Source organism: Streptomyces sp. NPDC002232 (genome assembly GCF_042890295.1).
Classification (GTDB): domain Bacteria; phylum Actinomycetota; class Actinomycetes; order Streptomycetales; family Streptomycetaceae; genus Streptomyces.
In genome coordinates, this window is record NZ_JBIARV010000002.1 from 903,840 (window position 1) to 961,013 (window position 57,174).

A 57,174-nucleotide genomic window follows, 5' to 3' on the forward strand; every position below is an offset into this window, starting at 1 on the left:
GGGGCCCTCCACCGTGATCGCGACGGTCACCGGGAGGCCGGGCGCGTGCTTGGCGGCGTTCGTGAGGCACTCCCGGACGACCCGGTGCACGGCGGCCTGCCGGAGCGGGGACAGCGCCTTGGCCTCCTCGGCGACGGCCAGGTCGACGGAGCTGCCCATCCGTTCGCCCTCCAGCGCGAGGGCGGCGAGACCTTCGAGCCCGGGGGTGGCGGCGTCCCGGTCGGCGCGGCGCACGATCGTCTCGTTGAGCATGAGGTGGGCCCGCCGGGCGGTGTCCGCGAGCTCCTCGAAGTCCTTCCGGTGGGCCTCGCCCCCGGCCCGGACGGCGAGGACCTCGGCGCGCACCGCGAGGACGGTGAGCTCGCGGCCGACCAGGTCGTGGACGTCCCGGCCGACGGAGATGCGCTCCTCCTGCACGGCCTGGCGGGCGGCGGCCTCGCGGCGCTGCGCCTCCAGGGCGCGGACGAGGTCCTGCCGGTACGCGGCGATGCCGACGCCCGCCGCGAGGACGCCGATCGGGACGACCAGGCTGAGGAAGTCGCTGAGCGTCTCGCCGTGCTTGGCGGGCCAGCCCGGCGTGAGGAAGAGGCCGTACGCGACGGCGACGTACAGCAGGGTCGCGGCGGTGGCGGAGCGGCGCCCCCGGAAGCGGCCGATCGAGTAGAGCGCGAACTGGATCATGGTCAGCTCGTGCAGCCAGCCCATCAGGGCGAGCGCCACCGCGTACGGCAGCCAGGGCAGCCGGCGGCGCAGCACGAGCGTGGCCGCTCCGGCGGCGAGGACCAGGGTCGCGGTGACCCCGGTGAGGGAGTTGTCGGCGCGGGCGAGCCCCGGCACGTCCAGGACCATCAGGCCGAAGGCGCTGAGCGCCGCGACGACGTCGAGCGCGCGGGGCGAGGCGGCCCACCGGTCCACGCGGCGGCGGAGCGCGGGGACGGTGGGGAGGCGGAGCATGCCCTCCATCATCCAGGGTCTTTCGTCCCGACGCCGAGGACCTGAAGTCCCGTCTGATGTGAGATCGGGCACTTCGTCCGGATTGACGCCCGGCGTGGAGGCGGGCGCACCGGGGGCGGGCCCAGGAAACGCCCGACGCGGAGGCGGGCGCACTGGGGGCGGGCCCGGGGAACGCCCGACGCGGAGGCGGGCGCACCGGGGGCGTGTCCCCGGGGACACGGGAAGGGGCCCGGAGACCCTGTACCGGTCTCCGGGCCCCTTCCTCGCGCGTCCTAGGCCTGCGGCAGGGCCGCCAGCTGGGACTGGATGCGGGCGATGTCCTCGTCCGCCTTGGCGAGGCGGCCCTTGATCTTGTCCACGACGTTGTCCGGGGCCTTGGCCAGGAAGGCCTCGTTCCCGAGCTTCGCCTCGGCCTGCGCCTTCTCCTTCTCCGCCGCCGCGAGGTCCTTCGCGAGGCGCTTGCGCTCGGCCTCGACGTCGATCGTGCCCGACAGGTCGAGCGCGACGGTGGCACCGGCGACCGGCAGGGTGGCGGTGGCCGCGAAGCCCTCGCCCTCCGGCTGGAGGCGCAGGATCTGACGGATGGCGGACTCGTGCGCGACGAGCGGAGTGCCGTCGAGCGTCAGGCGCGCGGGCACCTTCTGCGCGTCCTGGAGACCCTGCTCCTTGCGGAAGCGGCGGACCTCGGTGACGACCCGCTGGACCAGCTCGATCTCCTTCTCGGCGGCCTCGTCGCGGAAACCGGAGTCCTTCGGCCAGTCGGCGACGACGAGGGACTCGCCGCCGGTGAGCGTGGTCCACAGGGTGTCGGTGACGAACGGGACGATCGGGTGGAGCAGCCGCAGCATGACGTCCAGGACCTCGCCGAGGACCCGGCCGGAGACCTTGGCGCCCTCGCCGCCCGCGAAGAACGTGGTCTTCGACAGCTCGACGTACCAGGCGAAGACCTCGTCCCACGCGAAGTGGTAGAGCGACTCGCTCAGCTTGGCGAACTGGTAGTCCTCGTAGTACGCGTCGACCTGCGCGACCGTCTCGTTGAGGCGGGACAGGATCCAGCGGTCGGTCGCCGACATCGCGGAGGCGTCCGGCAGCGGGCCCTCGATCGTGGCGCCGTTCATCAGCGCGAAGCGGGTGGCGTTCCAGATCTTGTTGGCGAAGTTCCGGGAGGCCTTGACCCAGTCCTCGCCGATCGGGACGTCGGCGCCCGGGTTGGCACCGTTGGCCAGGGTGAAGCGGACGGCGTCGGAGCCGTACGCGTTCATCCAGTCCAGCGGGTCCACCGCGTTCGGGTTGGACTTCGACATCTTCTTGCCGAACTCGTCGCGGACGAGACCGGTCAGGGCGACGGTCTTGAACGGGACCTCGCCGTCCATCGCGTACAGGCCGAACATCATCATCCGGGCGACCCAGAAGAAGATGATGTCGTGGCCGGTGAGCAGGACGTCGGTCGAGTAGAACTTCGCCAGGTCCGGGGTCTTCTCCGGCCAGCCGAGCGTGGAGAACGGCCACAGGCCGGAGGAAAACCATGTGTCCAGGACGTCGGGGTCCTGCGTCCAGCCCTCCGCCTCGGTACCGGGCGGCTGCTCGTCGGGTCCGACGCAGACGACCTGGCCCTCGGGGCCGTACCAGATCGGGATGCGGTGGCCCCACCACAGCTGGCGCGAGATGCACCAGTCGTGCATGTTGTCGACCCAGTCGAAGTAGCGCTTGGAGAGCTCCTTCGGGTGGATCTCGACGGAGCCGTCACGGACGGCGTCGCCGGCGGCCTGTGCGAGGGGGCCGACCTTGACCCACCACTGCATCGACAGACGCGGCTCGACGGTCGTCTTGCAGCGCGAGCAGTGGCCCACCGAGTGCATGTACGGGCGCTTCTCGGCGACGATCCGGCCCTGCTCCTTGAGCGCGCCGACGATCGCCGAGCGGGCCTCGAAGCGGTCAAGGCCGAGGAAGGGGCCGTGGACCGTGATGACGCCGTGCTCGTCCATGACGGTGAGCGAGGGCAGCTCGTGGCGGCGGCCGATCTCGAAGTCGTTCGGGTCGTGCGCAGGGGTCACCTTGACGGCGCCCGTGCCGAACTCGGGGTCGACGTGGGTGTCGGCGACGACCGGGATCGTACGGTCGGTCAGCGGCAGCTTGATCTGCTTGCCGACCAGGTGCCGGTACCGCTCGTCGTCGGGGTGGACGGCGACGGCGGTGTCACCGAGCATCGTCTCGGCGCGGGTCGTCGCGACGACCAGGGAGTCGTCGCCCTCGCCGTACCGGATGGAGACGAGCTCGCCGGCGTCGTCCTGGTACTCGACCTCGATGTCGGAGATCGCCGTCAGACAGCGCGGGCACCAGTTGATGATGCGCTCGGCGCGGTAGATCAGCTCGTCCTCGTAGAGGTCCTTGAAGATCTTCTGGACGGCCTTGGAGAGGCCCTCGTCCATGGTGAAGCGCTCGCGCGACCAGTCGAGACCGGCGCCGAGACGGCGCAGCTGGCCGAGGATCCGGCCGCCGTACTCGTCCTTCCACTGCCAGACGCGCTCGACGAACTCGTCACGGCCCAGGTCGTGGCGGGACTTGCCCTCCTCGGCGAGCTGCTGCTCGACCTTGTTCTGGGTCGCGATGCCGGCGTGGTCCATGCCGGGGAGCCAGAGCGTCTCGAAGCCCTGCATGCGCTTGCGACGGGTCAGCGCGTCCATGAGCGTCACCTGGAAGGCGTGGCCCAGGTGAAGGGCGCCCGTGACGTTCGGCGGCGGGATGACGATGGTGTACGGCGGCTTCTCGCTCTTCGCGTCCGCCTCGAAGTACCCGCGCTCTACCCAGCGCTCGTACAGCGGCCCCTCTACCTCGGCCGGCGCGTACGTCGTCGGCAGTTCGGTGGTGGGCGCTGTCTGCTGCTGAGTGTTCTCGGTCACGGGGCCAGTTTAGGGGTGTCCCGCCACTGTCCCGAAACGCTTTGGTTCGGTAACGGTGTGGCCCCCGCCGCACTGCCCCGGCCGCGGTTCCGCCAGGATGTTCGGTAGGCATAAACATCCTGTGAGGGGAACCTGTCGATGAGCTACAACCAGCCGGGCCCGTACGGCGGCCAGCAGCCCGGTCCCTACGGCCAGCCGGGCCCGTACGGCCAGCAGCCGCAGCAGCCGGGGCCGTACGGTCAGCCGCAGGCTCCGCAGCCCGGCTACGGATACCCCCAGCAGGCCCCGCAGGGCGTTCCGCCGCAGCAGCCCCCCTACGGCTACCCGCAGCAGCCCCAGCAGCCCGGCCCGTACGGCCAGCAGCCGCAGTACGGCGCCCCGCAGGGCCCCGGCGGCTACGTCCCCCACCCGCCGGCCCCGAAGAAGTCCAAGGCCGGCTGGATCATCGCCGCGGTCGCGGTGGTCGCGGCGATCGGCGTGGGCGCGTACTTCGTGATCGGCGGGGGCGGCGGGAACGGCGCCGTCGCCGACGACACCAAGGGGTACAAGATCACCCCGGCGGCCACGATCGGTGAGTACAAGAAGGAGGGCACCGACAAGAGCGGCGAGCTGAGCGACGAGCAGAAGGTCGCCGCCGCCGCCATGGGGATCAAGAACGCGAAGCAGGCCCAGGCCTCGTACAAGTCCGGTGGCTCGACCGACCCCCTCAAGGGCAAGAACATGAGCCTGAACGGGATGTGGGGCGAGGTCTCCGATCCCGAGAAGGCGATCGACGCCGCGTTCGCGAACTACGGCAAGAGCCAGGGCGGCAAGTCCCAGGACCTCAAGGTGACGCTGGTCGGCAACCCGGAGAGCAAGACGCCCTCCGGGTTCGAGGGCGCGCTGATGAAGTGCCAGAACGTCATGCTCGAGAGCACCAAGGAGACGACGACCCCGGGCCCGAAGTCGTTCACGGTGCCCACGTGCATCTGGGCCGACTACAGCACCGTGGGCGTCGTCAACGCGCTCGACCCGTCGACGATGCTGACCGGCGGCCAGGGCTTCACCCTGGACCAGGTGGCCGACCTGACGGCCCAGCACTACAAGGCGTCCCGCAGCAAGGCGTGACCCCGCTCGGGCGGACATGGTGATGCCCGGCCGGTTCCTCGAACCGGCCGGGCATCACCGCGTCACGGCTCAGGCCGACTTCTCGTGCCTGCCGTCGTTCTTCACGATCCGCGGGACCAGCGTCGGGTTGACGTTGTTGCGGACGACGTCGGCCGTGATGACCACGCGGGCCACGTCCTTGCGGGACGGGACCTCGTACATGACCGACTGGAGGACCTCCTCCATGATGGCGCGCAGGCCGCGCGCGCCGGTGCCGCGGAGGATCGCCTGGTCGGCGATGGCCTCCAGGGCCGGGCGGTCGAAGTCCAGCTCCACACCGTCGAGTTCGAAGAGGCGCTGGTACTGCTTCACCAGCGCGTTGCGCGGCTCGACCAGGATCTGGAGGAGCGCCTCGCGGTCCAGGTTGTGGACGGAGGTCAGGACGGGGAGACGGCCGATGAACTCGGGGATCATCCCGAACTTCACCAGGTCCTCCGGCATGACCTCCTGGAACTGGTCGCTCGCCTCGATCTCGCGCTTGGAGCGGATGGTCGCCCCGAAGCCGATGCCCTTGGCGCCCGCCCGCGACTCGATGATCTTCTCCAGGCCGGCGAAGGCGCCGCCCACGATGAAGAGCACGTTCGTCGTGTCGATCTGGATGAACTCCTGGTGCGGGTGCTTCCGCCCGCCCTGGGGCGGGACGGAGGCCGTGGTGCCTTCCAGGATCTTCAGGAGGGCCTGCTGCACGCCCTCGCCGCTCACGTCGCGCGTGATCGACGGGTTTTCGCTCTTACGGGCGACCTTGTCGATCTCGTCGATGTAGATGATCCCCGTCTCGGCCTTCTTGACGTCGTAGTCGGCCGCCTGGATCAGCTTGAGCAGGATGTTCTCGACGTCCTCGCCGACATAGCCGGCCTCCGTCAGCGCCGTCGCGTCGGCGATGGCGAACGGGACGTTGAGCATGCGGGCCAGGGTCTGCGCGAGCAGCGTCTTCCCGGAGCCCGTGGGGCCGAGCAGCAGAATGTTGGACTTCGCCAGTTCGATGGCGTCGTCACGGCCCTGCGCGCCGCCGTTCTCGCCGGCCTGGACGCGCTTGTAGTGGTTGTACACCGCGACCGAGAGGGCCTTCTTCGCGGGCTCCTGCCCGACGACGTACCCCTCGAGGAACTCGTAGATCTCGCGGGGCTTGGGGAGTTCCTCCCACCGCACCTCGCTCGTCTCCGCGAGTTCTTCCTCGATGATCTCGTTGCAGAGGTCGATGCACTCGTCGCAGATGTACACACCGGGTCCCGCGATGAGCTTCTTCACCTGCTTCTGGCTCTTTCCGCAGAACGAGCACTTGAGCAGGTCGCCGCCATCACCGATGCGTGCCACGAGGTGCTTCCCCTTCGCCTGGGAGCGCCTGGTTCAGCGACTCCTGTGCCTCATATTCGACGGTACCTTGCCGGGCCCCCCGTTCGGGCCCCCCTTGGCACGGTTCGCATGGTCGCGATTCGGCCACACGGGCCGTGCCAGGGGAAGGTCGGACGTCAGCGCTCGGCGGAGGCCGTGCTCTTACGGGTCGAGACGATCTGGTCGACGAGCCCGTACGCCAGGGCGTCCTCGGCCGTCAGGATCTTGTCGCGCTCGATGTCGTCGCGGATCTTCTCGATCGGCGTCGAGGAGTGCTTCGCCAGCATCTCCTCCAGCTGGCTGCGCATGCGCAGGATCTCGTTGGCCGCGATCTCCAGGTCGGAGAGCTGCTCACGGCCGGTGCCGCCGGAGGGCTGGTGGATCAGCACGCGGGCGTTCGGCAGGGCCATCCGCTTGCCGGGGGTGCCGGCGGCGAGCAGCACGGCCGCGGCGGAGGCCGCCTGGCCCATGCAGACCGTCTGGATGTCCGGCTTCACGAACTGCATCGTGTCGTAGATGGCCGTGAGGGCGGTGAAGGAGCCGCCCGGGCTGTTGATGTAGATGGAGATGTCGCGGTCCGGGTCCATCGACTCCAGGCACAGCAGCTGCGCCATGACGTCGTTGGCGGAGGCGTCGTCGATCTGCACGCCGAGGAAGATCACGCGCTCCTCGAAGAGCTTCGCGTACGGGTCGTACTCGCGCACGCCCTGCGAGGTGCGCTCCACGAAGCGCGGCACGACGTAGCGGTTGTCCATCGGCGCGCCCGTGTAGAGGCCGCTCGGAGAGAGGTTGTTGTGCATCTGGCGGTTCACCGTCCTGGTGGCGTTCGGCGGGGGGCTGGGGCTCTTCGGGGGGCTGCCGGCGCTCAGGCGCCCGTGCCGCCGCCGCCCGGAACACCCGCGGCGTGCGTGATGATGTCGTCGATGAGGCCGTAGGTCTTGGCCTCGTCCGCGGTGAACCAGCGGTCGCGGTCGCCGTCGCGGATGATCGCCTCGACGGTCTGGCCGGAGTGGTGCGCGGTGATCTCGGCCATGCGCTTCTTCGTGCGCAGGAGGTACTCGGCCTGGATCTTGATGTCGGAGGCGGTGCCGCCGATGCCGGCGGAGCCCTGGTGCATCAGGATGTCGGTGTTCGGCAGCGCGAAGCGCTTGCCGGGGGTGCCGGCGGTGAGCAGGAACTGGCCCATGGAGGCCGCCATGCCCATACCGATGGTGACGACGTCGTTCGGGATGAACTGCATGGTGTCGTAGACCGCCATGCCGGCCGTCACCGAGCCGCCGGGGCTGTTGATGTACAGGAAGATGTCCTTCTCCGGCTCCGCGGCCAGGAGGAGCATCTGCGCGGTGATCTTGTTGGCGATGTCGTCGTCGACCTGCTGGCCGAGGAAGATGATGCGCTCGCCGAGCAGCCGGTTGTAGACATGGTCGCCGAGGCCGCCACCGATGGACGGCTCACCCGCGGCGTAAGGCTTCAGATTCGTCACGTATCCACCTGCTCGTCTCCGACGGCGCCAAGCCGTCTCAGCGTCTTGTTCAGAGGGCAGTGCCCTCGTATTCATGGACCCTAACGCGCAGGTCGGACAACGCCATCCCGGTTCCCGAACTGTTCGCTGGGAGCGCAAGGTAGTTGGGGGCGTGTAAGCCGCCCCCGGTACGTCCACGGGCCCGTACGCACAGCAGTGCGTACGGGCCCGTGGAGCGGGGTCCGCCGGGGCGGGTGCCCTTACTTGTCCTCGGAGACCTCGGACTCGCCGGCGACGGCCTCGGTGGCCTCGGTGGCCTCGTCCTCGTCGTCGGAGAGGTCGACGACCTCGCCGTTGGTGTCCTTGACCGTGGCGGCCTCGACGACGACCGCGAGGGCCTTGCCGCGGGCGACCTCGCCGACGAGCATCGGGACCTGGCCCTGCTGGGCGACGGCCTGGGCGAACTGGTCGGGGCTCATGCCGGAGGAGGCGGCACGGCGGAACAGGTGCTCGGTGAGCTCCTCGCGGGAGACGTCGAGCTTCTCCTTGTTGACGAGCTCATCGAGGATGAACTGCGTCTTGATGCCCTTCTCGGCCTGCTCCTTGGTCTCGGCCAGGAACTCGTCCTCGGTCTTGCCCTGGATCTCCAGGTACTTCTCGAGGTCGAGGCCCATCTGGCCGAGCTGGTGGTGCTCCAGGTTGTGCTTGCGGGTGTTGATCTCGTCCTCGAGAAGCTTCTCGGGCATCGGGACCTCGACCAGCTTGAGGAGCTCGTCGAGGACGCGCTCCTGGGCCTGGGTGGCCTGGTCGAACTGCTTCATGTTCTCGAGGCGCTTGCGGCTGTCGGCCTTGAGCTCGTCGAGGGTGTCGAACTCCGAGGCCAGCTGCGCGAACTCGTCGTCGAGCTCGGGGAGCTCACGGGCGGCGACGGTGGTGACCTTGACGGTGACCTCCGCGTCCTTGCCCTCGGCGGAGCCGCCCTTCAGCTGCGAGGTGAAGGTGGCCTCGCCACCGGCCTCCAGGCCCTTGACGGCCTCGTCGATGCCGTCGAGGAGCTCGCCGGAACCGATGGTGTACGAGACGTCGCTGGCGACACCGTCGGGCAGCACCTCGCCGTCGACCTTGGCCTCCAGGTCGAGGGTGACGACGTCGCCGTCCTGGGCGGCGCGCTCGACCGGGGAGGTCGAGGCGAAGCGCTCGCGGAGCTGCTCCACGGACTTCTCGACGTCCTCGTCGGTGACCTCGACCGCGTCGACGGTGACCTCGATGCCGGAGTAGTCCGGGATCTCGAGGGCCGGGCGGATGTCGACCTCGGCGGTGAAGGCCAGCAGCTCGCCGTCCTTCAGCTCGGTGATGTCGACCTCGGGCTGGCCGAGCGGGTTGACGTCGGCCTCGTTGACGGCCTCGGTGTAGAACTTCGGGAGCGCGTCGTTGACGGCCTCTTCCAGCACGGCGCCGCGGCCGAACCGCTGGTCGATCACGCGAGCCGGGATCTTGCCCTTACGGAAGCCCTTGACCGTGACCTGCTGGTTGATCTTCTTGTACGCCGCGTCGAGGCTGTCCTTGAGCTCCTCGAAGGGCACCTCGACAGTGAGCCGAACCCGGGTCGGGTTCAGGGTCTCCACGGCGCTCTTCACGGTTCGGTCTCCTTGTGGCTGATTCCTGGAATCCACCGGCGCCGCGTGTGGCGGTTCCGGTGGCTCGGCCCGGTCAGAAAGACACACGGGCACGCAGCTTGCATAGTAACCGCAAGCGGGATGACGCCCACAACGTGATCAAGAACGCGCGAGGTGGGCGCGTGATCGTCATGGTCGGGGTGGCGGGATTTGAACCCACGGCCTTCCGCTCCCAAAGCGGACGCGCTACCAAGCTGCGCCACACCCCGTCGGTGCGACACGTAGGGTACATGGACGGAGACTGTGCGGCGCCCCCTGTTTTCCGGGTGTGCGCGAAGGGCCCCCGACCGGCTACCATGCTCCTCGTGCCGCGGTCCTCGTGACCTGCGGCGCGACGCTGTGCGGGTGTAGCTCAATGGTAGAGCACTAGTCTTCCAAACTAGCTACGCGGGTTCGATTCCCGTCACCCGCTCCACGACGTCGGGGCCGGTCCGGAGAATCCCTCTCCGGACCGGCCCTGACGCGTTTCCCGCCCAGCACTCGACGTCCCGCTCAGAACTTGATGGACGCCACCGTCTGCGTTATCGAGTCCAGGAAGCGCTGGATGTCGTCGGCCATGCCGGTGGAGGCGAGGAAGAAGCCGAAGAGGACCGCGACCACGGCCGGGCCGCCCTTGAGGTTCCCCCCTCGGATCAGCACCACCAGGATGATTGCCAACAGCAACACCACAGACAGTGAAATGGCCACAACTGATCACACCCTCGGTCGGTCCCGCCTTGCCCACCAGGGAGCCCTGTCTCGGAACACCCCCCGCTGCCTCCATCGTGCCATCAACCCCCCTGCCCTCGCTGCCGGGTGACGAATCGTCGTGGAGAAGATCACCTCGGGCCGGGGCGGTCCGGTCAGGCGGGGCGCGAGAGGAGCAGCAGGGCCCGGTCGTCGTTGACGTCCTTGGCGACGGCCTCGATCAGGTGCCAGGCGGTGCCCTCGAAGCCGGCGGCGACGCAGCGGTCGGCCTCGCCGGTGAGGCGGTCGATGCCCTCGGCGATGTCCCGGTCGGCGGCCTCGACGAGACCGTCGGTGAAGAGCATGAGGACGTCGCCGGGGCGCAGGGAGCCCTTGACCGGGTGGAACTCGGCGCCGTCGTAGACGCCCAGGAGGGGGCCCTCGGCGGCCTTCTCCTCCCAGCGTCCGCTGCCCGCGTGGAGCTGGAGGGCGGGGAGGTGGCCGGCCGAGAAGAGCTCGTAGTCGCCGGACTCCAGGTCGAGGACGAGGTGGATGGAGGTGGCGAAGCCCTCGTCCCAGTTCTGCCGGAGGAGATAGCCGTTGGCCGCCGGGAGGAAGCCGTGCGGCGGGAGCGAGCCGAGGAGCCCGCCGAACGCGCCGGAGAGCAGCAGGGAGCGGGAGGCCGCGTCCATGCCCTTGCCGGAGACGTCGGTGAGGACGACCTCCAGGGTCCGTCCGCCGTGGGTGCGGGCGGCGACGACGAAGTCGCCCGAGAAGGACTGTCCGCCGGCCGGGCGCAGGGCCATCTCGCGGTGCCAGCCCTGTGGGAGCCGGGGCAGGGCGCTCTGGACGCGGATGCGTTCGCGGAGGTCGAAGAGCATGGTGCCGCCACGCCGCCAGGGCACGCCGACCCGGGCGCGGAACTGGGCGATGAGCAGGCCGAAGAGCCCGCAGGCGGCGACGACCAGGACGGTGCCGGGGGTGACCCTGGCCGGGCCCTGGGTGTAGGGGCCGAGGACGACGGACTCCACGATGAGGGCGCCCGCGGCCGCCGCGTACAGCCCGAGGAGGCTGGCGGGGCGCAGCAGCAGGCCGCCGGCCACGATCGGCAGGACCAGCACGGCGGGCGCGCACCAGACGGGGTCGAGGAGGGTCCCGCAGGCGATGGCGGGGATCATCAGGAGGAGTCCCGCGAAGGCGAGCCAGTCGGCGCCGTCGCCGCGGAAGTAGTCGACGGCGGATCGGCGCAGCACGACGCGGGCCCGGCGCACGCGCCTGCGTGTCCGGGCCGCGTACGTGTGCACACCGGCGCGCTGTCCCATTGGCCTGGACCCTATCCATCTCGCCGGACATCGTGCAGGGGTACCCCGGTGACAATGTGCGCGAAATCGGGTCGCCCCGGGCGGGCGCCGCTGATATCGATGGCATATGACGACTGAACTGCGGGTTCTCGACCCGTCGGAGTGGGACCGCTGGTACGGGGTGCTGGAGCTCGCCTTCGGCGGGGTGGCGGAGGCGCCGGAGGAGCAGCGGCTCTGGCGGGATCTGACCGAGTTCGACCGGTCCCTGGGCGTCTGGGACGGTGACGTGTGCGTGGGTACGGCGGGGGCGTTCGACTTCCGGCTGACGGTGCCGGGCGGGGCGTCGGTCCCGGCGGGCGGGGTGACGATGGTGAGCGTGGCGGGGACGCACCGGCGGCGCGGGATCCTGACCGCGATGATGCGGCGGCAGCTGGACGACCTGCGGGCGGCGGGCGAGTTCCTGGCCGTGCTGACGGCCTCGGAGCCGGCGATCTACGGGCGGTTCGGGTACGGCGTCGCCGCGTACGCGGTGCACGCGGTGATCGACACGAACCGGGTGCGGCTGGCGGTGCCGGAGGGTACGGACCGGGTCGCGCTGCGCCGGGCGGACCCGACGGAGTCCTCCGCGGTGTGCGAGGCGGTGTACGCGCGGCTGGTGCCGGGCCGGCCGGGGATGCTCGCGCGGCGGCCGGGGTGGGAGCGGCTGCCGCTGATCGATCCGCCGGCCGACCGGGAGGGCGCCTCGCCGCGGCAGTGCGTGCTGGCGGAGCGGGACGGGGAGGTCGTGGGCTTCGCGCACTACGCGATCAAGCCGGACTGGTCGTACGCGGGGGCCGAAGGGACCGTGCACGTGCACCAGTTGATGGGGCTCGACCCGGCGGCGGAGGGGGCGCTGTGGCGGTTCCTCTGCTCGGTGGACCTGGCCTCGACGGTGCGGTTCCGCAGCCGGCCGGTGGACGACGCCTGGCAGCACCTGGTGAGCGACGTGCGGCGGTGCGAGCCGACGGTGCGGGACGCGCTGCACGTGCGGCTGGTGGAGGTGGGTCCGGCCCTGGAGGCGCGGACGTACCAGGCGCCGGTGGACGTGGTGTTCGAGATCGAGGACGCGTTCTGTCCGTGGAACGAGGGGCGGTGGCGGCTGACGGGGGACGCGAAGGGCGCGGTGTGTGTCCGGACGTCCGACGCCGCGGATCTCGCGCTGTCCGTGCGGGAGCTGGGCGCCGCGTACCTGGGCGGGACCTCGCTGGTGTCGCTGGCCTCGGCGGGGCGGGTGCGGGAGCTGCGGGACGGGGCACTGACCGAGGCCTCCGTGGCCTTCGGGTCCCCGGTCGCGCCCTGGCTGCCGCACGGGTTCTAGCCGGACGAAGGGCGTGCGGGCGCGCCCGGCCGTCGCAAGGGTTCCAGCCGTACGGGGTCACCTCGGGCGCGCCCTGGCTGCCGCACTCGTTCCAGCCGTACGCAGTCCCCTCGGGCGCGCCCGGCCGTCGCAACGAGTCCGGGTCGGGTGCGCCCCGGGTCAGCGGGTCTGGCAGCCCGGGCACCAGAAGAGGTTGCGGGCGGCGAGCTCGGCGGTGCGGATCTCGTCGCCGCAGAGGTGGCACGGCTGGTTCGCGCGGCGGTAGACGTAGACCTCGCCGCCGTGGTCGTCGACGCGGGGCGGGCGGCCCATGGCCTCGGGGGTGTGCTCGGGGCGGACCGTGTCGATGCGGTTGAGGCGGACGCCCTCGCGCATGAGCACGGCGAGGTCGTCCCAGATCAGGGTCCACTCCCCCGCCGTGAGGTCCCGGCCCGCGCGGTAGGGGTCGATGCCGTGCCGGAAGAGGACCTCGGCGCGGTAGACGTTGCCGACGCCCGCGACGATCTTCTGGTCCATGAGGAGGGCGGCGATCGTGGTGCGGGACCTGGAGATCCGGTGCCAGGCCCGGTCCGGGTCGTCGCCGGGGCGGAGCGGGTCGGGGCCGAGCCGGTCGTGTATCGCCTGCTTCTCGGCGTCCGTGACGAGGGAGCAGGTGGTGGGCCCGCGCAGGTCGACGTACCCCTCGGGGTCGGCGATCCGGAGCCGGACGGTGTCGGTGGGCGGCGGGGCGGGGGCGTCGCCGAAGTTCACCTTGCCGAAGAGGCCCAGGTGGATGTGGATCCACTCGCGGTCCTCGAAGGCGAGGAAGAGGTGCTTCCCGTGGGCCTCGGCGGTCTCCAGGACGGTGCCGTCGAGCAGGGCCGCCGAGTCGGAGAACTTGCCCTGGGGGCTGGAGACGCGCACGGGGCGGCCGCCGAACCGCTCGCGGTGGTCGGCGGCCAGCCGGTGGATGGTGTGCCCCTCGGGCATCAGGCGGTCGGCTCCTGCGGGTGGTGCGCCGGGATCGGGGGGAGCTCGCCGGTGGTCTCGTACGCGGTGAGCATGTCGATGCGGCGGGTGTGACGCTCGTCACCGGAGTACGGCGTGCTCAGGAAGATCTCGACGAACTTGGTCGCCTCCTCCTGGGTGTGCATCCGGCCGCCGACGGAGATCACGTTGGCGTTGTTGTGCTCGCGGCCGAGGGCGGCGGTCTGCTCGCTCCAGGCGAGGGCGGCGCGCACTCCCCTCACCTTGTTCGCGGCGATCTGCTCGCCGTTGCCGGAGCCGCCGATGACGATGCCCAGGCTGTCCGCGTCGGCGGCCGTCCGCTCGGCGGCGCGCAGGCAGAACGGCGGGTAGTCGTCGAGGGCGTCGTAGATGTGGGGACCGCAGTCGACGGGCTCGTGGCCGTGTGCCGTGAGCCACTCGACGAGGTGGTTCTTGAGTTCGTAGCCGGCGTGGTCGGAACCGATGTAGACGCGCATGGTGCCGAGTGTGGCACGTCGGGGCCCGGGTAGCAGGCATCGGGGTCGGGACCTTCACCCGGTCTGGTACGGACCTTCGACTCTGGCAGGGGCGCCGTACAACAATCCGGAATGAGGGGTTCCGATCAACCCCGTCCACAGGGTTCAATGCTCGGGCTCGCGACCCGAGCAGCCCCCACACACAAGGAAGCGTCGATGAACACGCAACCGACCCTGACGAAGGACGGCCAGGAGACCGGCACCACCGGTCCCGCGCAGTCCTCCGACGGCCTCAAGGCCGGGCTCAAGAACCGCCACCTGTCGATGATCGCGATCGGCGGCGTCATCGGCGCCGGCCTCTTCGTCGGCTCCGGCTCCGGCATCGCCGCGGCCGGCCCCGCGATTCTCCTCTCGTACGCACTCGTCGGCGCCATGGTCGTCTTCGTCATGCGGATGCTCGGCGAGATGGCCGCCGCCCGACCGTCCTCCGGCTCCTTCTCCGCCTACGCGGACCAGGCCCTGGGCCGCTGGGCCGGCTTCAGCATCGGCTGGCTGTACTGGTTCTTCTGGGTCGTCGTCCTCGCCGTCGAGGCGACCGCGGGCGCCAAGATCCTGGAGAGCTGGGTCCCGGCCGTGCCGCAGTGGGGCTGGGCGCTCATCGTGATGGTGGTGCTGACCGCGACGAACCTGGGCTCCGTGGCCTCCTACGGCGAGTTCGAGTTCTGGTTCGCCGGCATCAAGGTCGTCGCCATCGGCGCCTTCGTCGTCATCGGCCTGCTCGCGGTCTTCGGCGTGCTCCCCGGCTCGGACAACCCGGGCGCCGGATTCGCGCACCTCACCGACAGCGGCGGCTTCTTCCCGATGGGCGCGGGCGCGGTCCTCACCGGTGTGCTGATGGTCGTCTTCTCCTTCATGGGCAGCGAGATCGTCACGCTCGCCGCCGGTGAGTCCGAGAACCCGCAGAAGGCGGTCACCAAGGCCACCAACAGCGTGATCTGGCGGATCGGCGTCTTCTACCTGGGCTCGATCTTCGTCGTCCTGACGCTGCTGCCGTGGAACGACAAGTCGATCGTCGAGAAGGGCTCGTACGTCGCCGCCCTCGACTCCATCGGCATCGCGCACGCCGGCCAGATCATGAACGTGATCGTCCTGACGGCCGTCCTGTCCTGCCTGAACTCGGGCCTCTACACGGCCTCCCGCATGGCCTTCTCGCTGGGGCAGCGCGGCGACGCGCCGAAGGCCTTCGCCAAGGTCAACAAGCGGGGCGTGCCGACGGCCGCGATCCTCGGTTCGGTCGTCTTCGGCTTCGTCGCGGTCTTCTTCAACTACAAGTGGCCGGACACCGTCTTCGCCTTCCTGCTGAACTCCTCCGGCGCCGTCGCGCTCTTCGTCTGGCTGGTCATCTGCGTGACCCAGCTGCGCATGCGCGGCATCATCCTGCGCGAGTCGCCGGAGAAGCTGGTCGTGCGGATGTGGCTCTTCCCGTACCTGACGTGGGCGACCATCGTCATGATCGTCGGCGTGCTCGGCTACATGGTCTACGACGGCGGCGGCAACCGCGACCAGGTCGTGCTGTCCCTGCTGGTGGCCGCGCTGGTGATCGCGATCTCCCTGGTCCGGCAGCGGGTCGGGAAGTCCGCCGAGCGCGTCTGACCCCCGTCGCACGCCCGTACGTGAAAGGGCCCCGCCGCTCCTCCTGGGAGCGGCGGGGCCCTTCGCGTACGGCCCGGGGCTCAGCCCTTGCGGCCCACGAGCTTCCAGGTGGCCGGCAGGGCGCCCATGGCGAGCGCGGCCTTGAGGGCGTCGCCGATGAGGAACGGGGTGAGGCCGACGGCCACGGCCTGGCCGAGGGTCATGCCGGTGGCGAGGGCCAGGTAGGGCACGCCGACCGCGTAGACGAGCGCGGAGCCGAGCACCATGGCGCCCGCGGTGCGGAGCACCGAGCGGTCGGCGCCGCGGCGGGCGAGGGCGCCGACGACGGTCGAGGCGAGGAGCATGCCGAGGATGTAGCCGAAGGTCGGCATGGCGTAGCCGGAGGAGCCCTCGGCGAACCACGGGACGCCCGCCATGCCCGCCACCGCGTACAGGGCGAGGGCGAGGAAGCCGCGCCGGGCGCCGAGCGCCGTGCCGACGAGGAGGGCGGCGAAGGTCTGGCCGGAGACCGGGACCGGGGATCCGGGGACCGGCACCGAGAGCTGCGCGGCGAGGCCGGTGAGGGCGGCGCCGCCGACGACGAGGGCGATGTCGCGGGCGCGGCTCGCCGGGACGAGGTCGGCGAGGACGGTGCCGGCCCGGAGGGTGCGGGCGGGGGCGGCGGCGGTGCTCATCGGTACTCCGCGGGGGTGAGGGTGGGAGGGACAGGTCGACGCTATGCCAGGAGTGAGCGCCCGATCACCGTCAGCCGCCGACAAAGCGACGGTCGAGCGGTTTATGGAGAGTGAACAAACCTCGTCGATCACACCTCGCGCCACGTGACGCTTGTCACTGGCAACTCGCGCAGGCAGGTCCTTTTTGCGCCCGGGGCCGTTCACTGGAGAGACTGTGGAGTCTCCATAAACCGTCCATGAACGTCAGAGAGCACGAGCCCCCACATGCACGATCCTCTCGCTCCTGAACCGGAGCCCCTCTCCCACGGTCTGAAGCAGCGTCACCTGACGATGCTGGGGCTCGGCGGGGTGATCGGCGCCGGTCTCTTCGTCGGCTCGGGCGCCGGAATCGCCGTCGCCGGGCCCGGGATCGTGGTCTCGTACCTGATCGCCGGCGCGCTCGCGATGCTGATCATGCGGATGCTCGGCGAGATGGCGGCGGCGATGCCCGCGTCGGGCGCCTTCTCGGTCCACGCGGAGCGGGCGCTCGGCCGCTGGGCGGGCTTCTCGGTGGGCTGGCTGTACTGGTTCCTGCTCGTCGTGGTCCTCGCCGTGGAGGCGACGGGCGCGGCGCGGATCGCGCACGGCTGGGTGCCGGGGGTGCCGCAGTGGGGCTGGGTGCTGGTCTTCATGGTCGTGTTCACCCTGGCCAACCTGGCGGCGGTGAAGAACTTCGGCGAGTTCGAGTTCTGGTTCGCCGCGCTCAAGGTCGGCGCGATCGTCCTCTTCCTCGTCCTCGGCGCGCTCGCGATCGTGGGGTGGCTGCCCGACACGGACCCGGTGGGCACGGCGAACCTGACCGGGCAGGGCGGCTTCCTGCCGAACGGCTGGTCGGGGGTGGTCTCGGGCGTGCTCGCCGTGGTCTTCGCCTTCGGCGGCCTGGAGGTCGTCACGATCGCGGCGGCCGAGTCCGACGACCCGGCGCGGAACGTGGCGCGGGCGGTGCGCAGCGCGGTCTGGCGGATCCTCCTCTTCTACGTGGGCTCGATGCTGGTCATCGTGACCCTGCTGCCCTGGACCTCGCTGGAGCCGGGCGAGTCGCCGTACGTGGCGGTCCTGGACGCGATCGGGGTGCCGGGGGCGGGTCAGATCATGAACGTGGTGGTGTTCGTGGCGCTGCTGTCGGCGCTGAACGCGAACCTGTACGGCTCGTCCCGGATGGTGTTCTCGCTGGCGGAGCGCGGCGAGGCGCCGAAGGGGCTGCTGCGGATCACCGGCGGCGGGGTGCCGCGCCGGGCGGTGCTCGCCTCGGTGGCGTTCGGCTTCGTCTCCGTCCTGCTCAATCTGAAGTGGCCGGATTCCGTCTTCCTCTACATGCTGAACGCGGTCGGGGCGGTGCTGCTGTTCGTCTGGGCGCTGATCGCGGTCTCGCAGCTGCGGCTGCGGCGGCGGATCGAGCGGGAGGCGCCGGAGACGCTGACGCTGCGGATGTGGGGCTTTCCGTGGCTGACCTGGGTGGCGCTGGCGGCGATGGGCGCGGTGCTCGTCCTGATGCTCCTCGACGACGGGGCGCGGCCCCAGGTGCTCTGGTCGGCGGGGGCGACGGGGGCGGTGCTGCTGGTGGCGTGGGTGCGGGAACTGCGCGCTCCGTCGACGAAGCGGAACTGAACCTTCACCTTGTGTGAAGGTGGTGCCCGTATAGCGGACTCCGGTTCCCTCTGAGCGGTGCGCCCGCCCAGACTGTGGGCTCCCCTCCCCGTCTCAGCTAGTGAACAGGGTTCGCCCATGTCTCGGACCACCGCGCCCGCGCCGGACGACCGCAAGGACGGCGCGACCGCACCCGCAGAGGGCCTCTCGCACGGCCTGAAGCAGCGCCACCTCTCGATGATCGCCCTCGGTGGCGTCATCGGCGCCGGGCTCTTCGTCGGCTCCGGCGCCGGCATCGCCGCCGCCGGGCCCTCGATCGTGATCGCCTACGCGATATCCGGCATCCTCGTGATGCTGGTGATGCGGATGCTCGGCGAGATGTCGGCCGCGAACCCCGCCTCCGGCTCCTTCTCCGTCCACGCCGAGCGCGCCTTCGGCTCGTGGGCGGGCTTCACCTCCGGCTGGGCCTTCTGGTTCCTGCTCTGCGTGGCCGTCGGCCTGGAGGGCATCGGCGCCGCGAAGATCATGACCGGCTGGTTCCCCGGCAGCCCCGAGTGGGCCTGGGTCGCGCTGTTCATGGTGGTCTTCTGCGTCACCAACCTGGCGGCGGTGAAGAACTTCGGCGAGTTCGAGTTCTGGTTCGCGGCGCTCAAGGTCGGCGCGATCGTGCTCTTCCTGGGCATCGGCGTCCTCGCGATCGTCGGCGTCCTGCCCGGCACGGACGCCCCCGGGACGGCCAACCTGACCGGTGACGGCGGCTTCTTCCCGCACGGCTCCGAGGGCCTGATCGTGGGCCTGCTGGCCTCCGTCTTCGCGTACGGCGGCCTCGAGACGGTCACCATCGCGGCGGCCGAGTCGGAGCACCCCGTGCAGGGCGTCGCCAAGGCCGTCCGTACGGCGATGTGGCGGATCGCGCTCTTCTACATCGGCTCCATGGCCGTCATCGTCACCCTCGTCCCGTGGGACGACAAGGCGGTCGTCGAGAAGGGCCCGTACGTCGCGGCCCTCGACCACCTGGGCATCCCGGCGGCCGGCCAGATCATGAACGTGGTCGTCCTGATCGCCCTGCTCTCGGCGATGAACGCCAACATCTACGGCGCCTCCCGGATGGCCGGCTCGCTGGTCGCGCGCGGCCAGGGACCGAAGGCGCTGGGCCGGCTCTACGGCGGGGTGCCCCGCCCGGCCGTGCTCGTCTCCTCGGTGGTCGGCTTCGGCTGCGTGCTGCTGAGCTACTGGTCGCCCGACAAGGCCTTCATCTGGCTGCTCAACACCATCGGCGCGATCATCCTGGTCGTCTGGTTCTTCATCGCCGCCTCCCAGCTGGTGCTGCGCCGCCGCACCGAGCGCGAGGCGCCCGAGAAGCTGGTCGTGCGGATGTGGGCCTTCCCGGTGCTGACCTGGGTGGCGCTGGCCGGCATGGCGGCGATCTTCGTCCTGATGGCCCGCGAGGAGGGCACCCGCGTGCAGCTGTACTGGACGGGCGGCCTGACCCTGGTGCTCGCCGTCGTCGGCTTCGTACGCCAGAAGGCGGCATCGGGCCGCACTTCCTGAGCCCTCCCCCGCGCTCCCCGAAACCCCCGAACCACCGCCCGGTTCGGGGGTTTCGCCATGCCGGGAATACGAGACCTAGGACGAAGGGCTGATCAACAACGGCTCTCACCTACTGTTAGCCTGCACCTGCATAAAGGTTGCAATAAGCCATCGAAGGGCTCGGTCACATGGCGATCTACACGCTCCCGGAGCTGCCGTACGACTACGCGGCGCTGGAGCCGGTGATCAATCCGCAGATCATCGAGCTGCACCACGACAAGCACCACGCCGCCTACGTCAAGGGCGCGAACGACACCCTTGAGCAGCTGGAAGAGGCGCGCGACAAGGACCAGTGGGGTGCGATCAACGGCCTGGAGAAGAACCTCGCGTTCCACCTCTCCGGCCACATCCTCCACTCCATCTACTGGAACAACATGAACAGCCCGAAGGACGGCGGCGGCGGCGAGCCGCTGGCCGCCGACGGCATCGGTGAGCTCGCGGACGCGATCACCGAGTCCTTCGGCTCCTTCGCGAAGTTCAAGGCCCAGCTGACCAAGGCCTCCGCGACCACCCAGGGCTCCGGCTGGGGCGTGCTCGCGTACGAGCCGATCAGCGGCCGGCTCATCGTCGAGCAGGTCTACGACCACCAGGGCAACGTCGGCCAGGGCTCCGTCCCGGTCCTCGTCTTCGACGCCTGGGAGCACGCCTTCTACCTTCAGTACAAGAACCAGAAGGTCGACTTCATCGACGCCATGTGGCAGGTCGTCAACTGGCAGGACGTGAACAAGCGCTACCAGGCCGCCAAGGCCAGCGTCCCGCTGATCTCCTTCTGAGCCGAGCCGAGAGGCTCCCCCGTCGTCCTGCTCGTGATCGTCTTCTCAACCTTCACTTGCGGACGGAACAAGGAAGAACCCCCGTGATGACGTGAATCACGGGGGTTCTTCTGTGTCTGCGGCCGGGACTACTCGAAGCTGGGCGCCGCCGTCCGCGTGCGCTTGATCTCGTAGAAGCCGGGCGTCGACGCCACCAGCAGCGTGCCGTCCCACAGCCGGGCGGCCGCCTCGCCGCGCGGGGTCGGGGTGACGACGGGGCCGAAGAAGGCGACCTCGTCGCCCGTCGGGCCCGGCACCGCGATGACCGGGGTGCCGACGTCCTGGCCGACCTTCCCTATGCCCTCGGCGTGGGAGGCGCGCAGCTCGGTGTCGTACGTGTCCTCGTCGGCGAAGTCCGCCAGCTCCTCGGGCAGGCCGACGTCCTTCAGCGCGCCGGTGATCGCCTCGCGGGTCGGGCCCTCGCCGTTGTTGTGGAAGCGGGTGCCGAGCGCCGTGTAGAGCTTGCCGACGACCTCGTCGCCGTGCAGCTGCTGGGCGGCGATCACCACGCGGACCGGGCCCCAGGCCTGGGTCTCCAGCATCTCGCGGTACTCGGCGGGGAGCTCGTCGAGCCGGTTCTCGTTGAGCACCGCCAGGCTCATGACCTTCCAGCGCACGTCCACCGGGCGGACCTGCTCCACCTCCAGCATCCAGCGGGAGGTCATCCAGGCCCACGGGCACAGCGGGTCGAAGTAGAAGTCTGCGGTGGTCCTGCTCTCGGACATGTCACTCCTCGGTGGGGCCGCGGGAAGAAGTAGGCGGTGTACCGAAAGAAGGGAACCCGCTCCGGCGCGCGCGCATTCCCGTGTCCGGGGTGACAGCCGCACATGGGAGGATCGGTGCTGTTTCGAACGCGCCACGAAGGAGTGACCGTGCCCGGTGAGAATCTGTCCCGCGACGAGGCCCACGAGCGGGCCGCGCTGCTGTCCGTCGACGGGTACGAGGTCGTCCTCGACCTCCGGTCGGCGGTCGGCGACTCGGACGAGGCGGTGCGCACCTTCCGCTCCGAGACCACGATCCGGTTCCGCCGCACCGGCGAGGGCACCAGCACGTTCGTCGACCTGATCGCGCCCTCGGTGACCTCGGTCACGCTGAACGGCCGGTCCCTCGACCCGGCGGTCGTCTTCGACGGCGCGCGGATCGCCCTCGACGGGCTCGCCGACGAGAACACGCTCGTGGTGGACGCCCGGTGTGCCTACAGCCGGACCGGCGAGGGCATGCACCGCTTCGTCGACCCGGAGGACGGCGAGGTCTACCTCTACACGCAGTACGAGCCGGCCGACGCCCGCCGGGTGTACGCCACCTTCGAGCAGCCCGACCTCAAGGCCCCGTACCGCTTCGCGGTGACCGCGCCGGAGGGCTGGACGGTCTGGTCGAACGGCGCGGGTGAGCGGGACGCCGAGGGCGTGTGGCGGTTCGCGGAGACCGCGCCGATCTCCACGTACATCACCTGTGTCGTGGCCGGCCCGTACCACTACGTCACCGACCGCTACACGCGCGGCGACCTGGAGATCCCGCTCGGCGCGATGTGCCGGAAGTCGCTCGCGAAGCACTTCGACGCGGACGACGTCTTCCTGATCACCAAGCAGGGCTTCGACTTCTTCCACGACAACTTCGACTACCCGTACCCCTTCGGGAAGTACGACCAGGCCTTCGTCCCCGAGTACAACCTCGGCGCGATGGAGAACCCGGGCATGGTGACCTTCCGCGAGGAGTACATCTACCGGGGCAAGGTCACCCAGGCCGCGTACGAGAGCCGCGCCAACGTCATCCTGCACGAGATGGCGCACATGTGGTTCGGCGACCTGGTCACCATGGTGTGGTGGGACGACCTGTGGCTGAAGGAGTCCTTCGCGGACTTCATGGGCTCCTTCGTGAACGCCGAGGCCACCCGCTTCACCAACAGCTGGGTGACCTTCGCCAACAACCGCAAGTCCTGGGCGTACCGCGCCGACCAGCTGCCGTCCACGCACCCGATCACGGCCGACATCCGTGACCTGGAGGACGCCAAGCTCAACTTCGACGGCATCACCTACGCCAAGGGCGCCTCGGTGCTCAAGCAGCTCGTCGCGTACGCCGGGCGGGACGCGTTCCTGGAGGGCGCGCGCCGCTACTTCAAGCGCCACGCCTACGGGAACACGCGCCTGGCCGACCTCCTCTCGATCCTGGAGGAGACCTCCGGGCGGGACATGAAGGCCTGGGCGAAGTCCTGGCTCCAGACCTCCGGCGTCAACAGCCTGACCCCGGCCGTCACCTACGACGCCGAGGGCCGGATCACCGAGCTCGCCGTCCTCCAGGAGGGCGACGAGCTGCGTCCGCACCGGGCGGCCGTCGGCCTCTACCGGGTCACGGGCGGGGAGCTCGTGCGGTACGCGCGGGCCGAGGCCGACATCACCGGGGCCCGGACCGTCGTCGACGCGCTCGCGGGCGCCGAGAAGCCGGACCTGGTGCTCGTCAACGACGACGACCTCACCTACTGCAAGATCCGCTTCGACGAGGGGTCCCTGGCGACCCTGCGGGCGCACCTCGGCTCCATCACCGACCCGCTGGCCCGCGCCCTGTGCTGGTCGGCGCTGTGGAACCTGACCCGTGACGGGCTGATGCCCGCCCGGGACTTCGTCTCCGTCGCGCTCGCCTTCGCGGGCCGCGAGACCGAGATCGGCGTCCTCCAGATGGTGCACGGCTGGACGAGGTCGGCCGTCACCCTCTACGCGACGCCCGCGTGGCGCGAGGAGGGCGGGCGCCTGCTCGCCGAGGGCGGGCTGCGCGAGCTGCGGGTGGCCGAGCCGGGCAGCGAGCACCAGCTGACCTGGGCGCGGTTCTTCGCGGCGACCGCCGCGTCCGACGCCGACTTCCAGCTCCTGGAGGGGCTGCTGGACGGCACCGCGAAGATCGACGGGCTCGACGTCGACCAGGAGCTGCGCTGGGCGCTGCTCTCCCCGCTGGCCGCGCACGGCCGCGCGGACGAGGCCCGGATCGGCGAGGAGCTGGCCCGGGACGACACGGCCACGGGCAAGCGCCACCAGACCCGGCTGCTGGCCTCGCGGCCCTCGGCGGCGGTCAAGGCGCAGGCCTGGGCCCAGGTCGTGGAGTCGGACACCCTGTCGAACGCGCTGGTCGAGGCGACCATCGCGGGCTTCGTCCAGCCCTCGCAGCGCGAGCTGATCGCGCCGTACGCGGAGAAGTACTTCGCGGCGATCGAGCGGCTGTGGGGCGAGCGGTCGATCCAGATCGGCATGGACGTGGTGCGGGGCCTGTTCCCGGGGCTCCAGGACGACGAGGCGACGCTGGCCTCGGCGGACGCCTGGCTGTCGGAGCACGAGGCCGCCGCCCCGGCGCTGCGCCGTCTCGTCCTGGAGGCGCGGGACGACCTGGCGCGGGCGCTGCGCGCGCAGGCCTGCGACGGCCTGGCGGCCTGAGGTCCCGCCGGTGGGGGTCGCCGACCGCGACCCCCATCGGCACTCGAACGTGCGTACTTTAGGGCGAGCTTGTCCCCAATTGTCGACGAGCGTGTAACAGGGGTTAGGGAAGCCTTCGGGAGCGGAAGACCCCCGGCATGAACCACAACACCCCCATCACCCCCCGCCCCCTCGCCTCCCTCACCGACCGTCCCGGCCGTACGGAACGTCTCGCGTCCGCCGACCAGTTGAGGGACCAGGGACTGCCCGCCACCGAGGTCGCCGCACGGTGCCGGCCCGGCGGCTGGCAGCAGCTGCTGCCCGGCGTCTTCCTGCTCCACCCCGGCCCGCCCACCGGCGAGGACCGGCTCAAGGCCGCGCTGCTCTACGCCCGCAGGGCCACGAGCGTCCCCGCGCAGGGCCCCGACGCGATGGTCACCGGGCTCGCCGCGCTCACCCTGCACCGCTTCTCCTCCGCTCCCCCGCTCACGTCCCTGGAGCGCATCGACGTGCTGGTGCCGCGCACCCGGCGGCTGCGCTCGACGGGATGGGTGCGGGTGGTGCGCGCGTCCGGGGCGCCGGAGCCGGTGGAGCTGACGGGCGTCCCCGTCGCCCCGGTCGCGCGCGCCGTCGTCGACGCGGTCTCGGGCCTCACGGACGCGGAGACGGTCCGCCGGCTGCTCACCGAGGCGGTGCGCGGCGGGCACTGCGAACCGGGCGCGGTGGTGCGGGAGTTGAGCCGGGCCCGGCTGCTGTCCCGGCCGCACGTGGTGGACGCGGTGGACGCGCTGCTCGCCGAGGGGCGCGCCCGGTCCGAGGAGCGGCTCTACGCCATGGTGCGGGAGTTCGCGCTGCCGGAGCCGGTGTGGAACGTGGACCTGCGGCTGCCGGGCGGCCCGCACCTGGGCGGGGTGGACGCCTACTGGCCGGAGCAGGCGGTGGCCGTGGAGCTGGACACCCGGGCGCCCCGGCAGGACGACGACGAGCTGTGGACCGAGTACACCCGCAAGCGGGAGCACCTGGAGCGGCTCGGCATCACGGTCGTCCACCTCACCCCGCGCAAGCTGCGGGAGGCGATGGACCAGCAGGCCACCGTGGTCCGTACGGCGCTGATGGCCGCGCAGGACCGGAAGCCCGCCGCGTACGTCGTCGTCCTGCCGAGGTGAGGGCTACTTCGCCGGGGCGGCGGTCGTGCCGCAGAACTCGGCCTCGACGACCTGCTGGGTGTCCCCGGTCCAGTCGGCGTTGAAGTTGCCGGCGAGGGAGTGCCCGCCGTCGCGGGTCACGTGGGCGAGGGAGGAGGAGCCGTGGATGCCGCCGCCGTGGCCCCAGACCACCACGCCGCAGCTCAGCCTCTCCTTCATGAGCCCGAGGCCGTAGCCCAGGTCGGGCCGCTCGGGGGAGACCCGGACGGTGGTGGTCATCTCCTTCAGGGCGCCCTTGGTCAGGAGCCGGCCCTGGAGCAGGGCGCGGTAGAAGGTCTGGAGGTCCCGGGAGTCGGAGACGATCTCGCCCGCCGCGCCCGCGATGCTCGGGTTGAGCGCGGAGACGTCGTGGACGGGGGCGTTCACGTCCTCGGAGAGCTTGGAGTACGCCGGGCTGCTGGGCCTCGGCATGGCGGAGCGGGTCCCGGGGACGGTGGTGGCGCGGAGCTTGAGGGGCTTGATGATCCGGTTCTCGACGGCCTTGCCGTAGGGGCGGCCGGTGACCTTCTCGATCACCATGCCGGCGAGGACGAAGTTGGTGTTGGAGTAGTTCCAGGAGGTGCCGGGCGCGAAGTCGGGTTCATGGCCCATGGCGACGGCGACGAGCTGTGCCGGGGTCCAGGTGTCGTAGCGGTGCTCCAGGAAGCCGGGGCCGAAGACCTTCGCCTGGAAGCCGGGGTCCGAGGTGTAGCCGTAGATGCCACTGGTGTGGTTCAGGAGCTGGCGGACGGTGATCCTCCGGCCGTCGTGGCCGTGACCCCGGACCACTCCGGGGAGCCACTTCTCGACCGGGTCGTCGAGGTCGATACGGCCCTCCGCCTGGAGCTGGAGGAGAACGGTGGCGGTGAAGGTCTTGGTGATGGAGCCGACGCGGTAGCGGTCGTCCCCGCCGCGCGCTCCGGCGGTGCCGGTCCAGCGGCCGTGCCCGTCCCGGGCCTGGGCGACGGCGCCGGGGACCCCGCCGGCGACGGCCGCGTCGAGCGCCCGCTGGGTGGCGGCGTGGCCCGGCTTCGCGGGCGCCGCGCCGGCCGCGAGGGCGGGGGTGGCGAGGGCGCCGGCCGTGAGGCCCGCGACGAGTGCGGCGGCGACGACGGTACGGGCGGTGCGTGCGGCTGACATGCGGGCTCCCCTGATGTGCGGTCGATCGGTCACGGGAGGGGACCGCGGGGAACGGGCTGCGGGTTGACGGCGGCCGGGGTGGTTGGGTCCTTTTCAGCCGTTCGCCGGATCGGTGAGGCGGGAGCGGCCCACCGGGGGCCTCGCGCGCCACAGGTCGAGGCCGATGTCGACGAGCTGGACGCGGGTGAGGGAGGGCACGGCGCCGAGCGGGTGCCAGGCGGCGAGGTCGGTGGAGCCGTCCGTCTCGTTGCGCAGGGCACCCCCGGTGACCTGGGCCTCGTAGATGATCCGCAGCCCCTGCCAGTCGCCGGGGGCGCGCCGGCGGCGCAGCCAGGAGCGCCGGATGGAGTCGATGCCGAGGAGCGCGGTCGGCTCGGTCAGGTAACCCGTCTCCTCCTCGACCTCGCGGACGACGGTGTCGACGGGATCCTCCCCGTGGTCCATGCCGCCGCCGGGCAGCGTCCACCGCTTGACGCCGTCCTTCGCGACCCAGCGGGCCAGGAGCACCTCGTCGCCACGGACGCACACGGCGTAGGCCGCCACCCTCAACTCCTGCTGCATGGAACGACATTAGAACCAGTACGAGGGATACGTCCGCCCCGCGGCCCGGGCGGCCCCGAGTCCGACGGCGACCAGGAGGAGCGAGGCCAGGGCGAGAAGGCCGAGAAACGACCAGAAGGGCGGGGCCTGGAGGGCGACGATCACGGCGGTGGCCGCGGCGGGCGAGTGCGGGGTCCGGGCGAGCGTCATCACGCCGAGGGCCAGACCGCCGGCGACGGCCGCGCCCCAGGGCCCCGGCCCGGCCGCGGCGAGGACGGCGAAGCCGGTCAGGGCGGAGAGCAACTGCCCGCCGAGGACCGAGCGCGGCTGGGAGAGCGGCAGCGCGGGGGCGCCCGCCACGAGCGCCATGCTGGCGGCGAGCGGCGGGATGAGCAGGGGCTGGTGGAGGACGGCTCCGAGGGCGACGAGCAGGAGGAGCGCGGCGACGGCGGCCGCGGTGGAGACGAGGACGGTGCCGGGGCGGGGGCGCGGCGGCGGGCCGGGCCGGGTCGGGGCGGCGGACGCGAGGGTCGCGGTCACGGTCACGGGGTCTCCAGGGGCGCGGCGCGGTCAGGGGATCGGGGCGGACAGGGGCGCGGATCGGTCAGAGGGGTCGACTCGGTCAGGGCGTCGGCACCGTCAGAGAGTCGGCGGGGTCAGAGGGTCGGCGCGGTCAGGGGGTCGGCGGGTTGGACGGGGAGTACTCGGGTGGCGACCAGCGGAGGGGGCTGCCGGACGGGTTCTCGGTCGTGCGCTCGATCCGGAAGCGGGTCACGCGGCCGTCGGGGCCGAACTCCGTGTGCGCGCGGCCGCTGAGGGCGAGCGTCAGACCGGTCTCCCAGTCCAGGAAGAGCAGTCCGGCGCGGCCGTCCGACTCCAGGTTGCCCAGGGTCAGGAACATCGCGTTGCCCGGGTAGTCGGGCCAGCTGAGCTCCCCCGGCGCGTCGACCCGGACGAAGCCGGGATTGCCGCCGCGGTGGCCGGCGTCGAGGCCGTCGGGGGCCGAGGTCGCGAGGAAGAAGGTGTCGGCCGCCCGGATCCGGCGGATCTGGTCGGGGGTGAGCGTCTCGCCGTGGCGCTCGGCGGCGGCCCCGGGCGCCGCGGGCCCGGAGCCGTACCACTCGCGCCTCTGGAGGTACTTCGGGCAGTTGGAGAAGACCTGTTCGGCCTCGATCGTGAAGCCTCGGGCGCTGCGTCTCGCGGTGCCGTTGAGCCGCATGCGGCGGCGGGTGCGCGGGTCGAGGGCGAGGGTGCCGACGGGGGCGCCGTCGGGGACGCCCTCGGGGAGGGCGGCGGCCACCGAGACCGTGCGGGGGCCGGTGGCCCGGACGAAACCGGGCGCTCCGGTGAGCAGGCCGGCCCGGACGCGGCCCTCGGCGTCCGCCGTGCCGAGCACCAGCATCGGCTGCGCCTCCAGGAAGGCGGCGGCGACGGGGCGGATGCCGGGGGTGATGGACCGGCCCACGTGGTCGGCGAGGTCACGGACGCCGACGCGTTCCTGCACGGCGCGGGAGCCGGGGTGGTAGGCGGTGTGCACGGGTACCTCCGTGGGTGGGGGGTCGACTGCGACGACTGAGCCCTAGGGCGTGTCGTCACACTCCCGTCGTCGCCCGGAGGGCGGCCCCGCGGCGTCTGGTGCGTGCTCTCGGTGCGCCGGGTGGAAGCACGCGTACTGGACGTACTCGGCTTTCGCCCGGTGCGGCGAGAGCGCGTGCCAGGCGTCGAGGGGCAGACGGGAGTTTGACGACACGCCCTAGAAGAAACCGCAGGTCGGGGCCGTTCCGGAGGGGGCTTCCGCCGCTTCGGCGCCCTTCGGGACGGAGATCTCCAGGCGGGTGCCGTCCGGGTCGTGGAAGAAGATGCCGCCGGAGGCCGCGCCCTCGTGGTGGGCGACGACGCCCTCGTGGGCGAAGGCGGCGCCGCGCGCGACGAGCGCGGCCTCGGCGGCGCGGACGTGGTCGAGGGACTCGGCCTCGAAGGCGAGGTGGTGGAGGCCGGGCCGGCCGGAGTCGTAGGTGCCCTCGGACTGCTGCCAGAGGGTGAGGACCAGGCGGCCGTCCTGGCCGAGGAAGGCGTAGCGGCTGCCCTGCTCCGCGCCCTCACCGAGGACGTCGAAGCCGAGGACGTCGCCGTAGAAGGCGAGCGAGCGGGTGAGGTCGGTGACGTTGAGGCCGACGTGGTGGGTGGCGAGCGTGCCGATCGCGGACATGAGGGTCCCCTCTCTCGATGCGGCCACCCCCCTCGGGCTAACCGCTTAATTTGACTTTAGAGGTTAGATGCGAAGGGAGTCAACCGCTCACGTACTCTTGAGGGGTTAGTTCGACGAGGAGGGTGTCCGCCATGACCGCCACCGACCCCCGGCCGCTCACCGGCGAGCCCGTCTCCCTGGACCTGCTGAACACCCGCTGGAACGAGGAAGGCGTCCGCCGCGACCTGCTGGCGGACGTCGAGGGGCTCGCCGTCTGGCTCGCGGCCAACGGCCTGGAGGGGCGGTTCGCCGCCGACGACGCCACCCTCCGGCACACCCTCGCGGCCCGGGACGCGCTCGGCGCGCTCGTCGACCGCCCCGGCGACCCCGCCGCCACCGCGCGCGTGGACGCCGTCCTCGGCCACGGCCGCATCCGGGCCACGCTCACCGCCGAGGGCCCCGGCGAGGAGGCCGAGTTCGCCGACCCCGCCCGGGGCCCCGGCTGGACCGCCGCCCGCGACTACCTCGACCTGCTGCGCACGGCGCCCGACCGGATCCGGGCCTGCGCCCACGAGGCGTGCATCCTGCACTTCTTCGACACCTCGCGGAACGGCACCCGCCGCTGGTGCTCGATGGCGGTCTGCGGCAACCGCGCCAAGGCCTCGCGCCACTACGCCCGTACGAAGGAGAGCTGAGGACCCGGGTCGACTCGCCCCCGTCCAGGCGGATTCGTCCCGCCTGGCGGGTCCGCGACGCTGGCGGGTTTACGCCGCGGCGGCAATACGGCCGGGGCAACTCTCCACAAAACCCTGTGACTTGCGAAAGGCTGAGCGGTCATCCGGCATCAATATCCGGACACCCTCCTTTCACAAACAGGGATGTAGATGACCACCCCCGAAACTCGGAGCTCCATACCCGGAAGCGCGACGCACGGGCCCAGACGCGCGGCCCGCATCGCCGCCGCCGCGGGACTCGTCGCCGCCCTCGTCGCGACCGGTGCCGCGCCCGTGCTCGCCGCCGAAGCGCCGGTGAGCACTCCCCCGGTCAAGTCCTCGGACCCGGCCGACAAGCTCGGCGCCATCGACGCCCAGCGGCTCACCGAGGCCCAGGCGAGCGGCGAGAAGAACGTCACCGTCCTCGTCGCCACCGTCCCCGGTGCCACCGAGCAGGTCGCCACCCAGCTCGACGCCGTCGCCGGCGCCTCCGTCGGCAAGCGGCAGGACGCGCTCGGCTACGTCCGCGCCACGCTGCCGACCGCCAAGGCCGCCGCCGCCATCAAGGCCGCGACCCGGCTCTCCTCCGTGCAGTCCGTGGACCTCCAGGCGGAGATCCCGCTGGACGACCCGACGCCGGACGCGGGCGCCGCGACGGGTGCCGTCGCCGGCACCACCGTCACGCGGACCTACCCGGCTCCGAGCGCGAAGACCCCGGCGAAGAACCCGTACAACCCCTCGTACGAGACGGGCGCGGTCGACTTCGTCAAGGACCACCCGAAGGCCGACGGCCGCGGGGTGACCATCGGCATCCTGGACTCCGGCGTCGACCTCGGTCACCCGGCCCTTCAGAAGACCACCACCGGCGAGCGCAAGATCGTCGACTGGGTCACCGCCACCGACCCGCTGACCGAGGGCGACGGCACCTGGCGCGCCCAGGTCACCCCGGTCACCGGCCCCGTCTTCACCGCCTCCGCGCAGAGCTGGAAGGCCCCGGCGGGCTCGTACCAGTTCAGCCGCTTCAGCGAGGCCGTCACCGCGGGCGGCGACCCGAAGGGCGACATCAACCGGGACGGCGACACCACCGACGTCTTCGGCCTGCTGTACGACCCGGCCGCCGGCACCGTCCGTGTGGACACCGACCAGAACAACGACTTCACGGACAACGCGCCGATGAAGCCGTACAAGGACGGGAACCAGGTCGGGTACTTCGGCACGGACAACCCGGCCACCGAGGTCGTCGAGAAGAGCCCCTTCGTCGTCGAGATCCGCAAGGACGTCCCGATGGACCCGCTGGGCGGGACCTGGGTCGGCCAGAAGCGCGACTTCGTCAACATCGGTCTGGTCGAGTCCTCGCACGGCACGCACGTCGCCGGCATCACCGCCGCCCACGGCCTCTTCGGCGGGAAGATGAACGGCGCCGCGCCCGGCGCGAAGATCGTCTCCGCGCGCGCGTGCACCTGGTCCGGCGGCTGCACCAACACCGCCCTCACCGAGGGCATGACGGACCTCGTCGTCAACCGCGGCGTCGACATCGTCAACATGTCGATCGGCGGCCTGCCGCAGCAGAACGACGGCGACAACGTCCGCGCGCGCCTCTACACCCGCCTGATCGACCAGTACGGCGTCCAGCTGGTCATCTCGGCCGGCAACGAGGGCCCCGGCATCAACACGATCGGCGACCCCGGCCTGGCCGACAAGGTCATCTCGGTCGGCGCGGCCGTCTCCAGGGACACCTGGGCCGCCAACTACGGCTCGGCCGTGACCAAGAAGTACGCCATGTTCCCCTTCTCCTCGCGCGGCCCGCGTGAGGACGGCGGCTTCACCCCGACCATCACCGCCCCCGGCTCGGCCGTGAACACCATCCCGACCTGGCAGCCGGGATCCGGCGTCCCCGAGGCGGGCTACACCCTGCCCGCCGGGTACGGCATGCTCAACGGCACCTCGATGTCCTCGCCGCAGGCGGCGGGCGCGAGCGCGCTGCTGATCTCGGCCGCGAAGCAGAAGGGCATCGCGCTCTCCCCGCTCACCCTGCGGACCGCGCTGACCTCCACCGCGCAGCGCATCCCCGGTGTCGCGGCGCACGAGCAGGGCTCGGGCCTCATGGACATCGAGGAGGCCTGGGAGTCGATCAAGGACGGCGCCACCGCCCACGACTACAAGGTCGAGGCCCCGGTCGACACCGTGATCTTCCCGGCCCCGCACACCGGCACCGGCGTGTACGACCGCGAGGGCGGCCTCAAGGTCGGCCAGAAGCGGGTCTACGACGTCACCATCACGCGCACGAGCGGCCCGAACCGGCCCATCGAGCACGAGCTGGACCTCAAGTACAACGACGGGACCTTCCGCATCCTCGGCGACGACGAGATCGACCTGCCGCTGAACAAGCCGGTCACCGTCAAGCTCCAGGCCCGCGCCGCCACCCCCGGCGCGCACAGCGTCATCCTGGAGGCCGACGACGAGCGCACCGAGGGCGTCGACAAGCAGATCCTCGCCACCTCGATCGTCTCCGCCGACCTGGCCGGCCCGGGCTACGGCTTCTCCGCCACCGGCTCGGTGCAGCGCAACAGCAGCACCTCCTCCTTCGTCACCGTGCCCCAGGGCGCCAAGACGCTGGAGGTCGCGCTCGGCGGTCTGAAGGAGAAGAGCCAGACCCGGTTCATCTCCATCCACCCGGTCGGCGTCGGCATGGAGGACAGCGCCACCACCATGTGCTACCCGCACTACAACCCGGCCAACACCTGCCGCCCGGACCTGCGCTCCTATGCGAACCCGACGCCCGGCGTCTGGGAGATCGAGGTCGAGGCCCGCCGCACGTCGCCGGACCTGGACAACCCGTACAAGCTGAACGTCACCGCCCTCGGCGTCGACTTCGACCCGGCCGTGCAGACGGTCCCGGAGGCGAAGATCGGCACCCCGGCCGCCGTCCAGTGGCAGGTCTCCAACCGCTTCGCGGGCATCACGGGCACCCTCAAGGGCGGCTCGCTCGGCTCGCAGAAGTCCGAGACGCCGACGATCCAGCACCACGAGCAGCAGACGAGGACCGTCACCATCGGTGCGGGCGTCGAGCGGCTCGACATCGGCATCGGCAACACCTCCGACAAGGCCGCCGACCTCGACCTCACCGTCCTCCTGGACGGCAAGCAGGTCGGCCAGTCCGCGGACGGCGACTCGGAGGAGTCCGTCTCCCTGGCGAACCCGGCCGCGGGCACGTACACCGTCGTCATCGACGGCTACTCGGTCGGTGCCGCGGGCGGCACCACGTACGACTACAAGGACGTGTACTACTCGTCCGCGCTCGGCACCGTGAAGGTCGACGCCTCGAAGCCGGTCGCCCTGGCGAACGGCGCCACCGCTCCGGTGGCGGCCGAGGTCCTCGTCGCCGGCGCGGCCCCCGAGGGCCGCCAGTTCTTCGGCGAGGTCCAGCTGCTCAACGCGCGCGGCACCGTCGCGGGCACCGGCAGCGTCCTGATCGGCTCGGTCACCCCGTAGCACCACGCGGGTGAAGGGGCGGGTGCCGGAACCGGCGCCCGCCCCTTTCGCGTCCCGGTGACCGTGCCGGTGCCCGCCCCCGTGATCGGCCCGGTGATCGACCCCGTGATCGGCCCGACACCCGTCCCGACCTGTGGACAATGGATTGGACAAGGCGCCCCGGGACATACGCATCATGGACCGGCAGCACCCTGCACATACGTACGGAGGAGTCCCCGTGAAGGTCGGAATCGTCGGAGCCACCGGTCAGGTCGGCACAGTCATGCGGAAGATCCTCGCCGAGCGAGACTTCCCCGTCGACGAGCTGCGGCTCTTCGCCTCCGCCCGCTCCGCCGGGACCGTCGTCGACGGCGTCACGGTCGAGGACGCCTCCACCGCCGACTACACCGGCCTCGACATCGTGCTCTTCTCCGCCGGCGGCGCCACCTCCAAGGCCCTCGCCGAGAAGGTCGCCTCGCAGGGCGCCGTCGTGATCGACAACTCCTCCGCCTGGCGCCGCGACCCCGAGGTCCCGCTGGTGGTCTCCGAGGTCAACCCGCACGCGATCAAGGACCGCCCCAAGGGCATCATCGCCAACCCGAACTGCACCACGATGGCCGCCATGCCGGTCCTCAAGCCGCTCCACCAGGAGGCCGGCCTCACCGCGCTGATCGCCACCACCTACCAGGCCGTCTCCGGCTCGGGCGTGGCCGGCGTCGCCGAGCTGCGCACCCAGGCGTGCGCCGTGGCCGAGAACGCCGACCGGCTGGCCTTCGACGGCGAGGCCGTCGAGTTCCCCGAGCCCGCCGTCTACCAGCGCCCGATCGCCTTCAACGTGGTGCCGCTGGCCGGTTCGATCGTCGACGACGGCTCCTTCGAGACCGACGAGGAGCAGAAGCTCCGCCACGAGTCCCGCAAGATCCTGGAGATCCCGGAGCTCAAGGTCTCCGGCACCTGCGTCCGCGTCCCGGTCTTCTCCGGCCACTCCCTCCAGGTGAACGTGCGCTTCGAGCGCCCGATCGGCGTCGAGCGCGCCTACGAGCTCCTGAAGGACGCCGAGGGCGTCGTGCTCTCCGAGATCCCGACCCCGCTCCAGGCCGCCGGCAAGGACGCCTCCTACGTGGGCCGCATCCGCGTGGACGAGACCGTGGACAACGGCCTCGCGCTCTTCCTCTCCAACGACAACCTGCGCAAGGGCGCGGCGCTGAACGCCGTGCAGATCGCGGAGCTCGTCGCCGCCGAGCTCCAGGGCTAGTCACGATCCGAGAGGGGCGGCCTCCCGTTGCGGGGAGCCGCCCCTCCGGCGTGCCCGCCCGTGCCAGAGTTCCCCCATGAACCGGATACCCACGGGCGGCGTCCCGGTGCCCCCGCAGGCCCTGCACGTCGCGGTCGGCTGGCGCACCGGGCACGGCGTGCCCGACGTGGACGTCTCCGCGCTGCTCCTCGGCGCCGGGGAGCGGGTGCGGGGCGACGCCGACCTGGTCTTCTGCAACCACGCCGAGCACCCCTCGGGGGCCGTCCGGCACCTGGGCAGGTCGGCGCCGGGCGCGCCGGGCAGCCCGGCCGCGGACTGGCTCTGGCTTGATCTCGCGCGCGTGGAGCCGGACGTCGGGCGGCTGGTGATCGCCGCCTCCGTGGACGGCGGCTCCTTCGGGCAGGTGCCCGGGCTCGACGTGCGGGTCGCGGACGGGGCCGGGAACCCGGTGGCGTACCGGGCCGTGGAGGGCGCGACGACGGAGAGCGCCCTCGTGTGCGGGGAGTTCCGCCGGTGGGACGGCGGCTGGTTCTTCCGCGCGGGCGGCCGGGGGTACGCCTCGGGGCTCGCCGGGCTCGCGACGGACTTCGGCATCGTGGTGGAGCACCCGCCGCCGCCGATCCCCGGCCCCGGCTACGTGCCGCCGCCCGCGCCCCCCGCGCCCGCCGCGGCGCCCGCGCCGGTTTCCGACCCGTACGGCGGGGAGTTCCGGCCCTCCGTGTACCAGGGGCGCGGCAAGGAGACGGTGCACTGCGACCCGGGTCTTCCGGCGGGGCACTGGGTGCTCCTGGAGATCGAGTCGTACCACTCGCTCTCCACCACGATCGAGTCCTGCGACGCGTACGGGCGGGCCGAGGACTACCTCCTGACCGCGTACGAGGACGACGTGCGCGCGCGGACGGTCGCGCTGGTCCCGCGGGCCCGCCCGCTGGCGCTGCGGGTGGAGGCCGAGACGCCGTGGACGCTGCGGGTGCTGCCGCTGTCCCACGCGCGCCGCTTCGACAGCCGGGTGGAGGGCCTCGCGCACGATCTGGTGGTCTACGAGGGGCCCGCCGGGGTGCTGGACTTCGCGCACCACGGGGAGTCGAACTTCACCGTCCACCGGCACGCCCCGCCGCTGGACCCGCTCTACGACGACGAGGAGCGGGACCTGCTGGTCGACGAGATCGGCGAGGTCCGGGTGAGCGCTCCGGTGCCGGGTCCCGGGCTGCTGCGGATCAGCGGCGACGGGCCGTGGAAATGTTCCGTGCGCGGCTGAGCCGGCCCGTGGAAGGATGGCCCAAACGTCACGAAACCGAGGAGATGACCGGGTGCCTGGGACCAACCTGACCCGTGAAGAGGCTCAGCAGCGGGCGGCGCTGCTGACCGTGGACGCGTACGAGGTCGAACTCGACCTCACCGGTGCGCAGGAGGGCGGCACCTACCGGTCCGTCACCACCGTCCGCTTCGATTCCGCCGAGGCCGGCGCCGAGACCTTCATCGACCTCGTCGCCCCCGCCGTCCATGAGGTCGTGCTGAACGGCCGCTCGCTCGACGTCGCCGCCGTCTTCCGCGACTCGCGGATCGCGCTGGCCCACCTGGCCCAGGGGCGCAACGAGCTGAAGGTCGTCGCGGACTGCGCGTACACGAACACCGGTGAGGGTCTGCACCGCTTCGTCGACCCGGTCGACGACCAGGCCTATCTGTACACCCAGTTCGAGGTGCCGGACGCGCGGCGGGTCTTCGCCTCGTTCGAGCAGCCCGACCTGAAGGCGACCTTCCAGTTCACCGTGAAGGCGCCGAGCGGCTGGTCGGTGATCTCGAACTCCCCCACGCCGAAGCCCGTCGACGACGTGTGGGTCTTCGAGCCGACCCCGCGCATCTCCACGTACATCACGGCCCTGATCGTCGGCCCGTACCACTCGGTGCACTCGACGTACGAGAAGGACGGCCAGACCGTCCCGCTGGGCATCTACTGCCGCCCGTCGCTGGCCGAGTTCCTGGACGCGGACCACATCTTCGACGTGACCCGCCAGGGCTTCGACTGGTTCCAGGAGAAGTTCGCGTACGACTACCCCTTCGCCAAGTACGACCAGCTGTTCGTCCCGGAGTTCAACGCGGGCGCGATGGAGAACGCGGGCGCGGTCACCATCCGCGACCAGTACGTCTTCCGCTCGAAGGTGACGGACGCGGCGTACGAGCGGCGCGCCGAGACCATCCTGCACGAGCTCGCCCACATGTGGTTCGGCGACCTCGTCACCATGGAGTGGTGGAACGACCTGTGGCTGAACGAGTCGTTCGCCACCTACACCTCGGTCGCCTGCCAGGCCTCGGTGCCGGGCACCCGCTGGCCGAACGCCTGGACCACCTTCGCCAACGCGGAGAAGACCTGGGCCTACCGCCAGGACCAGCTGCCGTCGACGCACCCGATCATGGCCGAGATCAACGACCTCGATGACGTGCTCGTCAACTTCGACGGCATCACGTACGCCAAGGGCGCCTCGGTCCTGAAGCAGCTCGTGGCGTACGTCGGCCAGGACGAGTTCTTCAAGGGCGTCCAGGCGTACTTCCAGGCGCACGCCTTCGGCAACACCCGCCTGTCCGACCTGCTCGGCGCCCTGGAGGAGACCTCCGGCCGCGACCTGAAGACCTGGTCGAAGGCGTGGCTGGAGACGGCCGGCATCAACATCCTCCGCCCGGAGATCGAGACCGACGAGAACGGCTCGATCACCTCCTTCGCCGTCCGGCAGGAGGCTCCGGCGCTGCCCGCCGGCGCCAAGGGCGAGGCCGTGCTGCGCCCGCACCGCATCGCGATCGGCTTCTACGACCTGGACGAGGCCGGCAAGCTGGTCCGCACCCACCGTCTGGAGCTGGACATCGAGGCGGCCGGGCTCACCGACGTCCCGGAGCTGCTCGGCCGGACCCGCCCGGCGGTCGTCCTCCTCAACGACGACGACCTGTCGTACGCCAAGGTCCGCCTCGACGAGGTGTCCCTGAAGAACGTCACCGCGCACCTCGGCGACTTCGCCGAGTCCCTGCCGCGCGCCCTGTGCTGGGCCTCGGCCTGGGACATGACCCGGGACGGCGAGCTCGCCACCCGCGCCTACCTGGACCTGGTGCTCTCGGGCATCGCCAAGGAGTCCGACATCGGCGTGGTGCAGTCGCTCCAGGGCCAGGTGAAGGCGGCCCTCGACCTCTACGCGGCGCCGGAGTGGCGCGAGACCGGTCTGGGCCGCTGGACCGAGGCGACGCTGGCGCACCTGCGCGCGGCCGAGCCGGCCGGTGACCACCAGCTGGCCTGGGCCCGTGCCTTCGCGGCGACCGCCCGCACCCCGCAGCAGCTGGACCTGCTGGCGGCCCTCCTGGAGGGTCGCGAGTCGATCGAGGGCCTCGCGGTCGACACCGAGCTGCGCTGGGCCTTCGTGCAGCGTCTGGCCGCCACCGGTGTCTACGACGAGACGGAGATCGCCGCCGAGCTGGAGCGCGACCGTACGGCGGCGGGCGAGCGGCACGCGGCGACCGCGCGCGCGGCCCGTCCGACCGAGGAGGCCAAGGCGGAGGCCTGGGCCTCGGTCGTCGAGGACGACAAGCTGGCGAACGCCGTGCAGGAGGCCGTCATCGGCGGCTTCGTCCAGTCCGACCAGCGCGAGCTGCTCGCCCCGTACGCCGCGAAGTACTTCGCGTCGATCAAGCAGGTCGCGGAGACCCGCAGCCACGAGATGATCCAGCAGATCGTGGTCGGCCTCTACCCGGCGCACCAGGTCTCCCGGGAGACGCTGGACGCGACGGACGCGTGGATCGAGGGGAACGAGCCGGTCCCGGCGCTGCGGCGGCTGGTGACGGAGTCGCGCGCGGGTGTCGAGCGCGCGCTGCGGGCGCAGGCGGCGGACGCCTCGTAACACCGCGTCGGCGGAGACGGCGAAGGGGCACCTCCCCCACGGGGGTGCCCCTTCGCCGTGCGTGGAGTCCGCCCGGCGGGCGGGCGTCGGCGCGCGGCCGCGCCGCCGGGCGGAAGCGTGTCAGCCGCCCAGGCGGGCGTACCGGGCGCGCAGGTCGGCCGCGCCCTGCTCGGTGAGCGCGCCGTGCAGGCGCATCCGGGCGACGCCGCCGTCGGGGAAGGCGTCGAGCCGGACGTGGGTGACGACGGCCTGCGCGGGCAGCTTGAAGCGGTGCAGGGTGTCGGGCTGGAGGCGGGTGCGCGGGATGATCTCGAACCACTCGCCCGTCTCGCCGTTGCGGCCCTGGAGCGCGATCCAGCCGGCCGAGTTGCCCTTGAGGTAGGCGGTGTCGATCTCCACGGCGCGGACGGCGCCCTGGGCGACGAGCTTGAAGCGGACCCAGTCGTTGGTGTCGCGGACCCGGCGGCGGCGGTTCTCCCAGCCGTCGTCCATCTTGCGGGAGGTGCCGGGCAGGATGATCTGGGTCGGCGAGGAGTAGAACTTGTCCGAGGCGTCCTCGTACGAGCCGCCGTTGAGCACCGCGATCAGGTCGAGGGTGCCGAGGAGCTCCAGCCATTCGGGGTCGGGGACGACCTCGCCGTGGACGCGGAGCCGGGCGACGCCGCCGTCGGGGTGCTGGCAGAGCCGTACGTGGGTGAAGCGGCGCTCGGCGTCGATGGTGAAGCCGTTGGCGGCGTGGCCGCGGACGGGGGTGGGCGGGACGAGCTCCTCCCACTTGGCGTCGAGCAGCTCGGCGGGGCTGGGCGAGCCCTCGACGGCGGTGGCCTGGACGCTGACCTTCTGCGGGTAGTTGCCGCGGAAGTGGGCGGTGTCGACGATGATCCCGCGGATGACGCCGGGGGCGCCCAGGCGGACGATCGCCCAGTCGTGGTCCTCGGGGGCGGGGAAGACGTTCTCGGCGTCGGCGCCGCGGCGGCGGCGGGTCTCCCAGCCGTCCATGATCTTGCCCTTGTGGCCGAAGTGCTCCGGGTCGAAGACGGCCCGCTCGCGGACGAGGAGGTTCTCGCGCTCGGCGAAGAACTCGTCGTTGGCGGCGACGACCCCTGCGCCGAGGCGGCGGTCGGCCAGGTCGACGAGCTCGGTGAAGGGGAAGTCACCGGTGCGGTAGTCGGCGTAGGGGTCCCCGCCGGAGTAGGGGGCGGCGTCGTTGGCGTGCGGGTCCTGGATCGCTTCGAGGCTGCTCATGGCTTCGACTCTGCCGCGCCCGCCACCTCCCGGTCCATCGAATGTTTTCGACAGGCGTGTTCAGTTCTGCTGAACGGTCTCGCGGGCCGCCGCGGCCTGCCGGAGCGCGGTGAGCACCCGGGCCACCGCCGGGCCCTCCTCCGCCCCGCTGCGCACCGCCGCGACGACGTGGCGGCGCGGCTGGTCGGCGGAGAGGACCCGCATGACGACCCCGCTGCCGCTCCGGCGGTCGGCGGAGGCCATGCGGGGCACGAGCGCGATCCCGAGCCCCGCCTCGACCATGGCGAGGATCGCGGTCCAGCCGGAGGCGCTGTGGGCCTGCTCGGGCACGAAGCCGGCGGCCTCGCACGCGGCGGTGGTGATCTCGGACCAGGGCCCGGAGCCACCGAAGATCCAGGGCTCGGCGGCGAGGTCGGCGAGCCGCAGGCCGGGCGCGTCGGCGAGCGGGTGTCCGGCGGGCAGGGCCACGTCGAGGGGGTCGGCGAGCAGCGGCACCCTGCTGTACTTGGGGTCGCGCGCGGAGGGCGCGTGGGCGGCGAGCGAGAGGGCGAGGTCGACCTCGCCGGCGGTGAGGAGCTCGTACGCCTCCGCCGCCTCGGCCTCCCGGATCCGGACGTCGAGCCCGGGGTGGGCGGTCCGCAGGTGGCGCACGGCGGGCACGAGCAGCGCGGGCACGGAGGTGGAGAAGGCCGCCACCCGGACCTGGCCCGCCTCGCCCCGCAGATAGCCGTCGAGTTCGGCGTCGGCGCGCTCCAGCTGCGCGAAGACCACCTCGGCGTGGCGCAGCACCAGATGGGCGGCGTCGGTGAGGCGGACCCGGCGGCCCTGGGCCTCCAGGAGCCGCACGCCGAGCTGCTTGGCGAGGTTGGTGAGCTGCTGCGAGACGGCCGAGGGGGTCATGAGCAGCGCCTCCGCGGTCGCGGTGACGGTGCCGCGGTCGCGGAGGGTGCGGAGGATCTGGAGCTTCTTGATGTCCCACTCGGTCATGGGGCGCAACATATCCGGCCCGGCTACTTCGCGGAGCTGAGCGCGACCCCGCCGAGGATGAGGACCATGCTCGCGCCGCCGAGCAGCCCGAGCTCCTCGCCGAGCAGGGCGTAGGAGAGGAGGGCGACGCAGACGGGCTGGAGGTAGTAGACGATGCCGGCGCGGGCCGCGCCGATCAGGGTGACGGCCTTGTTCCAGGCGAAGAAGGCGACGGCCGAGGAGAGGAGGCCGACGTAGACGAGGGGCGCGACGGTGCCCGTGGTGGGCTCGAAGCCGCCCTGGACGACGAGGCTGATCGCGTAGGCCGGGAGGAGCATGAGCGCGCCGAGGGCGAAGGTGGTGAAGAGGAAGGCGAGGCCGCCGAGTTCGGCCGGGCGGCGCTTGAGCAGGGCGCTGTAGGAGGCGAAGCAGACGGCCGCGGCCATGACCCAGAGGTCGCCGACGGCGAGGTCCGGGGCGAGGGAGCCCTTGCTGACGAGGAGCAGGACGCCGGCGCAGGCGATGAGCATGCCGGTGGTGCGGCGCGGGCCGAGACGGTTGCCGCCGAGGCGGGCGAAGAGGGCCATCAGGACCGGCGAGGCCGCCATGATCATGCCCATGTTGCCGGCGGAGGTGGCGGTCCCGGCCTGGTTGACCAGGGTGTTGTAGACGGTGATGCCGAGGAGGGCGGCGAGGGCGAGGAAGCGGAGGTGGCGGCGGATCAGGTGCCGCTGCCGCCAGGTCTCGCGGGCGGCGAGCGGGGCCACGGCGGCCAGGGCGACGATCCAGCGCCAGAAGGCGGCCTGGACCGGGGGGACGGTGTCGTGGAGGGCGCGGGCGACGACGAAGCTGCCGGACCAGACGACGGTGGCGAGGAGGGCGAGGAGCACGCCGAGGCCGGCGCCCTTGGCGGGTGCCGGCCTCTCGGTGGCGGTACGGGTGCGGTCGGTGTCGGTCGGGTTCCGGGCGGTGTCCTGGCTCATGCCGTCACCGTCGCACCTCCGAAACCTCCAGGTCCATCGAAACTTCCTGACCGTTCTTTTCAGCTGTGCTGAACGGTGCGGTGGAGGGGGCCTCGGCGGCGGGGGTCCGGGCGGTACGGGGGCTCAGCTGGCCCGCCAGGGTGGCGCCGAAGGCGATCAGCATGCCCAGGACCTGCACCGTGCCGAGGGCCTGGCCGAGCGCCGCCCAGCCGATGACGGCCGCGGTGATCGGGGAGAGCGGGCCGAGGAGGGTGGCCGAGGAGGCGCTCATCCGCTCGATGCCGCGGAACCAGAGGAAGTAGGAGATCGCGGTGTTGCCGAAGGCGAGGTAGGCGTAGCCGGCCAGGTTGGTGCCGGTCAGGGCCGGCGGCGCGCCCTCCAGGAGGAAGGCGAGGGGCAGGATGACCAGGCCGCCCGCGGTGAGCTGCCAGCCGGTGAGCGCGAGGGCGCCGACGCCCTCGGGGCGGCCCCAGCGCTTGGTGAAGACGATGCCGGCGGACATCGAGAGGGCGGAGAGCAGTCCGGCGACCACGCCGATCGTGTCGAAGGCGGCCCCGGCCTTGAGGACGACGAGGCTGACGCCGAAGGCGGCGGTGACGGCGGTGAGCAGGCTCTTCACCGTGGGCTTCTCGCCGAGGAAGAGGGCGGCGAGGCCGACCACGAAGAGCGGGCCGACGGAGCCGACGACCGCGGCGACGCCGCCGGGCAGCCGGTAGGCGGCGAGGAAGAGCAGCGGGAAGAACGCGCCGATGTTGAGCGCTCCGAGGACCGCGGACTTCCACCACCAGGCGCCCCGCGGGAGCTTGCGGGTGAGGGCGAGGAGCGCGAGGCCGGCGGGCAGGGCGCGCATCAGACCGGTGAAGAGCGGCCGGTCGGCCGGCAGGAACTCGGTGGTCACGTAGTAGGTGGAGCCCCAGGAGATCGGGGCCAGGGCGGTCAGCGCGACGAGTGCGGCCTTGCGGGACATGACGGTTCCCCCTGCTGCGGCGGGCCGGACCGGCGGGCGCCGGACTGGCTTCGTGGTGATTAACTTACCACTAAGCTACTTACACGCAAGAGGCTTTTTTGTGAGTGACTTGCTCGTAACTGACTTCCTCGTAACTGACTTTCTTGCGATCGAGGAGCGGAGAAGGGAAGACTGAGGCCATGAACACGCAGCCCCCCGGCCATGACGCCGTCGACGCCATCACCGACCAGTGGGCGGCCGTCCGCCCCGACCTGGACACCGTGCCCATGGCGGTCTTCGGACGGATCTACCGCCTGGCCAACGCCATGCGCGGCAAGGTGGACAAGGCGTACGCGCCCTACGGCATGGCGCTCGGGGAGTTCGACGTGCTCGCGACGCTGCGCAGGTCAGGAGAGCCGTACACGCTCTCGCCGCGCGAGCTGACCGCCACGCTGATGATCACCACCGGCGGCATGACCGGCCGGCTGGACAAGCTGGAGAAGGCCGGGCTGCTCACCCGCAGCCCCGACCCGAACGACCGGCGCGGACTGCGCGTCACCCTCAGCGAGCGCGGCCGGGAACTGGTGGACCAGGCCGTCGGCGCCGGTCTCGGGGAGCAGCGGGCCGCGCTGGAGTCCGCGCTCACCGAGGAGGAGGCGGACCAGCTGTCCGGGCTGCTGCGCAAGCTGCTCGCGACCACCGTCTGAGGCGGTCGCGGCGCATGCGAGGGCGCCGCGCGGTATCGCGTACCGCGCGGCGCCCTCGACGGAGATGTGTGAGGCGGTCAGGCCTTCTTGGACTTGTCGAGCACCATCACCAGACCGGCGATCACCGCGAACAGCACCAGCGGCAGCGCCACGAACAGGCCGAGGGTCTCGACGACACTCAGCTTGGGGGCCGGGTCGTCACCGTCGTCGCGGGTGAGCGCGAGCGCGGGGGACGACATGAGCAGCATCATCAGCGTCGTACCGGCCGCGATCGAGCCGGCGCGCAGAGCGTTCTTCTTGTCCACGGAGCAAACGTAGCGAACCCCTAATCGGGCCGCGCGCCCGGGGGTGCCGTACGGGGGTCCCGGGCCTCCGCGCGGTCCCGCAGCCCGCACAGGAGGGCGTGCGCCCGGGGCGAGGCGGCGAGCTGTTCCAGGGTCATCGGCTGGCCGTCCGGACCCGCGAGCGGCAGCCGCCAGTTGGGGTACTCGTCCCAGGTTCCCGGCAGGTTCTGCGGTCTGCGGTCCCCCACCGCGTCCGGCAGCCACACGCCCACCATCCGGGCCGGGGTGGCGAGCAGGAAGCGGTGGACGGCCCTGATCTCGGCCTCCTCGTCCCCCGCCCCCTCCGGGAGCAGCCCCTCCCGCTCGAACAGGCCCAGCCACTCGGCGGTCTCCGCCGCGTCCGCCGCGCGCTCCCGCTCCAGGTCGCCGGCGAGCAGCCCGAGCCGGTGCCGCAGGGCGACGTGCTCGCCGGACAGCCGGGCCGCCGTGGAGGGCAGGTCGTGGGTGGTGGCCGTGGCCACGCACTCCGCGCGCCACTCCGCCGCGGGCAGCGGCCGGCCGGCGCCCGCCCAGTCCCGCTCGAACCAGAGCACGGAGGTCCCGAACACCCCGCGCCGGGCGAGCTCCTCGCGCACCCCCGGCTCGACCGTGCCGAGGTCCTCGCCGATGACGAACGCCCCGGCGCGATGGGCCTCCAGGACGAGGACCGCGAGCATCGCCTCGGCGTCGTACCGGACGTACGTGCCCTCCGTGGGCTCGCGGCCCTCCGGCACCCACCACAGCCGGAACAGACCCATCACGTGGTCGATGCGCAGCGCGCCCGCGTGGCGCAGCAGCTCGCGCAGGAGGCCCCGGTACGGGGCGTACCCGGCGGCGGCCAGGGCGTCGGGCCGCCAGGGCGGCAGGCCCCAGTCCTGGCCCCGCGCGTTGAAGGCGTCGGGCGGGGCGCCGACCGACATGCCGGCCGCGAACGCCTCCTGCTGGGCCCAGGCGTCCGAGCCCTCGGGGTGGACGCCGACCGCCAGGTCGTGGACGATCCCGACCGCCATGCCGGCCTCGCGGGCGGTCTCGGCGGCGGCGGCGAGCTGCCGGTCCGTCAGCCAGGCGAGCCGGCAGTGGAAGTCGACCCGGGCGGCCAGCGCGGGATCGTCGCGCACGGCGGTCTCCGCGGCGCGCGGGGTGCGCAGCTCCTCCGGCCAACTCCGCCAGCGGGGCCCGTGGCGCTCGGCGAGGGCCTGGTAGGTGGCGTGGTCCTCCAGGGCGCGGCCCCGCTCGGCGAGGAAGTCGTGGAACTCGGCGCGGCGGCCGGGCCCGGGCTCGACGGCGCCGAGCACCAGCTCCAGGGCGCGCCGCTTGACCTCCCAGACGGCGTCCCGGTCGATCAGGGCGCCCTTGCCGAGGACCCGTTCGCGCAGCTCGGCCGCCTCGGCGAGGATCCGGTCGAGCTCCTCGCGGCGCTCGGGTCCGACCAGGGCGTACTCGGGGATCTCCTCGATCCGCAGGTGGACGGGGTCCGGGAAGCGGCGCGAGGACGGGCGGTACGGGGACGGGTCGCTCGGCGCGCCGGGCACGCCCGCGTGGAGCGGGTTGACCTGGACGAAACCGGCGCCGTGCGTCCGGCCCGCCCAGCCGGCGAGCTCCCGCAGGTCGCCGAGGTCGCCCATGCCCCAGGAGCGGCTGGACAGCAGCGAGTACAGCTGCACGAGCAGCCCGTACGCGCGCCGCCCGGGGCCGGGCACGCGCGCGGGGGCCACGATCAGGGTGCCGGTGGCCGCGCGTCCGTCGGGGGCGGAGGCCGCCACGGTGTGGACGCCGAGCGGCAGCTCGGACCAGTCGGGGCCGGTGACGACGGCGCCGTCCTCGGTGGTGACCCGCAGGCGCGTGCCGGACGGCAGGCCCTCGGGCGGGCGGACGGGCCCGTCGCCGAGGTGGTGGACCAGGGTCGGGGGCAGCAGGCGCTCCCGGTCGGCCCGTTCGGCCGCTTCGAGCGCCGCGGCGACCTCCTCCGGGGTGGCCGCGTCGACGCCCAGGGCGGCGAGGACGGCCACCACGGTGGCGTCCGGCACGGGCACCGTGACGCCTTCCGAGGGGCTGTGGGCGAGGGCGACGCCGTGACGGGCGGCGAGGCGGGCCAGGGTCACTTCACACTCCGGGGGACTCCGGGCCGCCCGCGCTTCCGGGGGCGGTGGGTTCGCTGGTGAGGGGCGCCGCCACGGCCAGGGGCGGCTCGCTGGTGAGGGGGGACGCGTCGGGCAGCGGCGGCTCGCTGGTCAGCGGTTCGCCGGCCGGCGCCGACTGCTCGGGAACGCGTATCCGTTCGAGGTGAGGGGCGGTCGTGGTCACGGGGGTCTCCCGGTTTCGTCTCGACAGGTGGGACCTGGGCTCTGTCAGAGCCCTACCCATCGCTCTCGGTTTTACCGGCGGAACACGGCCGAGTGACGTCACCTCGCCGACGGCTCGCCGGGCAAAGCCGACACATCGGCCATGCGCATTGACACTTCCGTGCGACGGGTGGTGGGCTCGTGACCCGATCGTGACCAACCGGCGGAGCCGCCGGCCCCGGCCGAAGGGAGACCCCGTGCACCTCGGGCGCAGGAGGCGCACCGCGACGGCGGTGGCCGCCGCCGTCATCGGCGGCCTCCTCGGCGGCGCGGCTCCGGGTGCGGCACGGACCCTGCCGGCGGGCCCCTCAGGACCGGCGGTGCCGTCCGCCTCCGCGACCCCGGCGGCGAACGCGACCCCCTCCGCCTCCAGGCCCCCGGCCTCCGCCGCGCCCCGGACCGGGGCCCCCGCGCGCGTGCCCGCCGTCTGGCCCCGGCCGCAGTCCCTGACCGCCTCCGGCTCCGCCGTGCGCCTCGGGGACGAGGTGACGCTCCTCGCGGACGCGGACGCGGATCCGTACGCCCTCGCCGAGCTGCGCGAGCTGCTGCGGGCCGCCGGGGTGCGGACCGTCCACACCGGCCTCCCGGGCGGGGGCCCGGTCGTGCGGGCCGCGGGGCCCGCCCGCGGCGGCGAGGGCTCCGGCGCCGCGGAGGCGCTGGCCGCCCTGCGCGTGCCCGAGCGCCTCGATCTGCCGCGCGGCGGCTACCGGCTCGCCACGGGCCGCTTCCGGGGCCGGGACACCGTCGCCCTGGACGGGGTCGGCGAGGACGGCCTGTACCACGCCGTCCAGACGCCGCGTCAGCTCCTCGGCGGCGGCCGGGAGGTCCCCGGGGTCGCCGTCCGCGACTGGCCGGGCACCGCCGAGCGGGGCATCACCGAGGGCTTCTACGGGACGCCCTGGACGGCCGCGCAGCGGCTCGCCCAGATCGACTTCCTGGGCCGGACCAAGCAGAACCGGTACCTCTACGCGCCCGGTGACGACCCGTACCGCCAGGCGCAGTGGCGCGAGCCCTATCCGGCCGCGCAGCGCGAGGAGTTCCGCGCGCTCGCCGAGCGCGCCCGCGCCCGGCACGTGACGCTCGGCTGGGCCGTCTCCCCCGCCCAGTCCATGTGCCTGTCCTCGGCCCGGGACGTGGCGGCGCTGACCGGGAAGCTGGACGCGATGTGGGAGCTCGGAGTGCGCTCCTTCCAGGTGCAGTTCCAGGACTCCTCGTACGACGAGTGGCACTGCGACCGGGACGCCGACGCCTTCGGGCGCGGACCGGAGGCCGCCGCCACCGCCCACGCGCGCGTGGCGAACGCCGTCGCCCGGCACCTCGCCGAGCGCCACCCGGGCGCCGAGCCCCTGACCGTGATGCCGACGGAGTACTACCAGGACGGCGCCAGCCCGTACCGCGCGAAGCTCGCCGAGGTCCTGGACACGGACGTGCGGGTGGCCTGGACGGGCGTCGGGGTCGTCCCGCGCACGATCACCGGCGGCGAACTGGCGGGAACGCGCGCGGCCCTGGGCGGCCACCCGCTGGTCACCATGGACAACTACCCGGTCAACGACTACGCGCAGGACCGGCTCTTCCTCGGCCCCGCGACCGGCCGGGAGCCGGCCGTGGCCGCCGGCTCCGCCGCCTACCTCGCGCACGCCATGGAGCAGCCCGCGGCCTCCCGCGTCCCGCTCTTCACCGCCGCCGACTACGCCTGGAACCCGAGGGGCTACCGGCCCCGCGCGTCCTGGCAGGCGGCCGTGGACGACCTCGCGGGCCCCGACCCCGCCGCCCGCGAGGCCCTGCGCGCGCTGGCCGGGAACGACTCCTCGTCGATCCTCGACCCGGGCGGCGAATCGGCCTACCTGAAGCCGCTCCTGGAGGCGTTCTGGGCGTCCCGCTCCGGCACCGGCGCGGCCGCCCGGGACAAGGCGGCGCGCGAGCTGCGGGCCGCCTTCACCGTGATGCGCGAGGCCCCCGGACGGCTCACGGCCACCGCCGACGGCACGCTCGACGACGAGACGGGCCCCTGGCTGGAGCGGCTCTCCCGCTACGGCCGGGCCGGCGAGACGGCGGTCGACATGCTCCTCGCGCAGGCCCGCGGGGACGGCCCGGCGGCCTGGCGGGCGCAGCTGGACCTGGAGGGGCAGCGGAAGGGGCTGGAGGGCGGCCGGGTCACGGTCGGCTCCGGGGTCCTCGATCCGTTCCTCACGCGCGCGGTGAAGGAGTCGGCGGCCTGGACCGGCGCCGACCGGACCCCGGCGGCGCGGGCCGACCGCGCCCCCGGCTCGTACACCGTGCGGCTCGACCGGACGCGGCCCGTGGAGGCGCTGACGGTCATGACCGAGCCGGGCGGGCCCGGCGGGCCGGGGGACGCGCGCGTGGAGGCGTACGTCCCCGGCGAGGGCTGGCGGGCGCTCGGCCCGCTGTCGGCGTCCGGGTGGACCCAGACCGATCTGAAGGGGCTGCGGGCGGAGGCGCTGCGGGTGGTGTGGAGCGGCGACGGCCCGGCGCCCGGGGTGCGCTCGCTCGTGCCGTGGTTCGCGGACGGGCCGCGCGCCGGTCTCGACCTGGCCAGGACGGAGACGGACGCGGAGATCGGCGGCCCGGCGCGGCGGGTGGATGTGGAGCTCACCGGCCGGCGCGCGGGCGAGGTGCGCGGGGCGCTGACGGCGAGGGCCCCGAAGGGCGTCGTGGTGCGGCTGCCGGAGGAGGCCCGGGTGGAGCGCGGCGCGCGGACCAGCGTCCCGCTGGAGGTGTCGGTGGCGGCGGGCGTCCCGGCCGGTTCGTACCGGGTGCCGGTGTCCTTCGCGGGCGAGGAGCGGGTCCTGACGGTGCGGGCCTTCCCCCGGACGGCGGGCCCGGACCTGGCGCGGTCGGCGACGGCCTCCTCCTCGGGCGACGAGACGCCCGACTTCCCGGCCGCCTCGGCGGCGGACGGCGACCCGGCGACCCGCTGGTCCTCCCCGGCGGAGGACGGCGCCTGGTGGCAGCTGGAGCTGCCCGAGCCGGCCCGGATCGGGCAGGTGGTGCTGCACTGGCAGGACGCGTACGCCTCCCGCTACCGGGTGCAGGTGTCCGCCGACGGGCGGGTCTGGCGGACGGCGGCGACCGTCGCGGACGGCAGGGGCGGCCGGGAGTCGGTCCGGATGGACGCGGCGGACACCCGTTTCCTGCGGGTCCAGGGCGAGAAGCGGGCGACCCGCTTCGGCTACTCGCTCTGGTCGGTGGAGACGTACGCGGTGGCCCCTTCCGAGAAGGAGGCGACGGACACGCCGACGGGCACGCCGGAGAGCGCACCGACGGGCACGCCGGAGGAGCGGCCCGCCCCCTGAGGGGCGCGCCGCTCCGGCCGGGAGGCCTCCGCGTACGCGAAAGGCCCGGCTCAACCCGTCGTCAGCGCCCTCACAGGGGTGTCCGCGACGGAGTCGATCCGGGCCATGACGTCCTCGGCGCCGTACGGCTCCAGGTACGGCAGCCAGCGGGGGTCCCGGTGTCCGGTCCCGATGATCCGCCAGGCCAGGCCGGTCGGCGGGGCCGGTTGGTGCCGCAGCCGCCAGCCCAGCTCGCGCAGGTGCCGGTCGGCCTTGACGTGGTTGCAGCGGCGGCAGGCCGCCACCACGTTCTCCCAGGCGTGCGTGCCTCCGCGGCTGCGCGGGATGACGTGGTCGACGCTGGTCGCGACGGCCCCGCAGTACGCGCAGCGCCCGCCGTCGCGCGCGAAGAGCGCCCGGCGGGTCAAGGGAACGGGCCCCCGGTAGGGGACCCGCACGAAGCGCTTCAGTCGCACCACACTGGGAGCGGGGAGGACTTGGGTCTCGCTGTGCAGGAAGGCGCCGGACTCCTCGAGACAGAGAGCCTTGTTCTCCAGTACGAGGACGAGTGCGCGGCGGAGCGGTACGACGCCGAGCGGCTCGTACGACGCGTTGAGGACCAGGACATGCGGCACGGATGCCTCCTATGACGCCGGCGGCGCGTGGCTCGCGCCGGGACGAACTGCTCTCAGTCTCTCCTCATGCCTGGTCGCGGCGCCACCACGTACCGGAATCGGGGTGACGGCGCCGGGGGTGTTCTCGACCACATCGGCATCTCTCCCCGGTATGTGCCCAGGTGAGGTCCGTCTCTCCCTCGAACACGGCAACGGGACCATGTCCGACGCCCCGTTAGTGTGGATGGCCTGCGTACGCGATGCCTGGAGGTTGCCCCGTGTCCTGGTCCGCCCTAGCGGCTGCCACCGAACCCGACCCGATGCCGGCGACCCTGGACGAGGCCGCGGAGAAGGCCACGAACGCGGCGTCCTGGGTGGAGGAGAACTGGTCCACCTGGCTGAACACCGGGCTCCGCATCCTGCTGATCCTGGTCGTCGCGCTGCTGCTCCGGATGGCCGTGCGGCGGGCCCTGACGAAGCTGATCGAGCGGATGAACCGTTCGGCGCAGGCGGTGGAGGGGACGGCGCTCGGCGGCCTCCTGGTGAACACCGAGCGGCGGCGGCAGCGCTCGGAGGCGATCGGGTCGGTGCTCCGCTCGGTGGCGTCCTTCCTGATCCTGGGCACGGCCGGGCTGATGATCCTCGGCGCCTTCAAGATCGACCTGGCGCCGCTGCTCGCCTCGGCCGGTGTGGCCGGTGTGGCGATCGGTTTCGGCGCGCGGAACCTGGTGACGGACTTCCTCTCGGGCGTCTTCATGATCCTGGAGGACCAGTACGGCGTCGGTGACTCGGTCGACGCGGGCGTGGCCTCCGGCGAGGTCGTCGAGGTGGGCCTGCGGGTGACCAAGCTGCGCGGTGTGGACGGCGAGATCTGGTACGTCCGCAACGGCGAGATCAAGCGGATAGGGAACCTCAGCCAGGGCTGGGCGACGGCCGGCGTGGACGTCACCGTCCGGCCGACCGAGGACCTGGAGCGGGTGCGGGCCGTGATCGCGGAGGCGGGCGACGCCATGGCGAAGGAGGAGCCGTGGAACGAGCGCCTCTGGGGCCCGGTGGAGGTGCTCGGCCTGAACGAGGTGCTGCTGGACTCGATGACCGTCCGGGTCTCGGTGAAGACGATGCCGGGCAAGAAGTTGGGCGTCGAGCGGGAGCTGCGCTGGCGCATCAAGCGGGGTCTGGACGAGGCCGGGATCCGGATCGTGGGCGGGCTGCCGCCGCAGGGCGAGGAGTCCCCCGCCGACCCGACGGCGGGCATGGCGGCCCCGTCCGTGTTCGCCTCGGCGACCTCGCCGCAGTCGGCGGCGGCGACCCCGCTGCCGAGGTCCGACCTCACGAAGTAGCCCGGAAGGGCCCCTCCCCTCCGCGCCCCCGCGGGTAACGCTTCGGTTGCCTTCGGGGGCGTGTCGCGTTCCCGGGTATTGACGCCCCCGTGACGGCCGCCTTACCTTCCTCCCAACCCAATAGGAAACTTTCCTAACAGTGTCGGTCACGGCGCTGCGGCCACCGTACGAGGGCAGGTGCCAGTTCCATGGCCGGTACGACCCCGGGCATCCCCGGTACCCCGCGCGTCCTGCGGGCCATGAACGACCGCGCGGCCCTGGACCTGCTCCTGGAGCACGGCCCCCTCTCGCGGACCCGCATCGGCAACCTCACCGGCCTGTCGAAGCCGACCGCCTCCCAGCTGCTCGCCCGGCTCGAGGCCGCCGGGCTCGTCGTCGCCACCGGCACCACCGCGGGCCGGCCGGGACCCAACGCCCAGCTGTACGCCGTGAACGCGCGGGCCGGGTACGCCGCCGGGCTCGACGTCGACCAGCACCGCATCCGCGCCGCCGTCGCCGACATCACGGGCGAGATCACCGGCGAGTTCGAGCTGCGCACCCCCGGCCGCTCCGCCTCCGGCGTCGTCCGCCAGGTCACCGAGGCCCTGGACGGCGCCGTGAAGGCGGCCGGGATCACCCGCGAGGACGTCCGGCGCCTGGTCATCGGCACCCCCGGCGCCTTCGACCCGGCCACCGGGCGCCTGCGGTACGCCTCCCACCTGCCCGGCTGGCACTCGCCCACCCTCCTGGAGGAGCTGGCCGCCGCCCTGCCCATGCCGTTCGAGTACGAGAACGACGTCAACCTGGTGGCCGTCGCCGAGCAGCGCCTGGGCGCCGCCCGGGGCCACGAGAACTTCGCCCTGCTGTGGAACGAGGGAGGCCTCGGCGCCGCCCTCGTCCTCGGCGGGCGGCTGCACCGCGGCTTCACCGGGGGCGCCGGCGAGCTCGGCTTCCTGCCGGTGCCCGGCACCCCGCTCGTACGGCAGGTGACCAAGGCCAACTCCGGCGGCTTCCAGGAGCTCGCGGGCATCCAGTCCGTGCCCCGGATCGCCCGCGCCGCCGGGATCGAGACGCCCGACCACCCCTTCGTCCCGGTGGCGTCGGGGCTGCTCTCGCACGCCGCCGAGGCGCACGGCGAGGACCCCCGGTACGCGGAGCTGCTCGACCGGTACGCCGAGCGCCTCGCCACCGGGCTCGCCTCGCTGGTGGCGGTCCTCGACCCCGAACTGATCGTGCTGGCCGGGGACGCCCTGGTCCCCGGCGGCGAGCCGCTCCGCGCGCGCGTGCAGGCCGAACTCGCCGACCTCGCCCCGTCCCGGCCGCGCCTCGTCCTCTCCACCGTCCGCCGCCGCCCCGTCCTGCGCGGGGCGCTCGAAAGCGCCCTGGCCACCACGCGCGACGAGGTCTTCGACACCTCACGCTGACCCTCCCCGTCCCTCGCCGAAGCCCGCCACCCCTCCAGGGAGACACCGTCATGCCCGTCCGTCCGCGCGGCACAGCCGCAGCGCTCGCCGCCACCGCGTCGATAGCCCTCTTCGCCACCGCCTGTACCGGCTCCGCGAACAACGCGGCCGCCGACGACCCCGAGGCCGAGACGACCATCACCTTCTGGCACGGCTGGGCGGCGCCCGCCGAGGTCAAGGCGATCGAGGACAACGTCGCCCGCTTCGAGCAGGCCCACCCGAACATCAAGGTGAAGGTCGTCGGCGGCATCAACGACGACAAGCTGGGCCAGGCGCTGCGCGCGGGCGGGACGAACGGCCCGGACGTCGTCTCCTCCTTCACGACCTCCAACGTCGGCAAGTTCTGCGCCTCGGGCGCGCTCGCGGACCTGAAGCCCTTCATCGAGAAGGACAAGCTGGACCTCGACAAGATCTTCCCGAAGGTCCTCCAGTCCTACACGCAGTTCGAGGGGAAGCGCTGCTCCCTGCCGCTGCTCTCCGACGCGTACGGCCTCTTCTACAACAAGGACCAGTTCAAGGCCGCGGGACTCGACCCCGAAGCGCCGCCGAAGACCTGGTCCCAGTTCACCGAGGTCGCCAAGAAGCTCACCAAGGCCAAGGGCGACTCGTACGAGAGGCTCGGCTTCATGCCGAACTACCTCGGCTACGAGACCGTCGTCTCCCACTACATGTCCCAGTGGAAGCACGGCGGGTACTTCGACGCGGACGGGAAGTCGGCCGTCGCGAAGGACCCGGCCTTCGCCGAGATGATCACGTACCAGAAGTCCCTGGTCGACTCCCTGGGCGGCTTCGAGAAGCTCGACCGCTACCGCACGGGCTTCGGTGACGAGTGGGGCGCCCAGCACCCCTTCCAGACCGGGCAGGTCGCCATGCAGCTGGACGGCGAGTGGCGGCTGAACTTCATCAAGCAGGCCAAGGTGGGCTTCGAGGTCGGCGTCGCGCCGCTGCCCGTCGCCGACGACGAGATCGCCGAGTACGGCAAGGGCTACCTCTCCGGCACGATCATGGGCATCGCCCCGCAGAGCCGGAAGCAGAACGCGGCCTGGGAGCTGGTCAAGTACATGACCACGGACACCGGGGCCGTGGTGAACTTCGCCAACGGCATCGGCAACGTCCCCTCCACCCTGGACGCGCTGAAGTCCCCTGACCTGAAGTTCGACGCGCGCTTCAAGACCTTCCTGGACATCGCCCGGCACCCCGCGTCCACCACCTCCGACGGCGCGGTCAACGGCTCCGCCTACCAGGAGACGCTCCAGAAGTTCGCCGGGCGGTACGAGAAGGGCCAGGTCACCGATCTGAAGAAGGGTCTGGCGGACACCGCCGCCCAGATCGACCGCGACATCGCCGCGGCGAAGTGACGGTCACCCGCCCATGAGCACCGACACCCTGCCCGCGCAGGGGACGGCCGCCCCGGCCGCCCCCTCCCCGGAGGCGCGCAACACCCTGCGGTCCAAGCGCCGGCGCGACGCCCTGCGCACCGCGCTGTTCATGTCGCCCTGGCTGATCGGATTCGGCTTCTTCTTCGCCTATCCGCTCGTCTCCACGCTGTACTTCTCGTTCATGCGCTACGACGGCCTCAACGCGCCGACCTGGCGGGGCCTGGACAACTGGTCGTACGTCTTCGCGGACTTCCCCCAGTTCTGGCCGGCCCTGGAGAACACCCTCTGGCTGGCCGTCGTGATGGTCTCCTGCCGGGTCCTGTTCGGCCTCGGCATCGGCCTCCTGATCACCAAGATCAAGACGGGTGCCGGGGTCTTCCGGACCCTCTTCTACCTGCCGTACCTGGCCCCTCCGGTGGCCGCCACGCTCGCCTTCGTCTTCCTGCTCAACCCCGGCACCGGGCCGGTCAACTCGCTCCTGGAGGCGGTCGGCGTCCCCGCGCCCTCCTGGTTCAACGACGCGGACTGGGCCAAGCCGGCCCTCACGGTCCTCGCCGTGTGGGGCGTCGGCGACCTCATGGTCATCTTCATGGCCGCCCTGCTCGACGTGCCGAAGGAGCAGTACGAGGCCGCCGAACTCGACGGCGCGTCCCCCTGGCAGCGCTTCCGCTACATCACCCTGCCGAACATCTCGCCGATCGTGCTCTTCGCGGTCGTCACCGGAGTCATCGGCGCGATGCAGTACTACACGCAGCCGATCGTGGCCTCCAAGGTCGCCTCGGGCGTGATGGGCGGCTCCGGCGTCACCTTCGTCCCCGGCTATCCGGACGACTCCACGCTCACCCTGCCGCAGCTCGTCTACAGCCTCGGCTTCAGCCAGTTCAACTACGGCGCCGCCTGCGTCGTGGCGCTGGTGCTCTTCGCACTCTCCATGGCCTGCACCGCCCTGCTCATGCGCAGGCGCGGCGGCCTGATCGGCTCGGGTGACTGAACCATGACGACCGCGACCGCCCCCCTGCGGGCCGACACGAGCCCCGCCGCGAAGCGGGCCCGCCGCAAGGCCCTGCTGCACTGGATCGCCGTGCACGCGCTCGGCATCGCCGCCGCGCTGTTCTTCGTGCTCCCCTTCGTCTTCGTCCTCCTGACCTCCCTGATGAGCGACCAGCAGGCGCTCACCCGGGACCTGACGCCGAACTCCTGGCACTGGGAGAACTACGTCCGGGTCCTCCGGACCGACGGCTTCCTCACCTGGTGGGGGAACTCCCTGCTGTACGCCGGACTCGGCACCGCGCTCGTCGTGGTGTCCTCGGTCCCCGTGGCGTACGCCCTCGCGAAGTTCCGCTTCCGGGGCCGGCACCTGTCGCTGCTGCTCGTCATCGCGATGATGATGCTGCCGCCGCAGGTCGTGATCATCCCCATGTACCTGTTCTGGGCGCAGCAGATGGACCTCTCCGGCACGCTGTGGCCGCTGATCGTCCCGATGGCGTTCGGCGACGCCTTCTCCATCTTCCTGCTGCGCCAGTTCCTCCTGACGATCCCCGACGAGTACGTCGAGGCCGCCCGGATCGACGGCTGCGGCGAGTTTCGCACGCTGATCCGGATCGTGCTCCCGATGGCGAAGCCGGGCATCGCCGCCGTGGCCCTCTTCCAGTTCTTCGCCTGCTGGAACGACTACTTCGGGCCACAGATCTACGCCTCGGACAACCCGGGTGCCTGGACGCTCAGTTACGGCCTGGAGTCCTTCAAGGGCGCGCACCACACCGACTGGAACCTGACCATGGCCGCGACCGTCCTGGTCATGGCCCCCGTGATCCTCGTGTTCTTCTTCGCGCAGAAGGCGTTCGTCGAGGGAGTCACACTGACCGGAGTGAAGGGCTGAGAGATGAAACTCGCTGTCGTGGGGGGCGGCTCGACCTACACCCCCGAGCTGATCGACGGATTCGCGCGGCTGCGCGACACCCTGCCCATCACCGAACTCGTCCTGGTGGACCCGGCCGCCGAGCGGCTGGAGCTCGTCGGCGGACTGGCCCGGCGGATCTTCGCCCGGCAGGACCACGACGGGAAGATCGTCACCACCAGCGACCTCGACGCCGGGGTCGAGGGCGCCGACGCCGTCCTCCTCCAGCTGCGGGTCGGCGGGCAGGCCGCCCGCGAGCGGGACGAGACCTGGCCGCTGGAGTGCGGCTGCGTCGGCCAGGAGACCACCGGCGCCGGCGGCCTCGCCAAGGCGCTGCGCACGGTCCCGGTCGTCCTGGACATCGCCGAGCGGGTCCGGCGCGCCAACCCGGACGCCTGGATCATCGACTTCACCAACCCCGTCGGCATCGTCACGCGCGCGCTGCTCCAGGCCGGGCACAAGGCCGTCGGCCTGTGCAACGTGGCCATCGGCCTCCAGCGGAAGTTCGCCGGGCTGCTCGGCGTGGCCCCGTCCGAGGTCCACCTCGACCACGTCGGGCTCAACCACCTGACCTGGGAGCGGGCGGTACGCCTCGGGGGGCCCGAGGGCGAGAACGTCCTGCCCCGGCTGCTCGCCGAGCACGGCGACGCCGTCGCCGACGACCTGCGCCTGCCGCGCCCGGTCCTCGACCGGCTCGGCGTCGTCCCCTCGTACTACCTGCGGTACTTCTACGCGCACGACGAGGTGGTCCGGGAGCTCGGCACGAAGCCCTCGCGCGCGGCGGAGGTCGCGGCGATGGAGCGCGAACTCCTGGAGATGTACGGGGACCCCGCGCTCGACGAGAAGCCGGCGCTGCTCGCCAAGCGGGGCGGCGCCTTCTACTCGGAGGCTGCGGTGGACCTGGCGGCCTCGCTGCTGGGCGGCGGGGGGTCGCCGTACCAGGTGGTGAACACGTACAACAACGGCACGCTGCCGTTCCTGCCGGACGACGCCGTCGTCGAGACGCAGGCCTCGGTCGGCTCCGGGGGCGCCGTGCCGCTGCCGGTCGCGCCGGTGGACCCGCTGTACGCCGGTCTGATCGCGCACGTCACCGCCTACGAGGACCTGGCCCTGGAGGCGGCGCTGCGCGGGGGCCGCGACCGGGTGTTCAAGGCGCTCCTCGCGCATCCGCTGGTCGGACAGTACGACCGCGCCGACGGGCTCACCGACCGGCTGATCGCGCACAACCGGGAGCACCTCGCGTGGGTGTGAAGCTGAACGGCACGCTCCTCGCGGTCGACGCGGGGAACAGCAAGACCGACGTCGCGGTGATCGCCCCGGACGGCACCGTCCTGGGGTC

At 72.2% G+C, this 57,174-nt stretch carries 47 protein-coding genes and 2 tRNA genes (2 of these 49 running past the window's edge); 23 read left to right on the forward strand and 26 right to left on the reverse strand.

Annotation, left to right across the window (positions count from 1 at the left end; all coding sequences use genetic code 11):
* Positions 1-954: the 5' portion of a sensor histidine kinase gene (locus ACFYXU_RS10875; RefSeq protein WP_376508082.1), read on the reverse strand. Its footprint begins 186 nt before the window's first position; only the first 954 of its 1,140 coding nucleotides appear in the window; the start codon lies at positions 952-954; its stop codon lies beyond the left edge, outside the window.
* Between the two features lie 272 nt (positions 955-1,226).
* Positions 1,227-3,854, reverse strand: coding sequence for a valine--tRNA ligase (locus ACFYXU_RS10880; RefSeq protein WP_389407203.1), 2,628 nt, complete (start codon positions 3,852-3,854; stop codon positions 1,227-1,229).
* Positions 3,855-3,992: 138 nt separating this feature from the next.
* Here ACFYXU_RS10880 and ACFYXU_RS10885 point away from each other — a divergent pair, with 138 nt between their 5' ends.
* Complete coding sequence (locus ACFYXU_RS10885; protein ID WP_389457358.1) at positions 3,993-4,961, forward strand: hypothetical protein; 969 nt, start codon at positions 3,993-3,995, stop codon at positions 4,959-4,961.
* A 69-nt stretch (positions 4,962-5,030) separates the two neighbouring features.
* On the opposite strand, the gene clpX is transcribed toward ACFYXU_RS10885, so the two are convergent.
* The 5 genes from clpX to ACFYXU_RS10910 form a co-directional block, all read right to left on the reverse strand.
* On the reverse strand, positions 5,031-6,314 hold the full coding sequence (gene clpX, locus ACFYXU_RS10890) for an ATP-dependent Clp protease ATP-binding subunit ClpX (RefSeq protein WP_015033605.1): 1,284 nt from the start codon (positions 6,312-6,314) through the stop codon (positions 5,031-5,033).
* 155 nt (positions 6,315-6,469) lie between these two features.
* The gene (locus ACFYXU_RS10895) at positions 6,470-7,132 is read right to left on the reverse strand and encodes an ATP-dependent Clp protease proteolytic subunit (protein WP_329855150.1); all 663 of its coding nucleotides are present in this window, start codon (positions 7,130-7,132) and stop codon (positions 6,470-6,472) included.
* 65 nt (positions 7,133-7,197) lie between these two features.
* Positions 7,198-7,815, reverse strand: coding sequence for an ATP-dependent Clp protease proteolytic subunit (locus tag ACFYXU_RS10900; RefSeq protein ID WP_361393574.1), 618 nt, complete (start codon positions 7,813-7,815; stop codon positions 7,198-7,200).
* Positions 7,816-8,054: 239 nt separating this feature from the next.
* Positions 8,055-9,431, reverse strand: coding sequence for a trigger factor (gene tig / locus ACFYXU_RS10905; protein WP_389407201.1), 1,377 nt, complete (start codon positions 9,429-9,431; stop codon positions 8,055-8,057).
* 171 nt (positions 9,432-9,602) lie between these two features.
* Positions 9,603-9,679 (reverse strand) — tRNA-Pro (locus ACFYXU_RS10910).
* Positions 9,680-9,811: 132 nt separating this feature from the next.
* Between ACFYXU_RS10910 and ACFYXU_RS10915 the strand changes: the two genes are divergently transcribed.
* Positions 9,812-9,885 (forward strand) — tRNA-Gly (locus ACFYXU_RS10915).
* Positions 9,886-9,962: 77 nt separating this feature from the next.
* Here the strand turns inward: ACFYXU_RS10915 and ACFYXU_RS10920 are convergent.
* Both ACFYXU_RS10920 and ACFYXU_RS10925 read right to left on the reverse strand, forming a co-directional pair.
* On the reverse strand, positions 9,963-10,157 hold the full coding sequence (locus ACFYXU_RS10920; RefSeq protein ID WP_015033610.1) for a hypothetical protein: 195 nt from the start codon (positions 10,155-10,157) through the stop codon (positions 9,963-9,965).
* 155 nt (positions 10,158-10,312) lie between these two features.
* Complete coding sequence (locus tag ACFYXU_RS10925; RefSeq protein WP_376508087.1) at positions 10,313-11,458, reverse strand: PP2C family protein-serine/threonine phosphatase; 1,146 nt, start codon at positions 11,456-11,458, stop codon at positions 10,313-10,315.
* A 106-nt stretch (positions 11,459-11,564) separates the two neighbouring features.
* Here ACFYXU_RS10925 and ACFYXU_RS10930 point away from each other — a divergent pair, with 106 nt between their 5' ends.
* Positions 11,565-12,794, forward strand: a complete 1,230-nt coding sequence (locus ACFYXU_RS10930; RefSeq protein WP_389457361.1) for a GNAT family N-acetyltransferase — start codon at positions 11,565-11,567, stop codon at positions 12,792-12,794.
* Between the two features lie 159 nt (positions 12,795-12,953).
* Here the strand turns inward: ACFYXU_RS10930 and ACFYXU_RS10935 are convergent, their stop codons facing one another.
* Both ACFYXU_RS10935 and ACFYXU_RS10940 read right to left on the reverse strand, forming a co-directional pair.
* Complete coding sequence (locus tag ACFYXU_RS10935) at positions 12,954-13,763, reverse strand: DNA-formamidopyrimidine glycosylase family protein (RefSeq protein WP_361393570.1); 810 nt, start codon at positions 13,761-13,763, stop codon at positions 12,954-12,956.
* Complete coding sequence (locus ACFYXU_RS10940; protein ID WP_329855143.1) at positions 13,763-14,257, reverse strand: ribose-5-phosphate isomerase; 495 nt, start codon at positions 14,255-14,257, stop codon at positions 13,763-13,765. The genes ACFYXU_RS10935 and ACFYXU_RS10940 overlap by 1 nt, the downstream gene beginning before the upstream one ends.
* Positions 14,258-14,452: 195 nt before the next feature.
* On the opposite strand from ACFYXU_RS10940, the gene ACFYXU_RS10945 reads away from it, so the two are divergent.
* Entirely contained in the window at positions 14,453-15,889 is a 1,437-nt protein-coding gene (locus tag ACFYXU_RS10945; protein ID WP_376508090.1) for an amino acid permease, read from the forward strand.
* Between the two features lie 80 nt (positions 15,890-15,969).
* Here ACFYXU_RS10945 and ACFYXU_RS10950 read toward each other — a convergent pair whose 3' ends face one another.
* Positions 15,970-16,563, reverse strand: a complete 594-nt coding sequence (locus ACFYXU_RS10950; protein WP_329855141.1) for a biotin transporter BioY — start codon at positions 16,561-16,563, stop codon at positions 15,970-15,972.
* Between the two features lie 264 nt (positions 16,564-16,827).
* Between ACFYXU_RS10950 and ACFYXU_RS10955 the strand changes: the two genes are divergently transcribed.
* From ACFYXU_RS10955 to ACFYXU_RS10965, 3 genes are all read left to right on the forward strand, one after another.
* Positions 16,828-18,210 (forward strand): amino acid permease, encoded by a 1,383-nt coding sequence (locus ACFYXU_RS10955; RefSeq protein ID WP_376508091.1) that lies wholly within the window; start codon positions 16,828-16,830, stop codon positions 18,208-18,210.
* Positions 18,211-18,327: 117 nt separating this feature from the next.
* Positions 18,328-19,740: an amino acid permease gene (locus ACFYXU_RS10960; RefSeq protein WP_389407198.1), complete on the forward strand. Its 1,413-nt coding sequence runs from the start codon at positions 18,328-18,330 to the stop codon at positions 19,738-19,740.
* A gap of 167 nt (positions 19,741-19,907) precedes the next feature.
* On the forward strand, positions 19,908-20,552 hold the full coding sequence (locus ACFYXU_RS10965) for a superoxide dismutase (protein WP_329855138.1): 645 nt from the start codon (positions 19,908-19,910) through the stop codon (positions 20,550-20,552).
* A 128-nt stretch (positions 20,553-20,680) separates the two neighbouring features.
* On the opposite strand, the gene ACFYXU_RS10970 is transcribed toward ACFYXU_RS10965, so the two are convergent.
* Positions 20,681-21,316: a DsbA family protein gene (locus tag ACFYXU_RS10970; RefSeq protein ID WP_361393565.1), complete on the reverse strand. Its 636-nt coding sequence runs from the start codon at positions 21,314-21,316 to the stop codon at positions 20,681-20,683.
* Between the two features lie 147 nt (positions 21,317-21,463).
* Between ACFYXU_RS10970 and pepN (ACFYXU_RS10975) the strand changes: the two genes are divergently transcribed.
* Positions 21,464-24,010: an aminopeptidase N gene (gene pepN / locus ACFYXU_RS10975; protein ID WP_376508093.1), complete on the forward strand. Its 2,547-nt coding sequence runs from the start codon at positions 21,464-21,466 to the stop codon at positions 24,008-24,010.
* Positions 24,011-24,147: 137 nt separating this feature from the next.
* Positions 24,148-25,155, forward strand: a complete 1,008-nt coding sequence (locus tag ACFYXU_RS10980; RefSeq protein WP_389457364.1) for a hypothetical protein — start codon at positions 24,148-24,150, stop codon at positions 25,153-25,155.
* Positions 25,156-25,158: 3 nt separating this feature from the next.
* Here the strand turns inward: ACFYXU_RS10980 and ACFYXU_RS10985 are convergent, their stop codons facing one another.
* The 5 genes from ACFYXU_RS10985 to ACFYXU_RS11005 all read right to left on the reverse strand — a co-directional run bounded on the left by ACFYXU_RS10985 (position 25,159) and on the right by ACFYXU_RS11005 (position 29,062).
* Positions 25,159-26,313 carry a serine hydrolase domain-containing protein gene (locus ACFYXU_RS10985; protein ID WP_376508095.1) on the reverse strand — a complete coding sequence of 385 codons (1,155 nt, stop codon included), beginning with the start codon at positions 26,311-26,313 and terminating at the stop codon, positions 25,159-25,161.
* A gap of 93 nt (positions 26,314-26,406) precedes the next feature.
* Positions 26,407-26,874: an NUDIX hydrolase gene (locus ACFYXU_RS10990; protein ID WP_361393562.1), complete on the reverse strand. Its 468-nt coding sequence runs from the start codon at positions 26,872-26,874 to the stop codon at positions 26,407-26,409.
* A gap of 9 nt (positions 26,875-26,883) precedes the next feature.
* The gene (locus ACFYXU_RS10995) at positions 26,884-27,399 is read right to left on the reverse strand and encodes an HPP family protein (protein ID WP_361393561.1); all 516 of its coding nucleotides are present in this window, start codon (positions 27,397-27,399) and stop codon (positions 26,884-26,886) included.
* Between the two features lie 127 nt (positions 27,400-27,526).
* Entirely contained in the window at positions 27,527-28,390 is an 864-nt protein-coding gene (locus tag ACFYXU_RS11000; protein WP_389407194.1) for a pyridoxamine 5'-phosphate oxidase family protein, read from the reverse strand.
* A 216-nt stretch (positions 28,391-28,606) separates the two neighbouring features.
* Complete coding sequence (locus ACFYXU_RS11005) at positions 28,607-29,062, reverse strand: VOC family protein (protein WP_376508098.1); 456 nt, start codon at positions 29,060-29,062, stop codon at positions 28,607-28,609.
* A gap of 131 nt (positions 29,063-29,193) precedes the next feature.
* Here ACFYXU_RS11005 and ACFYXU_RS11010 point away from each other — a divergent pair, with 131 nt between their 5' ends.
* The 5 genes from ACFYXU_RS11010 (at position 29,194) to pepN (ACFYXU_RS11030) (ending at position 38,358) form a co-directional block, all read left to right on the forward strand.
* Positions 29,194-29,736, forward strand: coding sequence for a CGNR zinc finger domain-containing protein (locus tag ACFYXU_RS11010; protein WP_376508099.1), 543 nt, complete (start codon positions 29,194-29,196; stop codon positions 29,734-29,736).
* 189 nt (positions 29,737-29,925) lie between these two features.
* Entirely contained in the window at positions 29,926-33,246 is a 3,321-nt protein-coding gene (locus ACFYXU_RS11015; protein WP_389407192.1) for a S8 family serine peptidase, read from the forward strand.
* Between the two features lie 217 nt (positions 33,247-33,463).
* Positions 33,464-34,480, forward strand: a complete 1,017-nt coding sequence (locus tag ACFYXU_RS11020; RefSeq protein WP_329855128.1) for an aspartate-semialdehyde dehydrogenase — start codon at positions 33,464-33,466, stop codon at positions 34,478-34,480.
* Positions 34,481-34,556: 76 nt separating this feature from the next.
* Positions 34,557-35,738 (forward strand): TerD family protein, encoded by a 1,182-nt coding sequence (locus tag ACFYXU_RS11025; protein ID WP_389457367.1) that lies wholly within the window; start codon positions 34,557-34,559, stop codon positions 35,736-35,738.
* Positions 35,739-35,790: 52 nt separating this feature from the next.
* Positions 35,791-38,358 (forward strand): aminopeptidase N, encoded by a 2,568-nt coding sequence (gene pepN / locus ACFYXU_RS11030; protein WP_389407190.1) that lies wholly within the window; start codon positions 35,791-35,793, stop codon positions 38,356-38,358.
* A 120-nt stretch (positions 38,359-38,478) separates the two neighbouring features.
* Here the strand turns inward: pepN (ACFYXU_RS11030) and alc are convergent, their stop codons facing one another.
* Genes alc through ACFYXU_RS11050 form a run of 4 tightly spaced genes read right to left on the reverse strand, consistent with a single transcriptional unit; the run spans position 38,479 to position 42,519 of the window.
* The gene (gene alc / locus ACFYXU_RS11035) at positions 38,479-39,603 is read right to left on the reverse strand and encodes an allantoicase (RefSeq protein ID WP_376508104.1); all 1,125 of its coding nucleotides are present in this window, start codon (positions 39,601-39,603) and stop codon (positions 38,479-38,481) included.
* A gap of 60 nt (positions 39,604-39,663) precedes the next feature.
* A complete protein-coding gene (locus tag ACFYXU_RS11040) occupies positions 39,664-40,590 on the reverse strand; it encodes a LysR family transcriptional regulator (protein ID WP_361393552.1) in 927 nt (308 codons plus the stop codon).
* 23 nt (positions 40,591-40,613) lie between these two features.
* The gene (locus ACFYXU_RS11045; protein ID WP_389457370.1) at positions 40,614-41,552 is read right to left on the reverse strand and encodes a DMT family transporter; all 939 of its coding nucleotides are present in this window, start codon (positions 41,550-41,552) and stop codon (positions 40,614-40,616) included.
* Between the two features lie 4 nt (positions 41,553-41,556).
* Positions 41,557-42,519: an EamA family transporter gene (locus tag ACFYXU_RS11050; RefSeq protein WP_376508106.1), complete on the reverse strand. Its 963-nt coding sequence runs from the start codon at positions 42,517-42,519 to the stop codon at positions 41,557-41,559.
* Between the two features lie 179 nt (positions 42,520-42,698).
* On the opposite strand from ACFYXU_RS11050, the gene ACFYXU_RS11055 reads away from it, so the two are divergent.
* Positions 42,699-43,205, forward strand: coding sequence for a MarR family transcriptional regulator (locus ACFYXU_RS11055; RefSeq protein ID WP_361393549.1), 507 nt, complete (start codon positions 42,699-42,701; stop codon positions 43,203-43,205).
* Between the two features lie 77 nt (positions 43,206-43,282).
* On the opposite strand, the gene ACFYXU_RS11060 is transcribed toward ACFYXU_RS11055, so the two are convergent.
* Genes ACFYXU_RS11060 through ACFYXU_RS11070 form a run of 3 tightly spaced genes read right to left on the reverse strand, consistent with a single transcriptional unit; the run spans position 43,283 to position 45,892 of the window.
* Positions 43,283-43,510, reverse strand: a complete 228-nt coding sequence (locus tag ACFYXU_RS11060) for a hypothetical protein (protein WP_329855120.1) — start codon at positions 43,508-43,510, stop codon at positions 43,283-43,285.
* A gap of 20 nt (positions 43,511-43,530) precedes the next feature.
* Positions 43,531-45,630, reverse strand: coding sequence for a 4-alpha-glucanotransferase (gene malQ, locus ACFYXU_RS11065; RefSeq protein WP_376508107.1), 2,100 nt, complete (start codon positions 45,628-45,630; stop codon positions 43,531-43,533).
* Between the two features lies 1 nt (position 45,631).
* On the reverse strand, positions 45,632-45,892 hold the full coding sequence (locus tag ACFYXU_RS11070; protein ID WP_376508108.1) for a hypothetical protein: 261 nt from the start codon (positions 45,890-45,892) through the stop codon (positions 45,632-45,634).
* Positions 45,893-46,067: 175 nt separating this feature from the next.
* Here ACFYXU_RS11070 and ACFYXU_RS11075 point away from each other — a divergent pair, with 175 nt between their 5' ends.
* Positions 46,068-49,184 (forward strand): beta-N-acetylglucosaminidase domain-containing protein, encoded by a 3,117-nt coding sequence (locus ACFYXU_RS11075; protein WP_389457373.1) that lies wholly within the window; start codon positions 46,068-46,070, stop codon positions 49,182-49,184.
* 50 nt (positions 49,185-49,234) lie between these two features.
* Here ACFYXU_RS11075 and ACFYXU_RS11080 read toward each other — a convergent pair whose 3' ends face one another.
* The gene (locus ACFYXU_RS11080) at positions 49,235-49,798 is read right to left on the reverse strand and encodes an HNH endonuclease (protein WP_041129262.1); all 564 of its coding nucleotides are present in this window, start codon (positions 49,796-49,798) and stop codon (positions 49,235-49,237) included.
* 299 nt (positions 49,799-50,097) lie between these two features.
* On the opposite strand from ACFYXU_RS11080, the gene ACFYXU_RS11085 reads away from it, so the two are divergent.
* The 7 genes from ACFYXU_RS11085 to ACFYXU_RS11115 all read left to right on the forward strand — a co-directional run.
* Positions 50,098-51,117 (forward strand): mechanosensitive ion channel family protein, encoded by a 1,020-nt coding sequence (locus ACFYXU_RS11085; protein WP_376508174.1) that lies wholly within the window; start codon positions 50,098-50,100, stop codon positions 51,115-51,117.
* A gap of 188 nt (positions 51,118-51,305) precedes the next feature.
* Positions 51,306-52,520: an ROK family transcriptional regulator gene (locus tag ACFYXU_RS11090; protein ID WP_361393545.1), complete on the forward strand. Its 1,215-nt coding sequence runs from the start codon at positions 51,306-51,308 to the stop codon at positions 52,518-52,520.
* A 50-nt stretch (positions 52,521-52,570) separates the two neighbouring features.
* Positions 52,571-53,917 (forward strand): ABC transporter substrate-binding protein, encoded by a 1,347-nt coding sequence (locus ACFYXU_RS11095; protein WP_389407184.1) that lies wholly within the window; start codon positions 52,571-52,573, stop codon positions 53,915-53,917.
* 13 nt (positions 53,918-53,930) lie between these two features.
* Entirely contained in the window at positions 53,931-54,929 is a 999-nt protein-coding gene (locus ACFYXU_RS11100; protein WP_376508112.1) for a carbohydrate ABC transporter permease, read from the forward strand.
* A 3-nt stretch (positions 54,930-54,932) separates the two neighbouring features.
* A complete protein-coding gene (locus tag ACFYXU_RS11105; protein ID WP_389457376.1) occupies positions 54,933-55,817 on the forward strand; it encodes a carbohydrate ABC transporter permease in 885 nt (294 codons plus the stop codon).
* A 3-nt stretch (positions 55,818-55,820) separates the two neighbouring features.
* On the forward strand, positions 55,821-57,086 hold the full coding sequence (locus tag ACFYXU_RS11110; RefSeq protein WP_389457378.1) for a 6-phospho-beta-glucosidase: 1,266 nt from the start codon (positions 55,821-55,823) through the stop codon (positions 57,084-57,086).
* Positions 57,083-57,174, forward strand: the 5' end (the start) of a protein-coding gene (locus ACFYXU_RS11115) for an N-acetylglucosamine kinase (RefSeq protein WP_389457587.1). It continues 892 nt past the right edge of the window; 92 of the gene's 984 nt are visible here — the first part of the coding sequence; it begins with the start codon at positions 57,083-57,085; its stop codon lies off the right edge, out of view. The genes ACFYXU_RS11110 and ACFYXU_RS11115 overlap by 4 nt, the downstream gene beginning before the upstream one ends.

Excerpts from the sequence above, each read along its gene's own strand:
- ACFYXU_RS11100 (WP_376508112.1), top strand. The coding sequence starts at position 53,931 with ATGAGCACCGACACCCTGCCCGCGCAGGGGACGGCCGCCCCGGCCGCC.
- ACFYXU_RS11095 (WP_389407184.1), top strand. The coding sequence starts at position 52,571 with ATGCCCGTCCGTCCGCGCGGCACAGCCGCAGCGCTCGCCGCCACCGCG.
- alc (WP_376508104.1), bottom strand. The coding sequence starts at position 39,603 with ATGAGCAGCCTCGAAGCGATCCAGGACCCGCACGCCAACGACGCCGCC.
- ACFYXU_RS10940 (WP_329855143.1), bottom strand. The coding sequence starts at position 14,257 with ATGCGCGTCTACATCGGTTCCGACCACGCCGGCTACGAACTCAAGAAC.
- ACFYXU_RS11005 (WP_376508098.1), bottom strand. The coding sequence starts at position 29,062 with ATGTCCGCGATCGGCACGCTCGCCACCCACCACGTCGGCCTCAACGTC.
- ACFYXU_RS10965 (WP_329855138.1), top strand. The coding sequence starts at position 19,908 with ATGGCGATCTACACGCTCCCGGAGCTGCCGTACGACTACGCGGCGCTG.
- ACFYXU_RS10950 (WP_329855141.1), bottom strand. The coding sequence starts at position 16,563 with ATGAGCACCGCCGCCGCCCCCGCCCGCACCCTCCGGGCCGGCACCGTC.
- ACFYXU_RS11045 (WP_389457370.1), bottom strand. The coding sequence starts at position 41,552 with ATGAGCCAGGACACCGCCCGGAACCCGACCGACACCGACCGCACCCGT.
- ACFYXU_RS11085 (WP_376508174.1), top strand. The coding sequence starts at position 50,098 with ATGCCGGCGACCCTGGACGAGGCCGCGGAGAAGGCCACGAACGCGGCG.
- ACFYXU_RS11105 (WP_389457376.1), top strand. The coding sequence starts at position 54,933 with ATGACGACCGCGACCGCCCCCCTGCGGGCCGACACGAGCCCCGCCGCG.
- ACFYXU_RS10895 (WP_329855150.1), bottom strand. The coding sequence starts at position 7,132 with ATGCACAACAACCTCTCTCCGAGCGGCCTCTACACGGGCGCGCCGATG.
- ACFYXU_RS10955 (WP_376508091.1), top strand. The coding sequence starts at position 16,828 with ATGCACGATCCTCTCGCTCCTGAACCGGAGCCCCTCTCCCACGGTCTG.
- ACFYXU_RS11010 (WP_376508099.1), top strand. The coding sequence starts at position 29,194 with ATGACCGCCACCGACCCCCGGCCGCTCACCGGCGAGCCCGTCTCCCTG.
- ACFYXU_RS11050 (WP_376508106.1), bottom strand. The coding sequence starts at position 42,519 with ATGTCCCGCAAGGCCGCACTCGTCGCGCTGACCGCCCTGGCCCCGATC.
- ACFYXU_RS11090 (WP_361393545.1), top strand. The coding sequence starts at position 51,306 with ATGGCCGGTACGACCCCGGGCATCCCCGGTACCCCGCGCGTCCTGCGG.
- ACFYXU_RS11025 (WP_389457367.1), top strand. The coding sequence starts at position 34,557 with ATGAACCGGATACCCACGGGCGGCGTCCCGGTGCCCCCGCAGGCCCTG.
- ACFYXU_RS10945 (WP_376508090.1), top strand. The coding sequence starts at position 14,453 with ATGAACACGCAACCGACCCTGACGAAGGACGGCCAGGAGACCGGCACC.
- ACFYXU_RS10925 (WP_376508087.1), bottom strand. The coding sequence starts at position 11,458 with ATGGGACAGCGCGCCGGTGTGCACACGTACGCGGCCCGGACACGCAGG.
- ACFYXU_RS11015 (WP_389407192.1), top strand. The coding sequence starts at position 29,926 with ATGACCACCCCCGAAACTCGGAGCTCCATACCCGGAAGCGCGACGCAC.
- ACFYXU_RS10990 (WP_361393562.1), bottom strand. The coding sequence starts at position 26,874 with ATGCAGCAGGAGTTGAGGGTGGCGGCCTACGCCGTGTGCGTCCGTGGC.
- ACFYXU_RS10930 (WP_389457361.1), top strand. The coding sequence starts at position 11,565 with ATGACGACTGAACTGCGGGTTCTCGACCCGTCGGAGTGGGACCGCTGG.
- ACFYXU_RS11055 (WP_361393549.1), top strand. The coding sequence starts at position 42,699 with ATGAACACGCAGCCCCCCGGCCATGACGCCGTCGACGCCATCACCGAC.
- ACFYXU_RS10970 (WP_361393565.1), bottom strand. The coding sequence starts at position 21,316 with ATGTCCGAGAGCAGGACCACCGCAGACTTCTACTTCGACCCGCTGTGC.
- ACFYXU_RS10980 (WP_389457364.1), top strand. The coding sequence starts at position 24,148 with ATGAACCACAACACCCCCATCACCCCCCGCCCCCTCGCCTCCCTCACC.
- ACFYXU_RS10935 (WP_361393570.1), bottom strand. The coding sequence starts at position 13,763 with ATGCCCGAGGGGCACACCATCCACCGGCTGGCCGCCGACCACCGCGAG.
- ACFYXU_RS10885 (WP_389457358.1), top strand. The coding sequence starts at position 3,993 with ATGAGCTACAACCAGCCGGGCCCGTACGGCGGCCAGCAGCCCGGTCCC.
- ACFYXU_RS10985 (WP_376508095.1), bottom strand. The coding sequence starts at position 26,313 with ATGTCAGCCGCACGCACCGCCCGTACCGTCGTCGCCGCCGCACTCGTC.
- ACFYXU_RS11040 (WP_361393552.1), bottom strand. The coding sequence starts at position 40,590 with ATGACCGAGTGGGACATCAAGAAGCTCCAGATCCTCCGCACCCTCCGC.
- ACFYXU_RS11070 (WP_376508108.1), bottom strand. The coding sequence starts at position 45,892 with ATGGGTAGGGCTCTGACAGAGCCCAGGTCCCACCTGTCGAGACGAAAC.
- ACFYXU_RS11110 (WP_389457378.1), top strand. The coding sequence starts at position 55,821 with ATGAAACTCGCTGTCGTGGGGGGCGGCTCGACCTACACCCCCGAGCTG.
- ACFYXU_RS10960 (WP_389407198.1), top strand. The coding sequence starts at position 18,328 with ATGTCTCGGACCACCGCGCCCGCGCCGGACGACCGCAAGGACGGCGCG.